Genomic DNA, 53415 nt, shown 5'->3' with positions numbered 1-53415 from the left:
TGGGGGTGGGGTTGATGGGTACAAGCGAGTTCGCCCGGGGCGCCATCCCGCGCAAGCGTGCAGGGCGCTCATGCGATTTACGCCCAAACTGAGTAGAACGGGTTGCATACTCACGACGACTACCCGGTAAACAAGTACGTTTTTTCTGCGCTCTCTGCGGTTAGTTGTGCTTTGTGTCTTCTGCGGTTGGTTTTTCTCCGCTATGGGTACACATCGAGAATGGCGAGCAGGATTTCGTCCAGGAAGTCGCTGATGCGCTGGAAGAACTGCGCGTCTTCCTCGTCGCCGGTGCGCGAGCCGAGCGTTTCGCTCAGCACCGCCGGCAGTACAATGCGGCGGTAGCGCAGTGCGGCGCGCGCGGCGTTGCCGGCCGACAGGCCGCCCTCGGCCAGTGCCTGGCCATACGTCTGCGCGATCGCGCGCCCCTCCGTCAGCAGGCTGTTGCGCAACTCCGGTTCCTGCGCAAAGCGTGTGACACAGGCCAGCAGTTGCCGGCCGATTTCGCGCGGGTGCCCGCCGTATTCGGCGGAAGCGGCCTGCTCCTGGTGAGACGATGTCTGCAAATCGGCGCGCACGCGCCTAAGCACGCGCTCGTCGGGTGTGGTCGTATCAGGTGTATGTTGAAGCGAGAGGAAGCGTTGCAGATCGGCGTTCCGGAAGCGGCGGTGGCCGCCGGGGGTGCGGTAACTCGCCAACCGACCGTGGTCGGCCCACTCGCGCACAGTGCCGATATGAACGCCCAGGGTCTGGCTGGCTTCGCGGATTGAGAGCCAGCGGTCTGGGGAAGCCTGCTTCATGTTCATAGACCCTCCATGAGTCTCGGTTGTCGCCATCATGACGACCACGGTCAACAATAGCGGCTGAAAGTCAAAGTTCGGTCAAAAAACGATGTTGAATCGGTCAGATTTATCAGTTATTGACACCCAATTGTGTCGAAATCTACTATTGCCAGGGCCTGGACGGGTATGATTGACCAGTCGCGGTCTACGGCTGTCCGTGGAGCACGGGTCGCGCGCGCCAATCTGCTCATCACGACGAGGCCAACCGGATGACTCGTAAGGAGGCGAGAAGGCACGAAAAAGTGCTCGCTTGATTCGTGCGCTGGTTACCGGGGGTCCGAGCCGATCGGATGCCGCGTTAATGGGCAGGCTGCGCGTGGTGTGCGGGCGCCAGATGATGCTCAATCGCGATGGCGGCCGCCTCGGTGCGGGTGGCGGCGCCAAGCTTGGCCAGAATACTGCTGACGTGGAACTTGACGGTAGAGGGGCTGATGACCAGTCGCTGCGCAATTTCACGATTATGCAATCCGTCGCACAGCAGCACAAGCACTTCGCGCTCGCGCGCCGTGAGCGACTGCCCGGCCAGGTGCAGCGGCCATTGCGCGGCGCGTTCCGGCGCAGTCCCACAGCCGCGGTGCGTCTGACGGATAACGTCGGCCAGTTCGATGGCATCGATGCGCTTGGGAAGGTAGGCGACCGCGCCAGCTTGCATGACCGTTTGCGCCAGTTCGTCGTCGTCTTCCCCGGCCAGAGCGATAACGTGCAGGCGGGGGCAGGCGGCGCGGATGCGGCGCGTGGCGTCGGCGACGTCGGTGCCGGGTATCTGCACGTCAATCAGCACAATATCGGGAGCGCATGCGCCACAGAGGCGCGACGCCTCGTCGCCGTCGCGCGCGTCGCCGACCACAAGCATGTCGGGGCAGTCGACCAGGAACGCGCGCAGGCCGCTGCGGACGACCGCGTAATCGTCCACGATCAGGACGCGAATGGGCTGCGGCTCGGTCACGGTTCACCCCCCGTAGTTGCATGGCCTGCGCCACATTTATTGTAGCACCAAATTAGATGGCGATCACGTTTGTTGGGCGCCATACTTACCCGATTATCAAGCTAACCGATCTCGAACGAAGCTAAGACCCAACTAAGACCTCAATTTGTTATATTAGTCACAAGTAGATTTCTACACTCGACTCACGGAGGGTCAACCATGCAAAATGTCATGACTGGCATCGCGCAACCCAAACCACGCGCGCGTATCCTCAATCTGAAGTACATCATTGGCGGCCTGATCATCTTGGGCGCCATTGCGGCTTTCGCCCTCTCGAACTTCCAGTCCAATGTTGTCTATTACTATACCGTCCCCGAACTGGTGGCGCAGAAGACGCGCCTGACCGGGCAAACGATCCGCGTTAACGGCCCGCTCGATCAGTCCTCGATCGATCTGGACCAGAAGACGATGACGCTCAAGTTCAACATCAAGGATAACGGCATGGTGCAGCCCGTTGTCTACAAAGGTGTTGTACCCGACACGCTGACCAACGGTGAAAGCGTGGTGGCCGAAGGTCGCCTCGATGCGGCGGGCGTCTTCCAGGCCGACTCGATCCTCGTGAAGTGCCCTTCGCGATACGAATCGGAAACGCCTAAACAAAACTGATCGATGCAGCAGGTCGCTTCCGCCGGCGTGACGTCGCGCCGGCTTCCGCGTGACGCCGCGCTGCGGAAGCAGCTAAGAAGGAGGGAAACTGACGATGGGTACCCTGCAAATCGCCGGACTCGGCAACCTGACGGTCTGGCTTGGTTTTGCGCTGGCGCTGTATACCGTTGGCGCCGCGTTGGTTGCGGTCCAGAAGCGTCGCCCGGCAATGATGGCCAGCGCCGAGAACGGCATCTACGCCGTCGCCGCGCTGACTACGCTCGCGGTGGCGATCATGGAATGGGCGGCGATCACTCACCAGTTCCGCTTTGAGTACATCGCCTCGCACGTTAGCCTCGATCAACCCCTGCTTTACACCATCTCATCGCTGTGGGGCGGACAGGAAGGCTCGCTGCTGTTCTGGGTCTGGCTGCTGTCGCTCTTCGCGGCCATTGTGACGTTCCAGAACCGCGATCAGAACCGCGAATTGATGCCGTACGCCATCGCGTTCATGGCGTTCACACAGGGCTTCTTTTTCCTGCTGTTGATCGTCGTCGCGCAGCCGTTCAAGATGCTGAACTTCACGCCGCAGGACGGCCAGGGGCTGAACCCGCTCTTGCAGAATCCGGGCATGTTCATTCATCCGATCACACAGTACCTGGGCTATGTCGGCTTTACGGTGCCGTTCGCATTCGCCATGGCGGCGCTGACTACCGGTCGGTTGAGCGACGCCTGGATTCGCACCACGCGGCGCTGGACGCTTATTTCGTGGCTGTTTCTGTCGCTCGGCCTCTTGTTCGGCATGCGCTGGGCGTACGTCGAGCTGGGCTGGGGCGGGTACTGGGGCTGGGACCCGGTCGAGAATGCTTCGCTGATTCCGTGGCTGACCGGCACGGCCTACCTGCACAGCGTGATGATCCAGGAGAAGCGCGGGATGCTGAAGGTCTGGAACCTCGTGCTGGTCATGCTGACGTACATCCTGTCGATCCTCGGCACGTTCCTGACCCGCAGCGGCGTGGTGCAGTCGGTGCACGCCTTCGGCACAAACTCGCTGCTCGCTTCGATCTTCCTGGGCTACATGGCCGGCGTCATCCTACTGTTCCTGTACCTGCTGTACACGCGGCTGGGCGCGCTGCGCGAGGAGAACGAGATCGACTCGGTGGTCTCCCGCGAGGCGACCTTCCTGCTCAACAATCTGCTGCTGGTCGGCGCGGCGTTTGCCACGCTGTGGGGCACGATCTTCCCGATGATCAGCGAACTGGCGACCGGCAAGCAGATCACCGTGGCGGCGCCGTTCTTCAACACGGTCAACGGCCCGATCTTCTTCCTGTTGATTGTCCTGATGGGCGTCTGCACGATGATCGGCTGGCGGCGCGCCTCGGTGGATAACCTCGTGCGCAACTTCCTGCGGCCGCTACTTGTCTCGGCGGTGGTCGTCGGTGGGCTGTTTGCGCTGGGCGTGCGGGAACCGCTCGGCCTGACCGCCTTCGGCGCGGCCGGCTTCGTGTCTGGCACGATCATGGTGGAATTCTTCCGGGCGGCGGGCGCGCGCATGCGCCAGCATGGCGAGAACCCGCCGACCGCGCTGGCCATGCTGTTCGTCAAGAACCGCCGGCGCTATGGCGGCTATGTCGTGCACATCGGCATCGTGATGGCGGTCGTCGGCATCGCCGGCTCGACCTTCTTCCAGGCCGACCTGCAGAAAAACGTCCGCACGGGCGAGACCATTGCGATCAAGCAGTACACGCTGCGCTTCGACGGCCTGGCCTCGTACGCCGAGGAGAACCACCAGGTTTGGGCGGCGAACCTGACCGTCTTCGAGAACGGTGCGCAGATCGCTACACTGAAGCCGGAGAAGAATTACTACCCTGCCTCCGAGCAGTCGACCACCGAGATTGCGGTGCGCTCGACCGCCATGGAGGACTTGTACCTGATCCTGGCCGGATCGAACGACGACGGCAGCGTGACGATCAAGGCGATTGTCAACCCACTGATCAGCTGGCTGTGGATCGGCTTCGGCGTGTTCATGCTCGGCACGCTGATCGCGGCCTGGCCGGACCCGCGCGAGGCGCGCGTGATGCAGCGCATCCAGATGCGCGAAGCGGCCGTGGCCGCCGGACGCTAGGAGGCAAGCATGGACTATCTTCTGACGATTCTGGTGATCTTCGGCGTGCTGGTGTTCGTCGGTTACCCGCTGGCCAACCCGCGGCGCTACACGATCCGCAAGTTCGTGACGATGGGCGACCCGCAGTACGAGAACCTGGCGAGCGCCCGGGAGCAGGCGTTTGACGCCCTGCGCGATTTCGAGTTCGACCACGCGACCGGCAAGTTGTCCGAGAGCGACTACAAGAACCTGCGCACGCGGTACGAGACGCGCGCGGCAACGATCCTTCAGCAAATCGACACCCTGACGGCCACGCAGAGCGCGGCGCCGGCGGCGAACGCGCCCAAGCGGCGCGCCAAGACGACGCCGGCCGCCAACCACGTCTGCCCGCAGTGCCAGGCGCCCGCCGAAGCGGGCGACCGGTTCTGCATGAAGTGCGGCGCGAAAATCTAATCGAGGGAGTCGAGCCATGAGTGCAACCGTCTTGCCGCTAAGAGTCAAAGAGGATCCCGGCGCCGCGGCGGCGCCGGCCCCCGCGCCATACTGGCGCCTGCTGGGCGACCGCACGGCGGTGCCGCTCCTGCGCGGGCTGGCCGTGGCGTCCGTAGTCACGATCGGTATCGCGCTGTATATGGCGCTGTTCTACGCGCCGCGCGAAGCGACGATGGGCGATGCCCAGCGCATTTTCTACTTCCATGTGCCGAGTGCGTGGATCGGGTTCCTCGCCTTCGGCGTGGTATTCGTCTCAAGCATCATGTACCTGATCAAGGGCGAGGCGAAGTGGGACGCGCTGGCGCTCTCGTCGGCGGAGATGGGCGTCATCTTCACGACGCTGGTCCTGCTGACTGGCCCGCTGTGGGCGAAGGTCGCCTGGGGCACGTACTGGACGTGGGACGCGCGGCTGACGACGACGCTGATCCTCTGGATGATCTATGTCGGTTACCTGCGGCTGCGCAGCGTGGCCGACAGCCGACGCATGTCGCGGCTGGCCGCCATCACCGGTATCATCGGGTTCTTGAACGTGCCGCTGATCTACCTGTCGGTCGTCTGGTGGCGCACGATGCACCCGAGCCTGCTGATCAGCAGCGAAGGCGGGTTGGACGAGCGGATGCGCGCGACGCTGATGGTGGCGCTGCTTTCGTTCACCTTGCTGTACGGCTGGTTCCTGCTGGCGCGCGTGCGGCTGGAGCAGCGCCGGAACGTGCTGGCGGCCCGGCTGGCCGCGAGGGAGAACTAACTATGGCGAACATGATCATTGCGTATGTGTTGATCGCAGCGCTCCTATCCGCTTACGGAGTGAGCGTGTACATTCGCTCGCGCCAGACCGACGCGGCCCTGCGCGCGCTGGACGCCGAAGGAGACGAGCGCGTATGATTCAACCTGTCCGCGCCACCAATGCGCGGAGCCGGCTGGAGGCGCGCTGGGTGGCACTGGGCGCGGCGGCACTGGTGGTCATCGTCGCCGCCGTGATCGGCTTCAGCATGCTATCCGCGCCCAAGACGCCGGTCACCGCCGTCAACCTCGATGCCGAGATGCTGCGCGTGGCCAAGGGATTGTACTGCCCGGTCTGCCCCAGCACGCCGCTGGATGTCTGCGAGACGCAGGCGTGCGTGCAGTGGCGCGCGCTGATCCGCGAGAAGCTGGCCAACGGCGAGAGCGAGCAGGATATCCGCGCGTATTTTGTGGCGCAGTACGGCGAGCGCGTGCTGGGCGCGCCGCCCGCCGAGGGCTTCAACATCAGCGCGTATGTCTTCCCGTTCATCCTATTGATTGCCGGCCTGGCGTTTCTGACGGTGACGATGCGGCGCTGGCAGCTATCGCGCGCGGCGCTGGCCGCAGCCGAGCCGGAAGCCAGTGACGAGCAGCCAGCCGTCGCGCCGGACGTTGCCAAGCGCATCCGCCGCGAGATGAAGGAGCGCGAATGAGCACCGCCACCCACTCCGCCGTCCCGCCGATCGAGACGCCGAAGCCGCGCAAGAATGCCATCGTGTTCGGCGCGGCGGTCGTCATCATCCTGGCGCTGCTGGCGCTGTTGATATGGACGCTGCAACAGAAAGGCGCGCCGCCGCTGGCGGCCGGGCAGGCGCCAGCCTTCGAGTTGACGTCGTTCGAGGGCAAGGCTTACCGGCTGTCGGAACTGCGCGGCACGCCGGTCGTCATCAACTTCTGGGCGTCGTGGTGCACGCAGTGCAAGGAAGAAGCGCGCGAACTGCAGGCGATCTGGACGCAGTACAAGGACAAGGGCCTGCTGGTGCTCGGCGTGGACTATGTCGACACGGAACCCGAGGCGAAGGCGTACATGGCGCAGTACGGCATCACATTCCCGAACGGTCCGGACCTCGGCACGAAGATATCCAAGGCGTACCGCATTACCGGCGTGCCGGAGACATACTTCATCAAGGCCGATGGCACGCTGCTGACGGGCAATGATGCGGCCGGCCGGCCGTTTGGCAACTGGATCGGCCCAATCCCGCTGACCAATATGCAAGAGCGCGTGCGGAAGCTGATGGGGTTGTAGCGCAAGCCTGCGGAACGCGAACGACGCCCGAGAGCGGCGAATAACACGACAGCGGGCCGGCGCAATGATGCGCCGGCCCGTCTGTTTTGGGCAAAGCAAGACCCCGAGTCATCGGAGGGTGAGATCGACCGTTCGTGATAACCGCCGGCAGTAGCATCTGCCCATGACGCATGGCCCGGCTTGCCAGTCGCGCTACACTATGTGCAGTCAGGTCGGGCGGTTTGTGAGCTTCCCGGCGCGTGCTGCCTGCCGCCTTTCGACTCACTTACGGTGTCGCATGATACAACAGTATGCTGCGTGCTTCCATGCGATGCCGCTTGCCAGGCAATAGCGTTTATCCGGTTATCGTTGCCCTCAGGTCCGATCGTGCTCAATAACTCGGGGCTATCTGTAGCGTATCACAGAGACCATGTTTTGTCACCCCCCCATGTGGGTAGAATTCGGACAATCCTCAGCGCCATGGGGCAATCACCCGGACGAACGTCGACAGTGCGCCAGCCTGCCTCCCGGCGCTTCGCCATTGTTCTCTCGTATGACATTCAATATCACAATCACAGCCGCAGTGATTGCCCGTGGCGGGCAGGCCTCACAAGTTGAAAACCTGTGAGGTCTTGATGTGCGCCATCCGCAACGAGGTGAAATCGCCAGGGAATATCCCTCGTTGGGGAGCGCTACGGTATTCGAGCAAGAAGGCTCGCATCGACTTGCGTTTTACGATAACGCAACAACTTAAAAATGTCGGCAAGACTGTTGACATCCATCGCCCGAGGGGGTATACTGCTAAAAGAGTGAGGATTTGAAATTGAACGCATCAGCGGCGCGGGCCGCGTTACACCAACCGTATTAAGCACCCAAGCGTATCACGCTGGGTGCTTTTTGGTTTCTTAAATCCCCCAGGAGGCCACAGCATGGATTCAGGCACGATCAGCAAAATCCAGAAGGCGAAGCAGTACGCGGAAGAACGGGACGAGCGCATCCGCTTTCAGTCCTTCAAGGTGGAGATCTCGGGTGAGAACAACCGGCATGTGACCGGCTATGCAAACGGGCAGTGGATTTGTGATTGCGAGTTCTACAAGACGCACGCACACTGCAGCCATACAATGGCAATGGAGCGCGTGCTGGGCCGCATGCTCCCCGAAGCGATCACAGCCTAAAACCGAATAGCCTCATAGCGCATCAATGCCTCCGGAACCCGGAGGCATTTTTCTTGGCCGTGCGCGCCGATGGTATAATCATTTGTCGGCTGGCGGCATATGGGCCGTGCGCATTTCATCAGCGAGAGTTCAATGTCCCGTCTTCGATTCTTGTTTGGCGTCGCCATCAGCGCGGTCTTCCTGTACTGGGCCTTACAAGGGCAGGACCTGACGCATGTGTGGGACGTCCTGTCGCGCGCCAACTACCTCTGGATCATACCGGGGATACTAACCTATTTCCTGGCCGTGGTGGCGCGTACCTGGCGCTGGCACTACATGCTGCGCTCGATCCAGCCGGTCTCGCTGCGGACGCTGTTCCCGATTGTGACCATCGGCTACATGGGCAACAACATTTACCCGGCGCGCGCCGGCGAGGTGCTGCGCTCGTACATATTGAAGAAGCGCGCCGGCGTCCCCATGTCAGCGTCGCTGGCGACGGTCTTGATCGAGCGGCTGTTCGACGGCGTGGTGATGCTGCTGTTCGTCTTCGTATCGCTGCCCACGCTGGAGGCGCTGCCCGAGTTCCTCCGCAATATCGTCATCTTCGGCAGCATCGTCTTCATCAGCGCGCTAGTCGTTTTCTTCATCATCGCCGCCAACCCGGAGCGCGCCCAGCGCATCTATCGCTGGTTCATCACGCGCCTGATTCCGATCGAGTTCCAGGGGCGCGTGCACGGCCTGGCCGATCGGTTTCTGGTTGGGCTTTCGTCGCTGCGCCGCGAGCGCGACGTGCTGATGATCTTCGTCACGTCGCTGGTCATCTGGCTGCTGGAGACGGTCAAATACTGGTTCGTCATGCACGCCTTTCCGTTCGAAGTCTCGTTCTACGCGCTGATGTTGATGAACGGCGTCGTCAACCTGGCCACGACCATTCCATCGTCGCCAGGGTACGTCGGCACCTTCGACGCGCCCGGCATCGCGATCCTCAAGGCGTTCGGCGTCGGCAGCGAAATCGCGACCGGCTACACGCTGGTGCTGCACGCGGCGCTCTGGCTGCCGATCACGGTGCTCGGCGCGCTGTTCATGGCGCACGAGGGGTTGTCGTGGCGCAAGGTGCAAGCCGATGTAGCCGCCGATCACGAGGACAATGGGGGCGCCAAAGCGCCGCTGGAAGTGGAGCTATAGCTCATGGATGTGGCCATTGTCGGCGCCGGCGCGGCCGGGCTGTCGGCGGCGTACGACCTGACTCGCGCGGGGCACCATGTCACCATCTACGAGGCAGCCGGCGAAGTGGGCGGGTTGGCCGCCGGCTTCAAAGCCCCGCACTGGGACTGGACGCTCGAAAAGTTCTACCATCACTGGTTCGCCTCGGACAAAGACGTGCTCGGACTGATCCGTGAGCTCGGCTGGAGCGACAAGGTTCTGTTCCCGCGCCCGGTGACCGTCATCTACCACAACGGGCAGTTTCACCCGTTCGACTCGATGTTTACCAACATGCCGCTGTTTCTCCTGCGGCATTTCCCGATCTGGGACGTGGCGCGCTTCGGGCTGGCCGGCGCGTACCTGCGGTTCTCACCGAACTGGCAGCCGCTGGAGAGCCAGACCGCCGGCGAATGGACGCGCCGCTGGTTCGGACGGCGCATATACGAGACGATCTGGAAACCGATGCTCGTCGGCAAGTTTGGCGAGGAGCACGTCAAGACGGTCAACATGGCGTGGCTGTGGGCGCGGCTGCATTCGCGCACGACGACGCTCGGCACCTATGTGGGCGGCTTCCAGGCGTTCCTGAACGACTTCGCGGCGCGCGTGCAAACGCAGGGCGCGCAGATCCGGCTGAACACGGCTGTGAGCGGCATCCGGTCCGAGGCCCACGGCGGGCTGACCATTGCAGCCGCCGACGGCAGCGCGCATTACGATGCGGTCATCAACACCTCGTCACCGGCGCTGATGGCGAAGCTGGCGCCGGAACTGCCCAATGCGTACACCGCGCAGTTGCGGGCGTTGAAGTCGATGGGCGCGGTCGTGCTGGTCGTCACGCTCGACCGGCAACTGACCAACTACTACTGGCACAACCTGCCGAAAGAGGCCGGGTTCCCGTTCCTGTCGCTGGTCGAGCACACGAACTACATGAGCCCGGAGCACTACGGCGGCGACCGGATTATATACTGTGGCGACTATCTGGACGCCGACCACGAGTATTTCCACCTGAGCCAGGATGAACTGCTGGAGCGTTTCCTGCCGTCGTTCAAGCGCTTCAACTCGCAGTTCGACCGCAGTTGGGTGCGCGGGGCGTGGCTGTGGAAGACAGCCTACGCCCAGCCGGTGCCGGGCATCAACCACTCGCGCAACATCCCCGCGATCCGTACTCCGCTGAAGGGGCTGTACTTTGCGTCGATGTCGCAGGTGTATCCGTGGGACCGGGGCACAAATTATGCTGTGGAGATCGGGCGGCGCACGGCGCGTATGCTGATGGCCGATGCGGCGTGAGCTGCAACTCGATGGGAGTGAACACGCGATGAAGAATATCTGTGTGGTGGGCGCAGGTTATGTCGGTTTGACGACGGGGGCGTGCTTCGCCGACCTGGGCAACCGGGTTGTCCTGCTCGACGTGATCCCCGAGAAGATCCGCCTGCTGGAAAGCGGCGTGATGCCGATCTACGAGCCGGGGCTCGAAGAGATCGTCAAGCGCAACATCAAGGGCGGGCGCCTGCACTTCACGACCTCCTATGCCGATGCGCTCAAAGACGCCGAGTTTGCGTTCATCGCCGTCGGCACGCCGCAGGGCGAGGATGGCGCTGCCGATCTGAAATACGTCAGCACCGCCGCCGAGTTGATCGCGCGCCACCTCGACCACCCGCTCGTCATCATCAACAAATCGACCGTGCCGGTCGGCACCGGCGACTTTGTGGCCGATATCATCGTCAAGTATCGCAGCGGCGACGCGCCGTTCGCCGTGGTGTCGAACCCGGAGTTCCTGCGCGAAGGCTCGGCGATTTTCGATTTCCAGAACCCCGACCGGATCGTGCTCGGCTCGCGCGATCCGGACGCGGCGCACCGCGTGGCACAACTGCACCTGCCGCTGCGCACCAAGATCATCATCACCGATCTGCCGACGGCCGAGATGATCAAGTACGCATCCAATGCGTTCCTCGCCACCAAGATCTCGTTCATCAACGAAATCGCCGCCATCTGTGAAAAGCTCGGCGCGGACGTGAAGGAAGTGGCCGAGGGCATGGGGCTGGACAAGCGGATCGGCCGCGCGTTCCTCGACGCGGGTCTCGGCTACGGCGGCTCGTGCTTCCCCAAAGACGTCAAGGCGCTCGAGCACATGGCCGAGGCGGCGGGCTGCCACCCGCAATTACTGCGCGCGGTCATGGAGATTAACGCCGACCAGCGTCGCCAGACGGTGCAGAAGACCAGCGACGTGCTGGGCGGGTTGAATGGGCGCACCATTGGCCTGCTGGGCCTGGCGTTCAAGCCGAATACCGACGACATGCGCGAAGCGCCGTCACTCGACATCGCGCAGCGGCTGGCGGCCGAGGGCGCGCGCGTGAAGGGCTACGATCCGGTGGCCATGGACGTCGCCGCGAAGCTGATGCCCGGCGTGCACCTGTGCGAAGACCCGTACGAACTGGCCGCGCAGTGCGATGCGGTCATCATTGTGACCGAGTGGAACGAATTCAAGCAGGTCGATCTGCCGCGCATGAAGAGCGTGATGCGGAGGCCAGTCGTCGTGGACGGGCGCAATATCTACGACCCGGACCGGATGAATGACCTCGGTTTCATCTACCGCGGCGTTGGACGTGGTCACCCGAAAAGCGACGGCGGCGCAGCGCCGTCCAACGCACAGACCGCATGACCGCAGCGTCATGCAACGAACAACGCCCTCCGGTAGTCTGTGCCGGAGGGCGTTTTGCGCGCATCATACGTGGTGGTCGTGGCGTCCAGCAGCCCACCGTTCTGCCAGTGCGTGGTCTGCACCGGCAGGTTCAGCGCGTTCGGCGTCACGACGGTCGAGACGCCCAGCGGGTCGCTCGTGCCGGTGCGATTGCCCGCCGCATCGTATGTATAGCCGGTCGCGCCACCGGGGCCGGATTCGGCGACGAGCCGGTTGGCGTAGTCGTAGCTGGAATCGGTTGAGCGCGTGAAGCCGACGTAGAACTCCGTCGTGTTCGTGCGGTTGCCGTTCGGGTCGTAGGCGTGCGTGCTCGAGACCGTCAGCGCGCCGCCCACGGCATGATCGTCCTGCTGCGTCAGCCGGTTCACATTGTCATACGTGAACGCCGTGTACGCCCCGCTCGGATCAGTCAACGTCAGCAGGTTGCCGGCGTTGTCGTAGGCGTAGCCGGTCGTGCCGATCAGCGACTGCTTGCCGGTTAACCGGTTCGCGGCGTCGTAGGTGTAGGTCAGGCCGAAGGTGACGGTGATGCCCTGATTCTTCGGCCCGATCAGCCGCGTCAGGTTGCCGATCGCGTCGTAGGCGTAGGCGGTCGTCTGCGTCAGCGGATCGGTCTGAGCAACCAAACGGTTGGCGGCGTCATAGACGTAGCGCGTCACGCGGCCCAGCTCGTCCACGCTCGTCAGCCGGTTGCCGGCCGCATCGTAGGTGACCGCCTGGCTCGCGCCCGCTGGGTTGGTCGTCGTCAGCACGCGGCTGAGCGCATCATAGCGGAATGTCGACGGGTAGCCCGCCGTGTCGGTCATCGCGACCCGGTTGCCGGCGCGGTCGTAGCTGACGGTCGTGGTGTGTAGCAGCGCGTCGGTGATCGCGACCGTGCGGTTGAGCCGGTCGAAGCCGTACTGCGTCCGGTGGGTGTTGGCATCGGTGATGACCGTGCGGTTGCCGACCGGGTCGTACTGGACTTGCGTTAATGCGAACTGCGCTGCGGTCAGCGGCACACTGGTCGTGATGACCCGGTTGAGCGCGTCGTAACCGACGGTGGTCGTATGGCCGCGCGGATCGACCGTGCCCGTGCGGTTGCCGACCGAATCGTACTGGAACTGTGTGACGATACCGGACACGGGACTGGTGATGGCGATCGTGCGGTTGAGTCGATCGTAGCCGTAGCGCGTGACGTTATTGTTGGCGTCGGTCAGCGTCAGCCGGTTGCCGGCCGCGTCGTAGCCGTACTGCGTGCGGTGCCCTAGCGCATCAGTCATCGCGACCGTGCGGTTGAGCGCGTCGTAGCCGAACGTCGTCGTGTGCACGTTGGCGTCGGTGATGACGCTGCGGTTGCCGACCGGATCATAGCCGTAGCGCGTCGTCGCCGTCACGCCGACCGTCAGCGGTGCGGTCACGGCGACCAGCCGGTTCGCGGCGTCGTAACTAGTGCTCGTCGTGTTGCCGCGCGCGTCCGTGACGCTCGTGCGGTTGCCGACCGCATCGTAGGCCGCGACAACGCGGTTGCTCAGCGCGTCGGTCGTCGTGATCAGGTAGCCGGCGCTGCTGTACGCGAAGAGCGTGCTGTTCCCGTTGGCGTCGGTCGCGCGCGTGCGCTGGCCGTAGCCGTCGTAGCCAAACGTCGTCGTGATGCCGAGCGCATCGGTGATGACCGTCAGGTTGCCGGCCGTATCGTAGCCGTAGCGCGTCTGGCGGCTCAGCGCATCCGTGACGCTCGTTAGGTCGTAGCTGGCGTTCAAGCCGAACACCGATGACATGCGCGAAGCGCCCTCGCTCGACATCGCCCAGCGGCTGGCGGCCGAGGGCGCGCACGTGAAGGGCTACGATCCGGTGGCGATGGACGTCGCCGCGAAGCTGATGCCGGGCGTGCACCTGTGCGAAGACCCGTACGAACTGGCCGCGCAGTGCGATGCGGTCATCATTGTGACCGAGTGGAACGAATTCAAGCAGGTCGATCTGCCGCGCATGAAGAGCGTGATGCGGAAGCCAGTCGTCGTGGACGGGCGCAATATCTATGACCCGGACCGGATGAATGACCTCGGTTTCATCTACCGCGGCATCGGGCGCGGGTACTCGAACACTGGGCTCGCGGCGTCGCTGGCCGATGCGCAGGTCCGCTAACCGGGCGCGTTGCCACCAGTCAGAACCCCCCGCCGGGTCGGACACCGGCGGGGATTTTTGTTTCACTATCCGGCGCGGCGGTAGTGCTATAGTGGAGCCGCCGGAGCACCTCGGCGGCGTTCCAGCGCAGCATCGCATTCGGTCGACGGGCCTCACCCCGGGCACCAACCTGCCGGCACCCGAGATGCGCGCGACATCATCCATATGTATCGCAAAGCTCAAGCGCGTCTTACCCAGTTATTCGGGACTGGCCTGGCGAGTAGAGGGGTGTCTCCCCACTGCACCCATCACGCGAAACTGCTCTTCCCAACCGTGAATGGCAGAAACGCGGTTAGCGGATGGTTATTCTACTGGTATATGCTTATACTGTTTTGTGATGAGTATGTCCCCAAGCGATCGTTGTATGTGTCAGCATTGTATAGCAATCGCCGCCCTCCCCCCGGCCCTCTCCCAGCTTCGCTGGGAGAGGGCGTGAGTCAAAGGGGATTGGCGCGGCGGCTTTGCCGCCGCGCCAATCCCCAATCAGCTTTTCCCCTTCTCCCCCGCGCGCGGGGGGAGAAGGGGCCAGGGGATGAGGGGGTGACAACCGACCTTCCACCAGGTATGGGGACATCATCAAACCGAAACGGTATTAGTTCGTGATCGCTCTACAACAACGCCGCCCATCGAGCCTGAGCGTACGCCCCATTGATGCGGAAGGAGGGAACGTGACACTTGAGCGGAGTTTCACTGAGCAATGGAGAGAACTGACCGAACTGCAAACGCACTGGCGCGTCATCACGCGCGCGATAACCATCGCACTGCATGACTTTGGGCAGCTTGACGCATTTGTCGAGCAACTCGCCGCCCTCATCCACGAGGAGTTACGCTACGACCATTTTGGCATCGGGTTGGTGGATGCGGATAGTCGTATGGTGTACAGGGGAGGCTATGGTCTGCCTGAAGAAGGGAAGAACCGGTTCGCGCTGGCGCCCGGCGAGGGCATCGTTGGCTGGGTCTTTCAGCACGGTCAGGCGCTGCTCGTCCGCGATGTGCGCGAAGACCCGCGCTACTTCAAAGCGCGCGGCAACACGCGGTCCGAACTGTGCGTGCCGTTTTTTCTGCATGGCCAGGTACTCGGCGTCATCAATGCGGAGAGCGACCGCCCCGGCGCGTTCAGCGCGCGCGATGTGGAACTGCTGACGGCGCTGACCGGCGTCCTGGCACTGCTGCTACAGGATTTGATGCGGCGCGAGGGTGCGGCGCCGATCATGCAGGAACTTACTGAACAGGAGCAGGTGGTGCTGCGCCTGCTCGCACACGGGCAAGACGACCGACACATCGCCAGGGAGTTGCATATCAGCCTGAATACGGTGCGAACCCATCTCCGGGCTATCTTCCAGAAACTGCAAGTCAACTCGCGGGCGCAAGCAATCGTATGGGTGCATAAACACGGGCTTTTCTGTGGCGATGAGCCATAAGCCGTCCATCACCACAAAATGTGATGCGATATCACCAGTTTCGATGATGACAGAGCGGCTCCTATGGTATATAGTGCAACCCATACATTGGATTTGGTTTAGGAAATGCGATCATATACGAGTTATCTTTTGGTGCGTTAAGCACCGAAAAATTGGCGCGGCTGACTCCAACTCAATCGATGACAACAGAAGCTGTCACATCATCGTTAGACTTACGTTTGCGTGAGCCGGGGGACCATCCCGTAGATGTTCCTATCATCTGTGTCATCACTCGCTTCGGTCTACGAAGTGCGCGCTACTTATTGCCGACATATCTCGATTATCTGCGGGTGGTAAGAGAAGCAAAGAAAACACAGACGCCGGGGTTGCTACGCGCAGCGTTTCTGATCGAGAATCTCAAGACTTGCTACAGTCTGTCAATCTGGGCCAGTTACGATGCGATTCCTCGTTTTGGAACCAACGTACTCTATCATGTAGTTGCTGGCAACAAGATTTTTGGACGGCTGGCGAAGCGCGACGATGGGTACCCTGAATTATGGTCCAACAAATGGCAATTGACTTCTGTGAGCCACAATCTAAACTGGGAGAATTTTGATCTACGGGGCCTGATATTAGCCCTGGAGTCTGAACGGCGGCAACATGCTTGATCCAACGGGAGTTTCTATCCTTGCATATTTTGCCCTTGCACTCCAGTTCTGCCTGGGTATCGTGTTCGCGATCTCCGCTACGCCGAAGCTATACCGACCACTAGCTTTCGTGCAGAGTGTGGTCAAGTACGAGGTTTTGCCAGCCAAAGTCGCACAAGCCTTTGGACTTGTGCTAATCCCGGCGGAGGGCTTCTTGGCATTTAGTTTTCTGACGGGCTTCGGGACCGACATCGCGCTGTGGCTTGCCATAGTTCTGTTGGGCGCCTTCCTATTCGCCGTGGGTATAAATCTAAAACGAGGTCGGAAGGTTTCTTGTGGATGTTTCGGGAATGCGGACGAGCAAATCTCACCCCGAACATTGATGCGGTTAGTCTTGCTCGTTGCGGCGGTCTTACTTCTTATGGCCTTGCGAAGCACCGGAACTGTTTTATCGTTACCAGGTTTCGATTCCATATGGCTAGGTGATGCATCAACTATCGCTTTTCTACTATCCGAGGTGCTTCTGGGCGTTTCTGTCCTCCTGCTGGCCGCGTGGCTGTTGAGCCTACCCGAGTTGTTCGTCTTGTTTCACCATCCCCGTGGTCGCGGGATGGTGACTAGGGAGCACACGGACGCAGGAAGAAGAGGGGTTGCATAAGCATGGAAACAATTATCCCCTTTTACCTCTCCTATGTGGCTCTGTGGGTACTCGTGGTGTTCCAGAGCCTGATCTTGTTTGGCTTGGTGCGGATGGTAACGGAACTCCAGCAAACTCGAGCAGTGGCTGGCATGTCTGAAGGCCAGGAGGCGCCGAAGTTCAGTGCTACGAGCCTCTCGGGTGCTTCGATCAACAGTTCAGACTTTGTAGGCCGGCTAACTGCTCTTCTGTTTGTTTCACCTAACTGTTCCGCCTGTGAGGAGGCGCTCACCAGTATAGGCTATCTGCGACACAAAACTAATCAGGGCAACGTGATTGTCATCTGTGAGTCGGTGCGCGAGGAATGTACCCGACTGGTTGAGAAATATAAGCTCAATGTGCCCGTGATCGCAGACGCGGATAGTCGTATTAGCCGCCTCCACAAAATATCGTCCGTTCCGACGGCTATCATCATCGATCAGAACAATCGCATCAAGTCCTATGGCCAGATCAAGCAACCCGAGGAATTAACCGAAGTGTTTCCCAAAAAGGAAGAAGCGCACCTTCGGGTCGCAGGTTAGCATGGCTATGGAGACTTCCACCAACGTTCGACATGAGGGTTCCCAGCATGATGACATGTCGAAGAAAGTCAAACGTGTGGCCGTGGTTGTTCCAACCATATCCCTCTTGGCAGGCATGGTAGCCATGACCTATGAGCCTCGATATGGCCTCTTCGCGGTTGCGCTGATCTTAGGTTGGACTCAACTGGTCGGGCTCTGAGGGTTGTCGCTCATCGGAGCGTTAACGCCCCTCGGGAAGGTGGCTAGATTCAAGAAGCAGTGGTTAATTGACACGACGGCGTTTAGTGTTGCCGGTCTAGTGACCAGCACGTTCATCGGTGCAATAATAGGCTGGCTCGGTGAATTGTTTTCATTACATTTGAGCGAGTCCGGCATATTTGCTGTTATTGCCGTTGCAGTCATTCTGATGGCTCGTGAACTTAGATGGATTTCCTTACCCCTGCCTCAGGTCAAAAGGCAGACCAAAGATTTCTGGTCCAAGGTATTCCCAAGCACAATCGCGGCAGCGCTATGGGGATTTGACTTGGGGCTGGTTTTTACAACCTATTTTACATTCTCAGGTGCTTGGTTGCTCGCTGTTGTCGCAGCCGTCATCGGACAGCCGGGGTTCGGCGCGGTTCTATTCGGGATATACTGGCTCGGGCGTGCTCTATCAGTTTGGGTCGCGCCTTTGGTGATGCCTAACGCAAGCGCCACCTCACAGTTGCTAGATCGCGTCCATGAACAACGCCTGCTATTTCAGCGGGCCCACGTATTTGGGCTTGCGTGGTCAATGATTGTTCTGCTCGTATTGCTGACACTCGGAGTCCGTATGCAAGGTTAAGTTTGCCACTGCGTAGGCGGTGTCGTTAACAGTTACACAGTGAATTCCCAGGAGGTGTACAATGGCTCCGGAAAAGCTCGTTGAAGCAATTGCCAGGCAAATTGACCGCAGGGACTTTCTCAAGAAACTTGGCGCTGGCACCTTTGGGGCGCTATTGGCGTTTCTAGGGCTGAGTCGGCCTGCCTTCGCAGTCGATGTTGCATGCTGCCATTTGTGTTATTCGCCGGGATCAACTACGTGCAACACCTGCGCATGGTGTTGGAACTGTTGGTGGGACCCGGCGCTTGGGGGTGATGGCTGGGGGTACCAATGCTGTGAATGCCATAGCACCAATGACGGCTGTCCATACGGTGATTGTGGAAATGTCGACCACTCGTACTACAGACGAGTAGGGACCATGCCTAGCCCTTAACAGATAGGGCGGAGCGTTGTCACTACACACTGATCGTTACGCAGCGAGGTAAACGCATGCGATGGATGATTCTCTTAGTCGCATTGTCATTGCTCGTCGCGGCCATGATAGGTTGCGCAGGCACCGGCGGCTCTGCTGCGGAAACGCCTTCCCCGGCATTGTCCACGGTCTTGCCAACGCGGAGCTCGATGGTGGAATCGACACGCCAGCCCACGGCACTGCCCACGCTACCGCCGGCGGATCCGAATTCGTGTCCCGTCACAATCCCGAATGGGGCTGCGCCTCCCGGCGTGCGGCCAGGTCCCCCGATGCACGGGAATGGTGTTCTGTGGGTCACCTTATGGCCCAACAACACGATTCGAGCCACGCCCGACTACGTTGGCTCAGATGGTTCGGTATCGATGAAATTTCCTTGGTATCGCGGGGTGTCGGGTAAATTGACCATTGAGGGATACCGACTGGACGCGTCCGCACCGCCACTTACGGCGAGTGTCTCCGGCGGCTATGGGGAGACGGGATTTCAGGCCAGCAGCATACACTTCCCCAGCGAAGGTTGTTGGCAAATCACGGGGCGAGTCGGTGAGGCGAGCCTTACGTTTGTAACACTGGTGATCAAGGTACCGGCGCAGAAGTAGCCCAGATAGATCCGTGTGGGTCTGGTTTGTCGCGGCTGAAGTCCTCGTGTAAATGCCAGGTTAAGTTTGCCGTTGCAGTATGGTCTCTGTAATAGCCAACACAGTGATTTCCCAGGAGGTGTACAATGGCTACAGAAAAGTTAGTTGAAGCAATTGCTAGGCAAATTGACCGCAGGGATTTTCTCAAAAAGCTAGGTGCTGGTACCGTTGGTGCGCTATTGGCGTTCTTAGGGCTGAGTCGGCCTGCCTTCGCACATTTCTACCATTACGCGTGCTGCCATTTGTGTTGGCCGGCTGGATCAACCAGCTGCAGCACCTGTGTATGGTGTTGGAACTGCCAGCATGAGGATGGTTGGTGGTACTCATGCTGTGAGTGCCACAGCACCAATGACGGCTGTCCGACCAGTGCCTGCGAAAATGTTGAGCACTCGTACTATTATCGACTGGGAATGGCGCCCAGCCGATAAGCACCGGCAGGATGGGTTGAGCAGCGCCAATCCACTCGTCCACAGGCGGGCAGGCAAACGCATGCGATTAACGCTCTTACCAATCTTGTCCTTGCTCGTCGCGGCGTTGACAGGTTGCGCAGGTACCGGCGGCTCTGCTGCGGAAACGCCTTCCCTGGCATTATCCACGGTCTTGCCAACGCGGAGCTCGACAGTGGAATCGGCACCCCAGCCCACGGCATTGCCTACCCTGCCGCCGGTGGATCCGGATGCCTGTCCCGTGACGATCCCCAACGGGACCTCTCCGCCCGGCATGCCGCCAGTTCCCAAACAACGTCACGGGAATGGTGTATTGTGGGTCGATCTATGGACAGACAACAGGATCTTGGCCACGGCCCCCAATTACCTTCACCCCGATGGTTCAATAGATATGAAATTTGGTTGGTGGCGCGGAGTGCCGGGTAAATTGACCATTGAGGGACACCGACTGGACGCGTCCGCGCCGCCGATTCAGACGAGTGTCCCCGATGGATATGGTGAGATAGGATTTCAAGCCAGCGGAATACTCTTCGCAAGCGAAGGTTGTTGGCAAATCACGGGACGAGTCGGCGAGGCGAGCCTTACGTTTGTAACACTGGTGGTCGGGGTGCGGGCGCCGAAGTAGTCCAGGTAGACCCGTGCGGTCTGGTTGCAGCGGCTGAAATCCTCGTGTAGGTACCCGGTTCCTTTCTTCTCCTCCCCGGCGCGCTGGTAAACTCCCTCCGTAGCTGGACTTTGCACTCAGTTGGTGAGTTCGATCAGCCGCTGCGCTTCACCGTATCAGTACGGTGCGACCTGTCGCTGCCATCGGGTCGTCGTGGACGGGCGCAACACCTACGACCCGGAGCGCAGATCGCATAACCACAGCGTCCTGTAACGCACAACGCCCTCCGGCAACATGTTGCCGGAGGGCGTTTTTGCATGCGGGCGGGCGGCGCGGTGCTATAATGGGGCCGCCGGAGATCATCCATGCCTGAGTCGCGTGCGCACCCTCCCTATCCCCTCATCGCCGGTGTCCTGTGCCTGCTGGCCGCGCTGGGCGTAGCCGTCTTTGTCTTCGTGTCGCGCCAGCCCCCGGCACCGGAGCCGGTTCGGCTCGTCACCCTCACGCCACGCCCATCGCCGGCCCCGACCTATACCCCGAACCCGACCGCCCTGCCGCGCATCGTCGTTCAGGTGAGCGGCGCGGTCAAACAGCCGGGTGTGTATCGCATTGAGGCGGGCGCGCGCGTGAGCGACGCCGTGACCGCGGCGGGCGGCGTGACCGACGACGCTGACGTGTCACACTTCAACCTGGCGCGCAAAGCGATCGACGGGGAACTGATTATCGTGCCGCGTATCGGCGAGACGCCCGTCGCACAGTCGCCGGGCAGCACAGCCCCCACCACCGCCGCACCGCGCACCGGCAAGGTGAACATCAACACGGCGGATGCGGCAGAGCTGGACACGCTGCCGGGCATCGGGCCGGAACTGGCCCAGCGCATCATCGCCTACCGGCAGGCGCACGGGCCATTTGCACGTATCGAGGACCTCGACAACGTGTCGGGCATCGGTCCGTCAACCCTCGAGCGGCTGCGCGACCTGATTACGGTGCAGTGATCGCCGGGCACCGCGTTCGAGGTCTACGAAAAACCGTTGTTGATCTGGCTGTACATATTGCCAATCGCGGGTCCCATCAGCCCGAGAATCGCCACCACGACGATGACGACGAACATAATGATCAGCGCATACTCGACCAGCCCTTGCCCGGACTGATGTTTGAACAATTGGGCTCGCATCGGCTTATGCCCTCCATGACGAAACGCCGGGCAACGCGTATGCCTGTTATGAATGAATACGGGGTGATGAAAAGTATTTCGCGCCGCCGGGAATGGTGCTAATCATATAATACGCCAATCCGTTCTGTCAATTCTAACAGAGAAAAGGTGTTGAAGCTCAACCTCTAGCGCCAGATGACTGCTCGCGTACCGCCACTCATTCCCGTTTGCGTCGCGTTTCTGATCGGCATTGCGCTGGCCGGAAGCGGCTGGCTGCCCGCCGCATGGATGCTGGCGACGCTTGGCATGCTCGGGTTGTTGGCGTTGGCCGCGCTGGCGATACAACGGCCGGGTGCAGGGCTGGCCGTCGTGTGCGCGGCGGCCGCACTGCTCGGCTGGAGCCGGTATATGCTGGCGGAGCCGGCCGGCCCTGATCCGCTCGAACGGCTGCACAATCAGGGCAAAGTGACCATGCATGGCACGGTGGTGCAGCCGCCGGATGCGCGAGAGCACGCTACGAACCTCATCGTTGAAGTCTCGCAGATCACCTCCACGCTCAAAACCGGCACCATCACGCCGACGCTCGTGCTGGTGAAGGCGCTTCGCTTTAGCGACATCACTTACGGCGACGTCGTCACGCTGACCGGCGAGTTGCGCCAACCGCCGACGGGCGTGGACTTCTCCTATCGCGACTATCTGGCGCGGCAGGGCATTCACTCACTGATCGAGTACGCCGTGATCCGGCGCGTCGCGTCCGGGCAAGGCAATCCGTTCTTCGCCGCGTTGTACGGCGTGCGCGACAGCGCGCAGGGCATCATCGAGCACAGCCTGCCCGAGCCGCAGGCATCGCTGCTGTCCGGCATCCTGCTCGGGCAAGACCAGGGCATCCCGCGCGATACGGTCGCGGCGTTCCAGCGCACGAGCACGACGCACATCATCGCCATTTCGGGTTACAACATTTCGCTCGTCGCCGGGTTCCTCGCCACGCTGGGCGGTGTGCTGCTGCACCGCCGGCGCGTCGCGTTGTTTGTGCTCGGCGGGATCGCGGCGTATGCGCTGTTCGTCGGCGGCGGCGCGTCGGTCGTGCGCGCGGCGATCATGGGCGCACTGCTCGTGATCGGCCCGGCGCTGGGCCGGCAGAGCTACGCGCCGAATGCGCTGGCAGCCGCCGCGCTGGCGATGGCGGTGCAGTCGCCGTTCATCGTGTGGGACATCGGCTTTCAGCTCTCGGCCGGGGCGACGCTCGGCATCCTGCTGTTTGCCGCGCCGTTGTCGGACGCGCTGTCGCACTGGATCGCGCAGCACGTGACCCAGCCCGCGCTCGCGACCGGTCTCGGACTGCTGGCTGCCGACACCACCGTGACGATCGCGGCGATGCTGGCCGTCGAGCCATTGATCGTGTATTACTTCCACGGCCTGTCGCTCGTGAGCCTGCCGGTAAATCTGCTGATCTTGCCGGTGCAGCCGGCTGTGATCGGCTTCGGTACGCTGGTCGTGCTCGGCGGGTGGCTGCATCCGCTGCTGGGCCAGGCGCTCGGCTGGCTGGCGTGGCTGCCGCTGACATGGACGATCGCCATCGTAGAGTGGTGGGCGCGCCTGCCATTTGCCTCGTTCGATGCGGGTCGCGTGCCGCCGCAAGCGGTCGCCGCTTATTACGCAGTGCTGGCCGGCATCGTGTGGTTAGGCGTGCAGCGCACCCAGCCGCGCCCAGTCGTCGCAAACGGAACACGGCGCATCGCTGTCGCGGCACTGGCGGCGCTCGCTGCAGCGGTGATACTGGCCTGGTTCGCCGTCTTCGCGCAGTCGGACACGCGACTGCATGTCTGGTTCCTTGACGTCGGGCAGGGCGATGCGGTGCTGGTGCGCACGCCGTCCGGCCGCTTTGCGCTGATCGACGGCGGGCCCAGTCCGCAGGCAGCGGTGGAAGCGCTCGGACGTCAGATGCCGTTCTACCGGCGCGACCTGTCGCTGATCGTGCTGACGCGCGCAACCGACGACCACGTGGCGGGACTGGTGCCCGTGGCCGAGCGCTATGCGGTTGCACAGGTGATTGCGCCTGATGTGGCACACGGCACGACGGCCGTGCGCCGCTGGAGCGCGGCGCTGAAGGACAGGGGCGTTTCAGTTATGACAGCGGCCGACGGCGTTGTGGCTGAACTGGGCGACGGCGTGCACATTGCCATCGCACACGCCGGCAAGGATGAGGAGGGGTTGACGGTGCGCCTGGAGTACGCCGCATTCAGCATTCACTTTGACGGCGATGGCGCAACACCCGCGCCGGGCGAGGCGGCGACGGTGCTGCGCATCGGCGCGCACGGCGGCGCGCGCAAGGGAAATGCGCAACTGCTGCGCGACGTACAGCCGACATTCGCCGTCATCTCGGTTGGCGGCGACAACCGTTCCGGCGATCCTGCGCCGGAGACGCTTCAGGTGCTCGCCGACGCCGGCGCAACGCTCTACCGCACCGACCGGCACGGCACGATCGAGTTCATCAGCGATGGCGGGCGCCTGTGGGTGACAAGCCAGAAGTAACGGAGGCCCGATTGCAGACGCAGGTATGTAGCATCGATTTTGAGCACCGCGTCTCCACCTGCCACTCAAGCATGTTACAACCTCCTCGGACCACTCACCTTGAATCGCATCGCCTCCGCGCCGTCGTTGTGTGGCCGGGCGGACACGCATCCCCGTCCGCCCCAGGGCTATTCAAAAGTCCCTTGACAAACTGTGCGATCGCGCCCTGAGCCTGTCGAAGGGCATGAAAATGCACGCACGCTTCGACGGCGTCGTGTGCCGCTCAGCGTACGGCTCGTCGGATTATGGCGATGTACTACGACTTTTGAATAGCCCGGCGTCTGCCCATTTGCGCCAGCGCCGAAACGGTCATAGTATTAGCGTGCCTTAGCCTACCACTCGTAGAGATCAACCCGACCTCTTCCGGCGGCAGAATATTGCCGAAAGAGGTCGGGGTTCGTTTTTTTGAGTTGACTGCACTGGCTGACAAATCCCTCCTCCTGAACCTTGGCGCGCCTACCACACAAATTGCCGGGCGCATAATGTATCGATCCTGACACAAACCGCACGTGTACGAGCATCCATGCCGCTGACCAGTCGCGGTGCTTGTCTGCTAGCCACGCAGTCTCATACAGGGAGGTTCTCGATGTTACGATTGATCCGAGGCTTGGTGGTTGCAGTTTGTGCCTTGCTGGCCGTTGCATGGGGGCTGCCGGTCGTGACAAGCGCGCCCCGCGCTGCCCTCGCCGCACCAGCGGCGTTGCTGGTAGTAGATAATAATGGCGACATTGGCGGACAACTCTGCACAGCGGCAGCCAGCGATTGCTCGCTGCGCAGCGCGGTTCAGATTGCCAATCTCACCCCCGGTAGCACGATCGCCTTCGATAACGACTACACCATCACCCTGGGTTCCAGTCTGTTCCTCTCGGGCTCCTTCACGACCATCAGCAACCTCGGCGTGCGGACCATCCGGGTCGATGCCAATGGCGCCGGGCAGGCGTTCGTCATAACCGGCAGCGATGTGCAAATCGACGGGCTGAACGTGTACGGCGCGCCGCCTGGTTCGTCCAATATCTACATTACCGGCTCGGCGGTGCGCGTCATCATTCGGCATAGCAACATCGGGCATCTCCTCGATGGCGGATCGTGCGCCTTCACATCATCTTATGGCGGCATCTACATAGATTCCACAGGCGGGAGTCTGGCAGCAAGCGATGCGCGCGTGTGGATATATGCTAACAACATCCTTTGCATCAACGGCACGCCCGGCGACGGGATCACGCTGGCCGGCACCAACCGGGTCGTCATCGGGGAGGATGAGGCGGGCAACGCCAGCGGCGCGCAGAACACCTTCATTGGCAAAAACAACCGCGGAGTCGTGATGACGAGTGGCGCCCAAAACAACCGTTTGCGAAACTCGGGCGTCAATGGCAATGGACAGATCGGGCTACTGATCACGGGGGGTGCCAGCTACAATATCGTGTCGGACAGTCAATTTGGGAACCAGCTGGGCAATGGCATTCAGATCGACGGGGGCGCGCAATCCAACCTGATTGGCAATGACACCGGCCAACCGCGCACGCGCGGCAACTGGCTTTTCTCCAATTCCGGCCACGGCATCTATATTTCAGGCAGCGCCACGCAGATGAATGTGGTGCAGGGCAACAACATCGGGACGAACGCCGCCGGCACGGCTGCCAATCCAAACACGCAGCATGGCATTGTCCTGGATAACGGCGCGGCATACAACTACATCGGTTTTGGCGGCGAGTACCGCAACCTCATCTCCGGCAACACCCAAAACGGTGTTGAGATTCTGAACGGCGCGCAGCACAACCTGGTGCGGGGCAACTATATCGGCACGAACATCAGCGGCACGCTGGCGATCCCTAATCTCAGCGGCGTGACTATCTACAATGGAGCTCAGTACAACGAGATCGGGGGCACGATTAGCGGGACGCAGAACCTGGTGAGCGGCAACACGGCCTTTGGCATCTATATCGCCGGCAGCAACACGGCCACCAACACGATAACGTCCAACAGCCTGGGTTACGACCGGCTGGCCGGCCGGCAGCTGCCGCCGAACGGCTGGGACAACATCATGCTCAGCGATCACACGCACGGTAACATCATTGGCGGCTGGTTCACGCCGAATGCGATCGAATACGCCGCCGGCAACGGTATCACTGTCGAGGCCGGCGCACAGTCGAACCAGATCCTGATGAACTTTGTAAGCGGCAATAGTCGCTACGGAGTCCTTTTCGACGGCAGTAGCACGGCATCCAATGTGATCAGCCGCACCAGTATCACGTACAACGGGCAGACCTGCCCCGGCTGTGATGGCATCGCCGAGCGGAACAGTGCCGGCCCGAACCGCTGGACGGAGGTCTCCATTTTTGCGAACGCCGGGCTGGGTATTGACAGATTCGTGACCAGCGACACGACGAACACCATCAACCCGCCGTACCTGTACATCACCGGCGTCGACCCGGGCACGGGCGTCGTCAGTGGCACGGCAGACGGCAGCGGCCTGTTCGCGCTGACGACGGTGGAGCTCTATCGCGTGGCGGTCGATCCGAGCGGGTACGGGGAGGGCATCGAGTTCGTGGGCCGGGCCAACACCGATGCGAACGGCAACTGGAGCATCACAGACGGGGCGAGCGCATCGAACGCTCCCTGCTATACGGCTTTTACGACAGAGACATTTCTCGTGTTTCTGGGTTCATCGGAGTTCAGCCGCAGCAACTGTTCCCTATCCTTGCCGCTGATTCGACGGTAGAAGCGATCCCGGGACAGAGACGCTTCAGATGCTCGCCGACGCCGGTGCAACGCTCTACCGCACCGATCTGCACGGCACGATCGAGTTCATCAGCGACGGCGAGCACGTGTCGGTGACGAGCGAGCAGTGAGGGGCCAAGCACCACCTCACGGAAAGTTACAGGATAACAACTAGTCGAGTTGGCAAAGGCTAACACCTGCCAGCAGAACCCAGACTGTAGTAAACACAGATGCGATGATGGCGATAGCACCCAGGGCGCTAATGACGAACGGGCCCACGACCGCAACAATCCCCAGGATGCCCGTGGCCAAGCCCGAATAGGCCGTAGCTTTGTTGAAGACACCCTTGAGCATCGCAAGACCGATGATGAGGATTCCCAAAGAAGGAACAAGTATCGCATAGACCGCAAACAAACTGGAGTTTAGCACTGACCAGGCGTACGTTGCGGCCGCGACGATGACTGTACGCTGAACGTCACTTGTCACCGCGGCATATTTACCGCTTAGGGTGATGAGCGAGGCATAGTTGGGCCATGTAACTGTCAGGTCCAGGATGGCGAACATGGCGATAAGGCTTGCGCCTGCCAGTACAGCATTGCGATTGACTTCCTTCAACGCGATGGTGAGCGCCAGCGCAACGGGCAAAAAGAGGAAATCCGTTAGGGCAGACAGAGCCAGGATTGTCCACCACGCTGTCGTGTGCCCGACGAGATACTTGAGCCATTCCTCGGCTCCACTCGGTAATGCTCCCCCAAGAACATACACTACCGTAATGAGAATATACGATAGGCCCAAGACAATCGCCGAAATGCCACCCAAACGATATAGCCCTTTTCTATCAACTGTATTAATCATCGCCTTCTCCTGGTTCATGGATTGTTCTCCGCATTGCACCCAAACGAGAGTGCGCAATATCTACGCGTTGCACCGCCGGTATTCGTCGTCGTTTTCGGCCATTGAAAGGCCACGCTGGAGACGCTTCAGGTGCTCTCCGACGCCGGCGTAACGCTCTACCGCACGGACCGGCACGGGACAATCGAGTTCGCCAGCGACGGCGAACGCCTGTAGGTGAACAGCGGCCGCCGGCATTCACCGGACTCTGAACGACCAACTGGGTCACGTGATCGCCCTGCAATAGCGCCGGGCAGAGCGTTCGACGGCGGCTTTCGCATCGGCGGACACCACACGATCAAACCATGCCGCGTAGATGCGGTCAAACGCATACGGCATGACGCTCTGCACAACTCGATCGACTTTCGCGGCCGACAGTGGGATGAGATTGGGATAGCTGTACATGAAGCTCACATAGCGGCGGTCGGATACCACATACAGAACGTCACCCGTGAGCAGCGCGCCGCGCTCTTCGGCGCCCGCCGCCCAGTGCAGCACCGTGGCGCCATCGAAGTGCCCGCCGCAGCGAACCAACGTCAGCCCGTCGCCCAAAGCGCGCGTCTCGCCGTCCCAGAACACGATGCGACTGTCGGGCCGCATCACCCACTGGCGATCGGCCGCGTGCAAGTAGATCGGCGCGTCGCCAAACGCGCGGCTCCATTCGACCATCGCTGAATAGTAGTGCGGGTGCGAGATGGCGATAGCCGCGATGCCGCCCAATTGCTTCACCGCCTCGATGGTGGCATCGTCAAGCAGCGTGATGCAGTCCCACAGGATGTTGCCTGTGGGCGTTTGTACGAGCAGCGCGCGCTGCGCGATGGCAAACGCCGGCTCGCTGCCGATGCCCGTAAGATTGGGCTCCTCGCTCTTGATCACGTTACGATGGGTCGCACGCAACGCGTCCAACGTGGTCCACTGCTGGCCTTTCCAGCCGACGTACTGCCGCTCCTCCTCGCAGATGAGACAGTGCGCGGGCGGCTCGCTCGACTCAGCGTACTGCGTGCCGCATGTGACACAGACGTAATAAGGCATGGGCCTCTTCCCCCTCAGTCATGGACCTCACGCAGCTTGAAGACCCGTGAGGTCTGCGGAACCGCTCTATTCGAAATGCCAGACCGGCCCGAGGGCCGGGCAGATCGTGGTGACGCCTTTGGCACGGAGCTTTTCCCAGCTACGGCGCGCCAGGTCGGTCGGGTCCGGCGGCGCCAGCGGCAGTGGCGTGAGGTCGCCGGTTGGCGACTATCGCCGAGCACGGAGTAGTTGTTCGAGCGATCAGCAATTCTCATTTTGGAGTCGGCCGCCAGTATGCCCCCTCATCCCCTGGCCCCTGCGCCGCCGCGCACCTCCCCTTAGAATCTCGCCCCCTCCCAACTTTGTTGGGAGGGGGTCGGGGGGAGGGCAACGCCGCTTTCTTGTCGAGCCCGCTTGCGTGATAAGCACCAGGGGGCCAGTTCATAGCAAGCCGGCATTGGAAAGTACCCGTCCAAAGCCAAAATGGGAATTGCTGTCGAGCGATAGCCGACGTTGACGATGTTCATGGCGCAATTCCCGGGGAGTTGTGCGCCTTACTCTCGACCCCCATGGACAATGTGCCGTGGAGTTCCATGCCGCATCATAAACCCTTCCATTCAACGTCGCAAATTCTTTGCGGCGGCGTACCAGATACTCGCTCACAAATCCTTCTTTGCGCCGGCAGGCATTTCGCGTTATATTTTGCGGGCGCGACATCATCGGCCGATGCGTCCTGATAGACGCATAACAAGGAGTCCTTATGTCCGCTCCATCCGACGTTTCCGGCTCGGTCACAGCCCGCCCATCAAGCGATGATCGCGTTTATCCACTCGTTCGCATCGTCGCGGTACTCGTCATGTTGGTGCTCGTGCTGGCCGTCATCGCGTTGTACCGTTTCCCCGACCAAACCGACGTGGACTTTGCCTGGACGATCCGCCCGCGCATGAGCGCGATGGTGATCGGCGCGGGCTACCTGATGGGCATCGTGTACTTCGGCCGCGTGGCGACGAGCCCGCTCTGGCATCGCGTGTCCAGCGGCTTCCTGCCGATCAGCGCGTTCTGCGTGGTGATGGTGCTCGCCACGCTGATGCATCTCGACCGCTTTCACAGCGGCACGCTGCAATTCTGGATGTGGGCGATCATCTACGCGGTGACACCGTTCCTGGTGCCGGGGCTGTGGTGGTGGAACCACCGCGAGGACAATGGCAAGCCGGAACCGCACGATGCGGAGATGCCGCGCATGCTGCGCATAGGGGCCGCCGTCGCGGGCGCGGGCGTCGGAGTGGCGGGCGTGGCGTTCTTCGCGATGCCCGATCTGGCGATCGGACTCTGGCCGTGGACAATTACGCCGCTGCTGGCGCGCGTCTACGGGGGCTGGATGATGCTGCGGCAGTCGGCGGACTGCTGCTGGCGCGCGAGCCGCGCTGGAGCGTCTGGCGCGTGATGCTGGAGAGCGTGACGTCGGGCATCGCCGCGACTGCGCTGGCGACGATCCTGGTGTGGTCGGACTTCAATCAGACCAGGCTCACGACATGGCTATTCGTCGCCATGCTGATCGGCGCGCTCGCCTCAGCGGTCTACCTCAGAATAGCGATGGACCGCCGGCGCGCCTGACGCGTGTCACAAAGGATCGGCTTCTTGCGCCAGATACAGATAGCGAGCGTGCAACCCCTCCTCGATTGCCTGCGAAACACCGTCGGCGTCGCCGATGCGGTTGTCGTAGATGAACTGTGCGCCCTCGGCCTCGAACTGCGCCTTGAGTTCCGGCAGCACCGCTTTGCGCCGCTGCGCCAGCCGGTAGTCCTGTGCGGTCAGATTCCACGTCCGGTACGCCAGCCCGTTTGCGGATAGCGCGCGGGCCAACGGTGTGTTGTCGGGCAGGATGCTCGCCGCGTCGAACTGCTCGCGCGGTACCCACGGCTCGCGCCCCTGCGAGTAGAAGAACGCCAGCCGGCCGCTTGGTCGCAGCGCCGCGTTCAGCGCGCCGACCGTCGCCGCATAGTCGTCGCTGAAGTAGATCGTGTCGATCGACAGCACCAGGTCGTATGCGCCGCGCGGCAGATCGAGCCGGTTGATGTCGCCCACCTGAAACGACAGCCGGCCGGCTTTCGCGGCGGTGCGCCGCTGCGCGCGCTCGATCGCCTCGGCGATGTAGTCCAGCCCCGTGAACTGCGCGCCGGTGCAGTCCGACAGGTACTCCGTGATCATGCCGTTGCCACAGCCGAGATCGAGCACATTCTGCCCCGCGCCGAGCGGCGCCACGCGCAGCAGCAACTCGCATTGCTCCATGTCGGTGAAGCCATGCTGGCACAGGTCGCGGCCAAAGACGCGCTCGCAGAACGCATAGTGCGCCGCGCTCCGCTCGACGGTGGTGTAGTAGGCGGTGTAGAACTCTTTCATTGGTGATGCGCTGCCGGCCATGCTATGCGCCTTGCGGCATCCACAGCAATGTGCAGTTCACAGAGAAGCCAGGCGGCTCACCGTATCGGGATAGCGTTTGACCAGATGGATGAGGAGCGCCGCCTGCGCATTAGGCTTGGCACGCCCCTGCTCCCAGTTCTCCAGCGTCCGCACGTTCGTGCGCAGATAAGCGGCGAACAAGGCGCGGGACAGATTTAGCCTTTCCCGCAAGCGGATCAGTTCCTGCGGCGTGATCGACGGAGGCAACTTGTACTCAACGGCATGCGTGCGCAAGGTCCGCTTGCCCTGACGTGCCCCGGCGAGCGCCGTCAATCCTTCGGTCAATTCAGCGAACAGGTCACGCTCTGCCGTGCGCCGCGTCTTGGATGTGCCTTTCATCGCTTCTTCCTCGCTTCCAATTCCGCCTTCACCATCTCGCGCAATGCTTTGCGCTGGAGCGGCGTGAGATCATTCATTTCGTCTTTGTCGTAAAGCGTGAATAGCCAGAATTGCGAACCGGCGGTCCACCAGTAATAGACGATTCGCAGGCCGCCGCGCTTCCCCTTGCCGCGACGCGGGTCGGGAAAACGCAATTTTCGCAAGCCACCCGCACCGGGCATGACCCGGCCAGCTTCAGGGTTCTCCATCAGCAACCGCTGCAGCAGCAGAAAGGCATCATCGTCCAGGTACTCGGCGCGATGGCGGTTGAACGCGGGCAGTTCAACAAACGTGGCCCTCACCGTGTTATTATACGCATGCTACGTATATACGCAAATTGCGTATCTATTGGTGTCACATGAAACTTGAGCTTCTGCGGCGGACACATCACACCACCCGCATCAGCGCCACGCGCGTCAGGATCACGCCTGCGAGGATGATCACCAGCGACACGATGACCGGCGGCGTGATCACCTCGCTGAAAAGCAGCACCGCGATGACGAGGCTGATGACCGGCTGGATGTACTGGAGCGGCGAGATGTGGACGATGCCGCCGTGCCCGAGCGCCCACGACCAGGCGGCGTTGCCGCCGATCGACGCCGCCAGGACAAGGTAGGCCATGGCGGTCCAACTGCCGGCGTTCGCCGCCGACAGGTCGAGCGGCGTAGCGGCAATGCGCGCCAGCAGCACCGGCAACAGCAGCACACCGGCCAGTGACAGCGCCCAGGTCGTGGCCGGCCCGGTGCCGATACGCGCTGACAGCCGGCTGCCGCCAACGTAACCGATACTGACGAACGCGACGCTCGCCAGCACAATCAGATCGCCCTCGACCGTTGCCGCCCCCTGCGTCGCGCCAACCGCGCGCGACCCGATCAGCACCGCTTCACCGATCATGGCGATTACTGCGCCGACCCACCAGAGCCCGCGCGGCCAGCGGCGCTGCAGCGCGAAGCCGATGAAGCCGGTCAGCACCGGCGCGGCGGCGATGATCAGCGCGGCGTGCGCCGTCGAGGTGAGCTTGACGCCCAAGCTGAACAGGAGTGTGAAACCGATCGATCCGCCGATCGCCGAGGCGGCCAGTTCGGTCCAGCCCTGCCGGTTCGATGGGCGCGGCAGGCGCAGGAGCAACCCGAGCGGCAGCAAGAGCGCGCCCGCGAGCACGGTGCGCAACATGCCGACATCCAGCGCATCGATGCCGGCGACGGCGACCTGCGTGGCAGGCGGCGTGCCGCCCCAAAAGGTGATGGCGATGAAACCGATGATGTACGGCCATACGTGCTTTGGCAAAACGGTTGCTCCAAATACAAAATCCACCACCAAGACACAAAGGCACAAAGAACACCCGTATTTGCAGTCCTTTGTGTCTTGGTGCCTTGGTGGTTCAGAGGTTTAGACGGACACGTGCCTGAGCCAGGTGGGATCGGGCAGGCGCAGGCGACGCGCGGCCCAGGCCAGCGAGACGGCCAGTTGCTGGCGTTGGAAGCGACGCAGGCGCGGCAGGCCGGGGATTTCGGGACGCCAGGCCTGATCAGCAAAGAAGCCGGCGATGGCGGCGACCGAGGCGTCCAGCACATCGGTTCGTACCGGCGCGCGCTCGCTGTACCAGGCCATGATCTCTTCCGGCGCGGGGCCGCCCTCGACCGTCACGGTCTGCGCGAAAGCCGCCGCGTCATACTCGGCCGGGCCGACGCCCGCGTGCGGCCAGTCGAACAGGTGCAGGCGGCCATCGGACCAGCGCAGGTTGTCGGAGCGGATGTCGCCGTGCATGAGCACGTGCGGCGACGCGGTCGCGCTGATGCCGCGCGCGGCGTGGATGAGCGATGGCAATGCGAGGTCAAGCCAGCGGCCCGCGGCGGTGCGCTGGCGGCCGGCCAACCCGGCCAGCGATTGCGCGCCGTTCGTGGCGGCGAGCACCACCCAGCGGTTCGCTTCGCGCGAGAGGTTCTCGGCCGGCTGCGGCAGCCAGGCCGGGAGGGCGACGCCCAACGTCGCGCGGTGGAACTCACCAACGGCGCGCGCCACCCCGCGCACGGCGCTGCGCGTCCACGGCGGCACACTCTGCGGGCCGAGATCTTCCAGCAGGGCGACGCGCCAGCCGTCCTGCTCGAACGCGCCATAGAAGACAGGCGCCCAGGGCGCGATGATGCCGCCCAGTTCTCGGTAGATGCGCACCTCCCGCGTATACGAGGCGTGCATGAACTCGTTCGATGAGGGATCGACCGCTTTGAAGAACGCGCCGCGCCCGTCGGCCAGCCGCAAACGGAAGGTCGGCGTCGGCCCGTAACCGCCCCAGATGCGTGCGGCGCGCCGCACCGGACTGCCGAGCAGCGCGGCCGTCTCGGCGCGAACGGCCGGCGGCACGCTCGCCCAGAGCGGCTTGGCCTCAACGCCGGTGCGTGACATGCTTACGCGGTGACCTCGCCGTGCAGGTGCGATACATCGTTCAGCGCCAGCATGTGTGCGCCGTCCGGCGCAAGGGCGATGCGCGTGATCGCGCAGTTGGCCACCGGGCGGCGGCGTGCGAACTGTCCGCGCTGGGCTGGGAACAGATGCACCAGCGTGCCCCAGATGAAGCCGCCATGCGAGACGACCACCACCCGCTGGCCGTTGTGCGCGGCGCGCGTTTGCGTCAGGAAGGCATCCACGCGCGCGATGATCGGGTCGCGCAGGCGCGCGGCCAGGCCGAGGCGGTGCGCCAGTTCGACGAGCAACGCCCGCCCGACTTCACGCCGGCTGACCTCGCGCAGATCGCCCATGAGCGTGAACGGTTTGCCCAGTCCGGCGCCGATGATCTCGGCGGTCTGCCGGGCGCGCGCCAGCGGACTGGACACGAGCCAGTCGTACGGCGCGTCGCCGGCCAGACGCCCGGCAGTCCATGCCGCTTGCCGGCGGCCGATATCGCCAAGCGGCACGTCATCGGTTGGATTGTACGGGTGCCCGGCGACGCGGCCGTGGCGGATCAGTACCAGTTCCATCGTCGCCGGAGCGCCCTACGCACCGGCTTTGAGCGCCAGCCGCGCTTCGGCGTTGGAGTCCACGTCGGCGCGGCCGTACCACATCGGCACGTGGCCGTTGGCGGCCCAGACCGGCACCTGGTCGGCGTAATGCGGGCTACCGGGATGCCCGGATGCGCCGAGCGGCACGACCCAGCGCGACTGCGCCCAATCGCCGACGTCGATGATCTGCCGGAAGCACTGCGTGCCGCCGACGGTGAAACCGAGCGCGGGGTAGTAACTGCCCGCCTGCACCGTGTCGGCGTCGCCGCCGTAGTCCGCGCTTGGCGGGTTCCAGCGCGCGCCGATCTCCGGCCGCGCGGAGAGCGGGTGCAGCGATCCGGTGCGGTGAACGCTGCCCCACGTCCATGTGCGCATATCGTCGCCCAACTGCGTGCGCAATTTTGCGAGGGCGCGGCTCAGCGCCGTGTGCAGGACGGCGCGCCACGACGCGCGCGCCGGATCGGACGCGTCGAGCAGGCGGTCGTCGTTCTGCGCGATCCAGCCGGGGATGAAAGTGCGGATGCGGCTGGCGTGGCTGCCCGCGCCGCGCGAGTTGCCAAACATCTCGTCGCTCATCTCCACGCCAATCAGCGGCTCGATCAGCAGGCGCATCATCGCGTCGCGGGTCGCGGTGTAGATCGTCGCCGCGACGCTGTCCGGCTCCATGCGGCAGTCCCAGCCGCGCAGTCGCGCCAGCGCGGCGGTCTGTCCGGCGTCGGTTGGCTCGCCGTCCCACGCCGCGAGCAGATGCGGCAGGAACTCCTGCGCGAACAGCGACAGGCGGTCGGCCTGCATCGCGGCGAAGTCGTCGGCGGTCGCGTTCTGCAGGGGCCGCAGCATCTGCGCGATGCGCTCGTAGCGGTAGCCGGGCGGAATGTCCGCGCTGATGTAGTGCGGGTAATCATCGCCGACGATCTTGTTGTTGGCGGTCGCGATCCAGTGCGTGTCGGGGTTGAGCGCGCGCGGCATCTCGTCGAACGGCACAAAGCCGGTCCACTCGTATTCGCCACTCCAGCCCGGCGCCGGCAGCCAGCCGTTGAGCGCGGGGCGGATCGGCAGGTGGCCGCGCGTGTGGTAGGCGATGCTGCCCGTCACGTCGGCGATGATCAGATTTTGCGCCGGATCGACCCACGCGCGCTGCGACTCACGCAGTTCCTCGGTCGTGCGCGAGCGCAGCATCGGCAGCAGCGTCTCGAACGTGTGGCCCGGCTCGAACGCGGTGTAGCGCAATGAGAGGCCGTGATTGGGCCACGGCCCGTCGTCGATGACCGGGCCGTGCAGGGTGCGGCGCACGGTGAGCACCTCATCGGCTTCGCCCAGCACGGCGATGCGCTCGACGCTCGTCTCGGCGCGGATCCATTCGTCCTTGAAGCGGTACAGCGCGGCGTCGGCCGGGTTGAAGCGCTCGATGTAGATATCCTGGTAGTCGGCCTGCGCGTGCGTGATCGCCCAGGCGACGCGGTCGTTGTGGCCGAGGTGCGGGAAGGCCGGCACGCCGGGGAACGAGACGCCGATCACGTCGAAGGCGTCGCAGGTGAGCTGATTCTGGTAGTAGACGTTGGGCACGTCGATGGCGCGGTGCGGGTCGCCCGCCATCAGCGGCTTGCCGTTCTTCGTCTTCGTGCCGTCCACCACCCAGTTGTTGCTGCCGCCCGCCGAGGGCAGCAGCGCGGCGGCCGCTTCCATGTTTGCGACGGCATTGACCGCACCACTGTCGTGGTAGACGGCGTCGGGCGGGATGATCAGCAGTTGACCGTCGCGATAGGCCGGGAAGAGCGTGACCGCCTTGTCGGCGCCGGCTTTCAAAAGGAAGCGCAGCCGCCATGTCTTGTTGAACAGCACGCCCATCAGCACGTGCCGGATCTTGAAGATGGTCAGGCAGTCCCACGGCCGCCACGGCGCGGGTTCGACGCCGAGCGCCTCGAACTCAGCCGACGGCACCGGCGTGCGCTCGATGAAGGCGTTGATGCCCGCCGTGTACGCCTCGACCATGGCGCGCGATTCGTCGTTGAGGATCGCCCAGTCGTGCTTGGCCGAGCGTTCGATCTGCAGGCGACGCGACAATTTGTCGTTCTCGACGCCGGTGCGGCCGATCAATTCGGCGGTCGTCCCGTAAGCGCGGCGGCGGTCCCATTCCATGTGCCACATGCGGTCCTGCGCATGCACGAAGCCCTGCGCGAAAAAGGCATCGGCCGTCGAGCGCGCGCGGATGTGCGGGATGCCCCAGCGGTCGCGCACGATCTCGACGTCGGCGTGCAGGCCGGACAGATGAATGGCGCCGTCGGTTTGTGGCAGGGTGTCGGTCATGGTCTCTCCAAGAGATAGAGGGTCAGGGATCGGTAAGATGTAGGGGCAGACCTGTGTGTCTGCCCAGCGTGTCGGCGGGATTATAGCACAGCGATCAGAGATTCAGCACCGTTCGCCAGTTCGTCCAGTCCATGCGGCGCTGGCCGTTCACGCTGCGGTTGTACGGCCGGTCGAACAGCACATGCTCCCAGACCGGCGTGCACGCGCCGCGAATCTCGGGCTTATCGTCAATCAGGATGTCGCCGCGCACGAACGTCTTGTCGGACGTGAGGATGATATTCTTCGTGAACGCGCGGCCGAGGTGCTGATCGACCCATTGGAACTTCTCGGTCACGCAATGCTCATACTCCTCGATCGGCGCGGTGCAGATGCGCACGGTGTGACCGAGCGCGACCATCTGCTGTACGGCTTCGATGCCGCCGGGCATCGGCGGCAGATCGCGGAAGAAGCCGGGTCGGGTGTAGATGCCGGCAACCTGTGACTTGAGCCGGGCCGGATACTCCTCGCTCAAGTAGAAACGTGTGCGCTGCTCCGGCGACAGGAAGAACTCGTCCGGGTACTGCGCGCGCCAGAGCGCGGCGAAGTGCGCGTCGAAATCGGCAAGCACATCGTCCTGATCGACGAGGATGATCATATTGCCTCTCGCGAAATGCCCGGTAGGGGCGTTCAATTGAACGCCCGTACAAATCGAACACCCGCACAGATTGAACGCCCGTACAGTCCCACGTGTTTGCGGGTATTGTCAAAGCGGTGCAGCTGTGGCCTACTGCGCGCGCGCAGGCGCCGTCAACCGCGAACCCGGCCTGTGTGTGGAAATCCTAACCCAAGCGCCACGCTGAGAATCAAAATGACACAGCCCGGTTACGCCGGGCTCGGCTTTTTTCTGTCCATAATCGAGCGATGCTGCGACTCGAATACGCCGTACATCGGATCGGGGGCGAGCGTTTCGGAGAAGCGCGACCGCAGTGCGCGGCGCGTCTGGTCGCACAGGTGGCAGGCGTCGGCGTAGCCCTCGTTGTGCGACACGTCGTAATCGCGGGCGAGCGCGGCCGGCCCGCCGCGCATAAGCGGCCCGATGATCGGGTGCGCATCCGGGTTGTAGCGCGCGCAGAGCTCGGCGAGCGGCGTCTCGAACAGGTTGCCGATCGTAATACCCTGGCAAATGTGGATCAACCCGAACGGATCGACATGCACCCGGCCCGGCTCACGCAGATTCTCGTGCGGACAGGCGTCGAATTGCGACCATGCATGTTGGCCGGAGCGCTCGGTCAATTTGATGGCGGCGCGCCCGCGATACATGATCTCCGACTCGCCGTCCGGCAACATCCCGACACGCTCTGGGGCGTCGTGTTCCTCTGGCTGCACGATGGCGATCTCGCCGGTCGGGATACCTAACTCCGCGGCGGCGACGCGAGCGATATGCGTGTGATCGCGCTGAATGCGCTTGCCGTGGTACACGTCGTTGCTGATGCTGAGATCGTGCACCAGCCCGACCAAGGGACGCAGGCGATTGAGCGCGCGGGCGTGGTTCGTGGCCCAGTACGCGTTGGAGACGATACCAACGCTGAAGCCCAGTTCGGCGGCGTAGCGCACCGCTTTCAAGAGGGTGATGTAGTACAGGAACGGCTCGCCGCCTTCGAAGTAGACCGATGTGATGGTGCCGACGGATTTAGCCTGCTCCAGGATTGCTTTGATCTGCAACAATGTCAGCGTCGTTCGCTGGTGGGGACTACCCCAGACGAAACAGTGGTCACACTCGCGGTTACAGCGGTACGTTAGCAGAATATGCAAGCTAGTGAGTTTCAAGAGATATGGATCCTGTTTGTGAACTGCGTGCGAAAAGGCTGGGTGACTAATTGGTGCTCTCAGTTAATAATAAGTAAATAATACTGTTTATCTCTTGTGAGCACAGACAAACAGGCTTGGCGTCCATGGCCACCATCCTCCAACACGTTGGAGAGCGCGATCGGCGGCAACAAGCAGTCTCAGGGGTACGAACCGCTTGAGCAAACCGACCCGGAAATGCGATACAGCGCGACGCGCATCAATTGCAAAGCCGGCACGTGCCATTTGTTGTTCCATCCAGCGTGGATGAAAGTCGAAGTTGAGTGCCACGAACTCGTGTGGCTCCGGCGAAAACGGGTTCTCTTGCTGACGGCGAAGCAGCCAGCGAAAGATTGACTTGAGGTGCCGTTTGCTGGCGAACTCCGTCACATAAGCGCCACCCGGCGCGATGATGCGCGCGATCTCGACGAGCGCACGCGGCACATCGACCAGATGATGTAACATTCGTACTGACACGACCTGCGTCACCGCCTCCGACTTGAACGGCAGGGCGTAGGCGTCGCAGACGACAAAAGCGAAGCGTGGATCGCTGCCACGCAGCCGTCGCGCCTGCTGCACCTGCGTTAAGGCGCGGTCGGTCAACACCACGCGCTCGAATCCGGCGTACAAGTCGGCCAGGCGCCCGTAGCCGGCACCCAACTCGATCAGCCGCTCACCCCATGCTGGCAACAGGGCACGCAGCGCGACACGTTCGACCGCATCTTCATACTCGCGCCCCTTGCCTTCCCAGAAGTCGGTGCGGTATGTCGAGCCTTCGTAGTTACAGATCGGGACATCGGCAACGCGGGTTCCGACCGGTTCTGGTGTGCTCATGCTCGATGTTTCACGTTTTACAATCGGTGTGCGGCTGAAGCTGATGTTTCACGTTTTACAACAGGTTCAGCGATCGGTTCCGATAATCCGGTCGTGAATCGACTGCAACTCTTCGTCCGAGAAGAACTCGACGATCAGCCGCCCACCCCCCGAACGATGCCGCACCAGCGTGACCTTGGTGCCGAGCGCGCGGCGAAACTGCTGCTCCAGATGCCGGCCCTGCGGATCACGCGCACTTTCCTCCGGATCGTCGGTTCGACTGCGCGTGCTGGATGTCTTGGCCGGCGTGCCAAAGGTCTCGGCTTGCCGCACCGACCAGCCATCGTCGATAATATGCTTGAGCAGTTTACGCTGGTCCGACTCCGACTCCAGGCGCAGAAACGCGCGGGCGTGTCCTTCGCTGATCTGCCCTTCGGCGAGCACACGCTGGATCTCTTCCGGCAATTTGAGCAGGCGAACCGCATTGGCGACCGCGACACGGCTCTTGCCCACACGTGCCGCGGCCTGTTCCTGCGTCAACTGGAAATCATCCATCAACTGGCGGTACGCCAGCGCCTCTTCGAGCGGGTTCAGGTCGGAGCGCTGGATGTTTTCGATCAGCGCCAGTTCCAGCATCTGCTGTGTGCTGGCCTCGCGCACGACGACTGGCACGACCATCAGGCCGGCCAGCTTCGACGCCTGCCAGCGCCGCTCACCCGCGATCAACTGGTAGCGCGGCGTAGCATCGACCTCGCCGGTGCGAATCTGCATGACGATCAGCGGCTGGATCACGCCGTGCTCGCGGATCGACTCGGCCAACTCGTGCAGGGTATCCGGCGCGAATCGCTGGCGCGGCTGGCGCGGGTTCGGCACGATCCGATCAATGTCGATGGTCTGCACGCTCCCGCTGCTCACTGTGCTAGGAGTGCGGGGTTGCGGGATCAGGGCATCCAAACCGCGTCCCAGTCCAAGCCGACGGTTGCTCATACACGCTCCTGCGCAACCGGCTCACGATCTGTGCGCTCGATCAGTTCGACCGCCAGCGCGCGATAGGCTTGCGCGCCCGGAGTAGTCGGTGCGTAGGTGATGCCGGGCTGGCCGAACGACGGCGCCTCGCTAAGCCGGACGCTGCGCGGGATCAGCGGGCCGAAGACCCGATCGCCGAAGTGCCGGCGCACCTCATCGACCACCTGCTGTGACAGATGGGTGCGGCTGTCGAACATTGTCAGCACCAAACCCACGATGTGCAGGTCTGGGTTGAGGCTGCGCCTGACCGCCTCGATTGTCGATACCAATTGCGCCAGACCCTCCATCGCCAGGTATTCGCACTGCACTGGCACGAGCACGCCCTCGCTGGCCGTCAATGCGTTTAGAGTCAACAGGCTGAGCGTCGGCGGGCAATCGATAAGGATGAAGTCGTATGGTGCTGAAAGTTGTCTCAGCATCTCACGCAATCGGTACTCGCGCGTTTCCTCATTGACCAGTTCTACTTCGGCACCCGCCAGCGCGGCGTTCGCCGGAATCAGGTCAAGCCGCACCCAGTTCGTCAGTTTGATGATCCGCTCGGCCGGCACATTGTCCATCAGGCAGTCATAGATCGACTGATGGACGGTGCGCTTGTCGACGCCGAGCGATGACGTGGCGTTGGCCTGCGGGTCCATATCGATCAACAGAACCTGCTTGCCTCTTTCGGCCAGCGCCGCGCCCAGATTGACGGCTGTCGTCGTCTTCCCGACGCCACCTTTTTGATTGGCGATGCTATACACACGTGTCATAATTAGTAAATTGAATGAGATCTAAAATGTTGGGTGTGTAGCCAGCCAATTCTCCACGGTGGCCCGATCGGGAATTGAGGAGATGCCACGCCCTTCAATCGAGAACGATGCGGCGACGTTGGCAAAGCGCGCCGCTGCAAACGGATCACGGTGATCCACATACGCCGATAGGAATGCGGCCGCGAACACATCACCCGCGCCGGTCGGGTCGACCACGCGCGCCTCGCGCGGCGACAGCCACCGCCCCTCGTCACGCTGAAAGACCAGCGCCCCGTGCCGCTCCAGCGTCAGCACGGCCAGCGGCGCCGCGCGCGTATATGCGTGGATGCGATCCCAATCATGCCCGACGTCTTCGGGGCTGAAGATGAGCACATCGACCTGCGAGAGCACAGACAGCGCATCGGGCCAGTCGCACGGGCGCACACGGCCTTCGGCATCCCACTGGCGCAGCCAGCCCTGCGGTGTCAACGCCACGAGCGAGCCAGGAAACTGCCGCGCCAGCGCCGCATCGCATTCCTGCGCGATGGGACCGAGGTGCACAATGCGCGCCGCGCGCCAATCGGCCGGCACATCGGCGAACGTGAGCGTGTCGGCGTGCCCGCGCAATACCTGCACGCGCCCGCTGTCGGTGTACGTGTTCTGGAACGTCGTGGACTGAGCCGATACCGTGTTGTGCAGCGCAATGCCCGGCAGGGCCGCCCGCACCTCCGCGCCGAATACGCGATCCGCGGCAGAAACAATCGCGACGTGCAGCCCGAGCCGCTGAGCAGCCACCGCGGAGTACGTTACCGTGCCGCCGATCGTGTGACCATCCGGCGTGATGTCTTTGGCGATGTGTCCGATGACGAGATAGTCCGGGGCGGTCATGGCCGTATTTTATCAGGATTGGCAGTAAAGCGGAAGTGCCGGAATTGTTGCGCCGCGACGTCCATCCACGAAGAAGCACGAAGGGGCACGAAACCCGTCAGCAGCAATTCCACTCCGAACAATTCAGACGCGCTTTGCATAGCGCTGAACGCACGGCTATAATCGCCTCGTTGCGGCAGCGCTTTCCAACATCCGACCTGCCGCGCGGGACACAGTCATGAGCGAACCCAGCATGCCGCGCACCGTCGCCGAAGCATACCTCGCGCACTTAAAGCAGCGCGGGGTCGATTACCTGTTCGCCAACGGCGGCACTGACTTTGCGCCACTCGTCGAAGCGTATGCGCGTGCGCCGGAATCGGGTCTGACGTTCCCGCAGCCGATCGCGGTCGCGCACGAGAACGCCGCCGTCTGCATGGCGCTCGGATACACCATGGTCACCGGCAGACCGCAAGCCGTCATGGTGCATGTCAGTGTCGGCACGGCCAACGCCGTGCTCGGCCTGATGAACTCCATGCGCGACCGCGTGCCGCTGTTGATGACCGCCGGGCGCACGCCGCTATTTGAGGAAGGGCGCTTCGGTTCGCGTGCGTCGTACATCCACTGGGCGCAGGAGATGTTCGACCAGGCCGGCATGGTGCGCGAGTTTGTGAAGTGGGACTACGAACTGCGCGACGGGCTCAACGTCGAGCAAGTCGTGGACCGTGCGCTGGCGATCGCCACCGCAGCGCCGGCCGGGCCGGTCTATCTGAGCCTGCCGCGCGAGGTGCTGGCGCAGAGCGCCGAGCCGCGCGTGCGCTCTCTGCCGGGGCATGCCGCCACGCCGACCGCCGCACACCCCGACCCCGAGGCCGTAGTCCGCGCCGCCGCGCTGCTTGCACAGGCCGAGCGGCCGCTGATCGTAACGATCGCCAGCGGGCAGGACCCGCAGACCGTCTCGATGCTGGCCGAACTCGCCGAGCGGTTTGCACTGCCGGTCGTCGAGGCACGCGCGCGTTTCATGTGCCTGTCGCCAGCGCATCCGATGCACATCGGCTTCGACGCCGCATCGGCGCTCGATGAGGCCGACGTGGTGCTGGTGCTCGAAGCCGATGTGCCATGGATGCCGAACCTCGAACGGCCGGATGCACAGGCGCAGATCATCCACGCGGGAATCGACCCGCTGTTCAGCCGCTACCCGATGCGCAGTTTTCCCTCCGACCTGTCCGTCACCGCACCCATGCGCGCATTCCTGCCCGCGCTGACGCGCGCGATGAAAATGGCATCGGCCGGACGAGACGCACAGATCAGCGCGCGGCGAGAGCGCGCCGCGGCGTGGCGCCGCGCCGCGTGGGGGCGTTACGCCGACGAGCGCGCGCTGGATGAGCGCGCTGGCGGGCCGATCAGCAAGGTGTGGCTGAGCCGCTGCCTGAACGACATCAAGCCACCCGATGCGATTCTCGTCAACGAGTACTCAGTCCAGCGGCCGCACATCGACTTCACACAGGCCGGCACGTATTACCAGTACCCGCCGATCGGCGCGCTTGGCTGGGGAGTGCCGGCTGCGCTCGGCGCGCAGATGGCCGCGCCGGATCGGCTCGTCATCGCGACCGTTGGCGACGGCGCATACATGTTCGCCAACCCGGCCGCCTGCCATCAGGTAGCCGCCGCGCAGAAGCTGCCGGTGCTGACGATTGTGTGCAACAACAGCCGCTGGGACGCCGTGAGCGATGCTGCGTTGCGCATGTACCCGCAGGGCGCGGCGAAGCAGACGGGGAACGCGCAACTCTCGTCATTGTCGCCCTCACCGCGCTTTGAGCAGTACGCCGAGGCATCGGGTGGCTACGGCGAATGCGTCACCGAGCGCGCCGAGCTACCGCATGCGCTGGCGCGCGCGCTGCGCGTCGTGCGCGAGGAACGACGGCAGGCGCTGCTCAACGTGATCTGTGCATAAAAACACGCTCGTCGCGCAGAACAACAACGGCACAGAGCAACCTGCAAGCGCTCTGTGCCGCTGCCCCGATTTTGATCTGCCGCTCGGCTACGCCATCCACTTCGCGTTGCCGAGCAGGATGCGCACCTCGCTGTTCCCGTTGCGAATGACGGTGCCCTTCTCGAACGGCTGCACCGCGCCGCGCATACCCTGCTCGTTGTCGATCGCAAAGCCGATCGCGGCGTGGTCGCCCCCCAACCGTTCACGCCAGACTTTGCCGAACCCGCGCTTCGGCTCGATCAGGCCGGGCGGCGGCGTGAAATAGCCTGCTTCGGGCTCCTCGCTGTTCCATGTGTCCGGATACGCCGACCACGTGCCCCACTGCAGCAACGCCGTCACCGATTTGTTGTCCGCGCGGTAGATCATCAACCCATTCTGGTAGTGCTGCTCCGCGAGGAACGTATCAGATGGGCCACGGGTCGGACAGCCGAGCAAAGCACGCAAACTCGGATCGCTATTGAAGCGCGCCGCGAACCAATCGGCCGGCGGCGTCGGACACGGCGGCAGTGTGGGAACTGGTTGCGGCGATGGTTGTGGTATCGGCGTCGGTGGTGGCGGTGGCGGCTGTGGCGACGGTGGCGGCGTCGGTTGTGGTGGCGGCGTCGGTGGCGGCTGTGGCGACGGTGGCGGTGGCGGCTGTGGTTGTGGCGTCGGTGGCGGCTGTGGCGACGGTGGCGGTGGCGGCTGTGGTTGTGGCGGTGGCTGCGGAGTCGGTTGTGGCTGCGGCGTCGGTTGTGGTTGCGGTGGCTGGTTCGGCCACCAGCCATCGGTCGGCGGCTGGCCTTCATGCGGCGGTGCCACAAACTGGCCGTTGACCGCGACCGGGCGCAGCGGCGGCTGCGGCCGCAGCATCGTACGCCGGAGCGCATCGCGCGCCTGCGGCGCTGGCTCGTCGTCGTCGCCCAGATCAAACGAATACCAACGGGAGTTGTCGGAACCGAAACAGTAGATGCACGAGCCGACGACGTAGTCGTCCTTCTGCATCTCGTTGTCATACCAGATCAGGTTCGCCATGTAGTCGTTGACGCTGACCTGATTGAAACGCACGAAGTCCTTGTAGCCGAGTTTCTTGATCCGGTTGCCATCGTCATCGCGGTAGGTGTCGTTAATGACGCCGCCGTCAATACCGTTCTCGGTAATGATGATCGGCTTGCGCGCCGCCGGGCCCAGCAAACCCCAGACGCGCCGGTAGCGCAGCGCGAGGTACGCGCCTTCGCCGCCGGCCACGAGGTTCTCCTTATGGATGCGGTCCAGCGTCGGGGCGTCGTACTCGTGCAAACCGATGTAGTCGCTGGCGGCTGCGCCGTCCTGGTAGTACCGCCACATCTCCAGCTTCGGCACGCCGGTCGAGAAGTTGTACGCGATGGTCTTCAGCCCCTCGCGGTGCATGAACTCCGCGAAGTGGACGTGAAACTCGTTGAACAGTTTGGCTTCGTCGGGGTTTTGCGGCTCCAACTCGTTGTACGACTCCCACGCTTCGTACAGGCCGCGGAAACGATCGGCCATACCGAGGATCTTATCGGTGTAGGCGCGCGCATGCACACGCGGCTGCTGGTAGCGCTGGTCGCCGGTGAACAGGCGGCCGATCAGCATGGTGCCCGGCGAGGCCTCATGGCACGCTTTGATCGTCCCGAAATCGTGGTCGAGGAATTTCACGATGCGCGGTTTGGCGTCGCGCACGAAGGGTACGAGGTGCGACGAGGAACGGTTGGCGTGCAGTCCGAGCTTGGTCATCCGGGCCTCCTTTGGCCGCTGTGTGGTTCCGATCGCCTGCTGAGGCTAAATATATCAGTATTTTGGGGCACCCGCCAATGCGGGTACACGCTGGGGTATAGCGCCAAACTGTTGGAGATGGTGCAGATCGTCATGCCGGCATGATGGTAGCCGGCATCCACTCCAACCGGAATTTTAGAGCGATTTCCTGATCAATTGATGGTACTAACACAACGTAACGTCACTCCGGCGAAAGCCGGAGTCCAGGAGTGTGGACTGGATGCCGGCTTTCGCCGGCATGACGATCTGGGTGCCTTTGGCGCTATGCACCATCTATCCAATCGGAATCTGCTCTAGCAGCCTGTCGGAGAGCCAGTCTTTTTGACCGCATCTTGTGGTTTGGAGATCGTTATTGGCGCTGCGACCACAAAATGCAGTCCTCTCCGACAGGCTGCTAGGCTATCGCAGCACTACGTTTGAGTGGATTCCGGCGCTGGTCGGCGGCTTCGCGCCGCCGACCGTTTAGCGTCCGCCGGCCTGAAGCCGGCGGACAACGACGTGCCGGAATGACTGTCTGACCGTGCGGTCCCGACACTTTTGCGGTATACCCACACGCTGCCCGCGCCCGCTGCCTTTGGGTTTTGTCCCTGTTCACGGTACAATCGCGTCTGACCGATGCGTAACCTGACTTTTCGCGACGGACTGCTACTCGTCGCCCTGACCGTGCTGGCGCTTGCGGTGCGTCTGGTCCAACTGGACAGCGTACCACCCGGCCTGCACCACGACGAGGCGCAAAACGGCCTCGACGCGCGCTATTTGCTGGAATCCGGCGAGCGCCCCATCTACATCGGCACGCGCTTCAACGGCGAGCCGATACTCCAGTACGCCATTATGGTAAGCGAATCCGTGCTGGGCATGACACCGGTTGCGGTGCGCTTCCCAAGCGCCCTGTTCGGCGCGCTGACGGTGCCGTTGCTTTATCTGCTGGCGCTCGAACTGTTCCGGCAGGGCGGCGCCAGCGCGCGCGCCGCCACACGCCAGGCTGCCATTGCCGCTTTTGTGCTGGCGACGATCTACTGGCACGTCAACGCCTCTCGCGAGGGCTACAAGCCGATTCTGGTGCCGTTGTTCAGTACGCTCTCGTTCCTGCTGCTGCTCTACACGTTCCGCCCGGCCGGCGGCGCGCGTCCGACCGGTTGGCGCGACTGGATCTGGCCGGTCTCAACCGGCATCGTACTGGGCGTCGGCTTCTACACCTACCCTTCGATCCGCTTCATGTATATCATCGTCGCGCTGTACGTGCTGCTGGTACTGTGGCGCGACCGCGCGCAGTGGCGACGCCCGTTCGCGCGCGCGAGCGTGGCCGCCGTGGTGGCTGCACTCGTATTCGCGCCGCTGGCGTTCTATTATGTTCAGCACCCGGCCGCCTTCTTCACCCGCTCCGACCAGGTCGCCGTCTGGGCGACACGCCCGGGGCAGATGACCGAGGCGATCATGGAGAACGCCGGCAAAGTCGCCGGCATGTTCATCGTCGCCGGCGACAGCAACCCGCGCCACAACCTGCCCGCCCGCCCGGCGCTTGACTGGGGGTTGTCCGCTGGATTCCTGCTCGGGCTGGCGCTCGTCATGCGGCGCGCAACCCGGCCGCCCTACCTGCTCGTGATCTTATGGCTGCTGATCATGCTCGTGCCATCGGTCGTCACTGAAGCGGCGCCGAACTTCCTGCGCACGCTAGGCGCGGCGGCGCCGACCGCGCTGCTGATCGGCTGGGGGCTGGGCGCGGTCATCGACCGAGCGCAGCGTATCCCGCGTCTGACGCCGGTTGCTCTGCTGCTGGTGAGCGCACTGCTGCTGGCCTCGGCTGCGCAGTCGCTCAATGCGTACTTCAACGTCATGCCCCGCGACCCGCGCATATGGTACGCCTTTGACGTTGGGCTTGTGAAGATCGGCGATGTGGTGCGCGGCCTGCCGGCCGGCGAGCGGGTGTATCTGTCGCCGTTCGACAGCGGCCAGGCGAGCATTCAGTTTGCGCTGGGCGCGGCGCGTCCGGATTTCAAGTGGTTCGACGGGCGCAAGTGTCTCGTCGCGCCGCCGCCCGACCGCCCGGCAACGATGCTGATTGTCAGCGAGGACTTCCGCACGCTGGGCCACCTGCGCGAGTACTGGCCGCAGGGAACGGCCACGCGATTGGCCGACGACTTCGCCGGCAAGGAGTACCTGTCGATGTTTCGGGTGCCGGCACAGGTATGGAACAACGTGCCGCGTGCGGCAGTCGGCAAAACCTTCGGCGGCCAGATGACCTTGACCGGCTATACCTTGCTGGCCGACCGGTTGGCCGCCGGGCAAGGCATTCCGACCGTGCTGTTCTGGCGCGCGCAGCAGCCGATGCAGACAGCGTACACCGTATTTGCGCAACTGGTCGGCCCGACCAACCCGCGCACCGGCACGCCGCTGTGGGGGCAGTACGACAACCAGCCGTGCGCCGGCGGCTACCCGACGACACGCTGGGACCCGGCGGAGACGCTCGTCCACGATTTCCTGATCGTTGTGGACAAAGAAACCCCGGCCGGAACGTACCAGATCGTCGTGGGCGCGTACGACCTGAAGACCGGCGTGCGGCTCACACTCTCGGATGGTAGCGATCATGTGACCATCGGCCCGGTCGAGGTACAGCGCCCGTGAGCACACCAGCCGTCACACGCCGCATCGAATTGGCGCTTTATACCGGCATCCTGCTCGTCGCACTGGTCCTGCGCATCTATGATCTGCGCGCCGCGCCGCCCGGCGCACAGCACGACGAAACATTCTCGGCCAACTTCGCCACTCAGATCATCGACGGAGCGCGGCCACTTTACTGGGATCAGAACGGCGGGGTGTTGCCCCTGCACGCCTATCTGGTCGCGCCGTTTTTCGCCCTCGCCGGCGCTGACATCGTCAGCCTGCGCATGGTTTCGGTCGTGTGCGGGCTTGCCGCGATCATCTTTACCGCGCTGGCCGCGCGCCGGCTGTTCGGGGTGTTTGCCGGGCTGATCAGCGCAGCGCTGATGGCGGTATCGCACTGGCAGCTATTTGAAAGCCGCGTCGGGCTGGAGCCGGTGACCCTGCTGATGATGGCGGCACTGATCGCGTGGCTATTCAGCGTCGTGTTTGTGTCGTCGCCACCCGGATCCACATGGCCCCAGCGACGACGGGCGGGCGTCATCGCACTCGGCGTCGCAACCGGCCTCGCGCAGTACACGTACCAATCCGCGCCGCTGATTCCGTTCAGCATCGCTGCGTACGCCGGCTATCTCCTCGTCTGGAATCGCGCGCGCTGGCATGCGCAGTGGCGTGCCCTGGTGGTCGCGCTGCTACTGGGCACTGTCGTTGCCTCGCCGATGGTCATTCACGTGCTGACCACCACCGGCGATGCGACCAGCCGCTCGGAAGATCTGGCCGCCGATATGCGCGCGGCGCTGTCCGGCGACGTAGAGCCGCTGGCTCGCAACATCGCCGGCGTGGCTGGCATGTTCGCGTTTGCGGGGGACCCCTCGTGGCGTTACAACCTTGCCGGCCGGCCCGTCTTCACCCTCGTGATTGGCCTGCTCGCGTACGGGGGGCTGGCGCTCTGCGTGCGCCGCTGGCGCGATCCACGCTTCGCTTTCGTCGTGATCTGGATCGCCAGCAACGTCATCGCCAGCGCGGTGACGCGCGCCAGCCCGTCATATCTGCGTAGCAGCGCCGCACTGCCGCTGATCGTCATGCTGCCGCCGCTGGCTCTGGATGCCGTGCGCGGGCGACTGCCATCCGCGCGGCGCGCGTGGGCGGTGGCGTTCACCGCGGCGCTGGCGGTGCTGCTGGCCTGGGAAACGACGAGCACGACGGTGGACTACTTCACACGCTGGGCCACCGATGCGCGGGTGCGCACGATCTATCGCGCCGATCTGGCCGAGATCGCCGCTTTCCTGGACACGCAGCAACCGGCCGGCACTGTCATGCTGTCGGCGCGCTACGCGGCCGACCTCGACCAGAACGCGCTATACCTGATGCAGGCGCGCAAGCAGCGTTTTCAGTGGTTCAACGGCCGGCGCGTGCTCGTCCTGCCGGACGACCGCAGCGGCCGGGGGGTGAGTTACTTCATTCCGGCAACAAACGAATCGCTGAGCGACGGCGCGGGACTGCTCAAAACGCTCGCAACCCAGGCGGGGCCGCCCGACGAGCGGGGCAAGCCAGCGTTCATGTTGTACCATCTGCCGCCGGATGGCCTGCGCCGTCTGCGGACGCCCGCGCCGGCCTACCCGCTGCATGCCAATATGAACAACGAAGTCGAGCTGGTGGGGGTTGATGCGACACCCACCGGCCACCACCTGCACGTTTTGCTCTACTGGCGCGTGCTGCGACGAATTCCCGGCGATCTCAATCGCAACTTCTTCGCGCACCTGGTAGACAGCGACGGGCGCCGCTGGACGCAGGAGGATCGCTCGGCGTACCCAACCTCGTCGTGGCAGGATGACGACCTGGTCTGGCAGTGGTACGATCTGGCGCTGCCGGCCGATGCGCCGGCAGGGAACTACTCTGTGGAACTCGGCGTATACGACGCCAACGCGCCCGGGCAACCGCGCTTGCGGGTCATTGACGCCACGGGCGTGCCGGCCGGCGACGCCGTGCGCGTCGGGCCGTTTGCCCTGCGCTAAACGCGACTCACGCGGCGTCGCCGCCAAACGAGTCAGCAGCCGCCAGTGCCTTCTGCACGATCTCGACAAACTGCGGGTACACCAGCAAGAAGGCGCCTACTATGCGCGGGTCGAACGCTTTGCCGGACTCGCCGACAATCTGCTCGCGCGCCTGCGCGGTCGGCCAGGCCAGCTTGTACGGGCGCACCATCGTGAGCGCATCGAACACGTCGACCACGGCAAATATGCGTGCCGTCAGGGGAATATCGTCGCCGCGCAATCCGCGCGGATAGCCGCGCCCATCCCATCGCTCATGATGGGCATAGACCACATCGAGCGCCGGCCGCAGGAATTCGATCCCCTCAATGATTCGCTTGCCCCAGGCCGGGTGCAGGCGCATTTCCTGCGTTTCATCAGCCGATAGCGGGCCGGGCTTGCGCAGGATCGTGTCGGATACGCCGATCTTGCCGATATCGTGCAATAGCGCGCCCAGCCGCAGCGAGTGCAGTTGCTGCGCCGGCAGCGCCAGCGCGTCGCCGATCGCCAGCGAGTAAGTGCTGACCCGCTCGGAGTGGCCGAAGATCGCTTGGTCGCGCAGGTCGAGCGCCTGCGAGAGCGCCGCCAGCGTGGCGTTATAGTTGCTCTCCAGCCGCCGATTGGCCTCGGCCAGCGCCTCGAACTTGTTTACCAGCTCTTGCACCCGCACCGAATCCGACGCGCGCAAACGCCCGGTTAACAGGCGGAGAATCTCATACAGCGCGGGCGGGTGGATCTGCAACGCTTCGAGCAGATCCGAGCGCTGCAACTCCAGTACGACCAGTTCCGGGCTCGACGCGCGCACGGTCGCCGAGCGCGGCGAATCGTCGATCAGCGCCATCTCGCCAAACGGCTCGCCTGCGCCGATCCGCGCAAGCACGAACTCCTGGCCGTGATGGTCGATGACGATATCGACTTCGCCGGACGCAATCAGGTACAGGCTGCGGCCGGAATCGCCGTCGTGAAAGACGATGTCGCCGCAGCAGTAACGCTGCTCGGAGGCGCGCGCGGCGAGCGCATCCAGCAAGAGCGCCGGCAGCGTTCTCAAGAGCGGCGATTGCCGCAGGGTGGAACGGACTGACTCGAAAGAACTCATCGGGCGGCTCGTGATCAGGCGTCCAGCCGCGCAGCGATCAGCGGGACGAGCATCTCCTGGGCGTCGAGCGCGCCGTGCCGGCCCACCAGCCGCGGCGGCTCATTGCGCTCCCAGAGGATTTGCTGGCCGCGCGGCAGCAGAATCAGGTCGCCGATGCGGTAGCGTGTTTCGGGCGCCGGCTTGCCGCCGCCGAACAGCCCGGCGCGCAGCGCCTCTTGCGAATCCAACACGACAAACTGGCGCGACAGGTTCTTGGCCAGGTAGGCGCGCACGGCGTCGGCCTCGCCGTTCCGCACCGTCAGGTACGGCGCGCGCGGGTCGCCGGTATAGTTGAACTGCAAGCGGTCGCGCAGGGCTGGATGATCGCGCAGGTAGATCGCCTGGTCGGCCGGGGTATCCACCTGGCCGTGATCGGCGGTCAGCAGGAACAGCGTCCCCTCGCGCGCTTCGGGCGGCAGCTTGCGCAGGAACTCGCGCTCGAACGTGTAGGCCAAGTTGTCGATCTCGCTGGTAATCGTTTCCGACGACGGGCCGTACAGGTGCGAGAGCGTGTCGATCTTACTCCAGTAGGCGACAAACAGTGCGCGCTCCAACGGGTGCTGCTTCAGCCAGGTGCGCAGCACAATCCACATGTCGGTCGAAGTGACGAATCCGCGCGTCTCCTTCTGCCCGCGAATCTGCACGCGCGAGAGTGCGCTGCGCGTGTAGGCCTGCTCGATCAGGTTGAAGACCGGCACGTCATAGCGCGCCAGCGTCTGCGGCAGCGACGGCACGGGCAGGAAGCTGTCCGGATCCAGCCCCCCCGCCAGCAACTGCTCGTGGCCCTGCCGCTCGGTCGCCGCCGGATTGAAGCCGATCATCTCGGCGCGGACGCCAAACTCGCGCAGGAACATCGTGTAGCCCATGAAGCCGTGCTCGGCGGGCGCGTAGCCCGACCAGAGCGCCGTCAACGCGGCCGTGGTCGTGGACGGAAAGACCGATGTCAGCGGGTGCAGGCTGCCGCCGCCGCGCAACAGCGCGTGAAAGCCGTTGTCTGGGTTGCGCTCCAGCGCGTGCGCGAGACGGCCATAGCCCATGGCATCCACAATGACCAGCACGACACGCTCCACACCGCGCATGTATGGACGGATGATCGAGGGATCGAGTGGCGCGGTGTGCATTTTGCCGCCAAACATCCGCACAATCGACGCCGGGATGTTAACGATCGAGCGTCCGCCGTAGCTGGGCACGACGAAGCTCTGCGGCAGGCCGAGCGATGCGAAACGCAGCTCGCGCTCCTGCAGAATCTGATTGCTGACCGAGTCGCTAAGAGTCATAGACGGACAGTTGTTGTATGCTGTTGCCGGCTTCGGGGAGGATTGGATGCTGCTGCGTCAACGATCGCCGGAGAGGAAGCGCTTGCGTTCGCGAAATGTTCGCAACACTATAACACGAAGCTTCGCGTCGCGCAATCACGCCGGATGCCGGGCAGCAATTCTCAATTTGGCATTGGACGGGTACTTTCCAATAGCGGCTTGTCATGCGCTGGTCCTCAGGTGTTTATCACGCAAACCGATTCGACGAGTAAGTAATGCTGCCCTCCCCCGACCCCCTCCCAACTTCGTTGGGAGGGGGAGTGATTCGATGGGGAGGTGCGCGGCGGCTGTGCCGCCGCGCACCTCCCCATTCACTTTTCCCCTTCTCCCCCGTGCGCGGGGGAGAAGGGGCCAGGGGATGAGGGGGCAGCTTGGTGGCCA

At 63.2% G+C, this 53415-nt stretch carries 47 protein-coding genes; 25 read left to right on the top strand and 22 right to left on the bottom strand.

Annotation, left to right across the window (positions count from 1 at the left end; all coding sequences use genetic code 11):
• Positions 1-200: 200 nt before the first annotated feature.
• Entirely contained in the window at positions 201-803 is a 603-nt protein-coding gene (locus tag HZB53_09925) for a helix-turn-helix domain-containing protein (GenBank protein MBI5877959.1), read from the bottom strand.
• 334 nt (positions 804-1137) lie between these two features.
• Positions 1138-1785, bottom strand: coding sequence for a response regulator transcription factor (locus HZB53_09920; protein ID MBI5877958.1), 648 nt, complete (start codon positions 1783-1785; stop codon positions 1138-1140).
• Positions 1786-1983: 198 nt separating this feature from the next.
• Here HZB53_09920 and HZB53_09915 point away from each other — a divergent pair, with 198 nt between their 5' ends.
• From HZB53_09915 to HZB53_09870, 10 genes are all read left to right on the top strand, one after another.
• The gene (locus tag HZB53_09915) at positions 1984-2430 is read left to right on the top strand and encodes a cytochrome c maturation protein CcmE (protein ID MBI5877957.1); all 447 of its coding nucleotides are present in this window, start codon (positions 1984-1986) and stop codon (positions 2428-2430) included.
• A gap of 94 nt (positions 2431-2524) precedes the next feature.
• Positions 2525-4534, top strand: a complete 2010-nt coding sequence (locus tag HZB53_09910) for a heme lyase CcmF/NrfE family subunit (protein MBI5877956.1) — start codon at positions 2525-2527, stop codon at positions 4532-4534.
• Between the two features lie 9 nt (positions 4535-4543).
• On the top strand, positions 4544-4966 hold the full coding sequence (locus HZB53_09905) for a hypothetical protein (protein MBI5877955.1): 423 nt from the start codon (positions 4544-4546) through the stop codon (positions 4964-4966).
• Between the two features lie 16 nt (positions 4967-4982).
• The gene (ccsA, locus tag HZB53_09900; GenBank protein MBI5877954.1) at positions 4983-5750 is read left to right on the top strand and encodes a cytochrome c biogenesis protein CcsA; all 768 of its coding nucleotides are present in this window, start codon (positions 4983-4985) and stop codon (positions 5748-5750) included.
• Between the two features lie 133 nt (positions 5751-5883).
• On the top strand, positions 5884-6438 hold the full coding sequence (locus tag HZB53_09895) for a cytochrome c-type biogenesis protein CcmH (protein ID MBI5877953.1): 555 nt from the start codon (positions 5884-5886) through the stop codon (positions 6436-6438).
• Complete coding sequence (locus tag HZB53_09890; protein ID MBI5877952.1) at positions 6435-7031, top strand: TlpA family protein disulfide reductase; 597 nt, start codon at positions 6435-6437, stop codon at positions 7029-7031. Before HZB53_09895 ends, HZB53_09890 begins: the two co-directional genes overlap by 4 nt.
• A gap of 908 nt (positions 7032-7939) precedes the next feature.
• Complete coding sequence (locus HZB53_09885) at positions 7940-8185, top strand: hypothetical protein (protein MBI5877951.1); 246 nt, start codon at positions 7940-7942, stop codon at positions 8183-8185.
• Positions 8186-8317: 132 nt separating this feature from the next.
• A complete protein-coding gene (locus HZB53_09880; GenBank protein ID MBI5877950.1) occupies positions 8318-9349 on the top strand; it encodes a flippase-like domain-containing protein in 1032 nt (343 codons plus the stop codon).
• 3 nt (positions 9350-9352) lie between these two features.
• Positions 9353-10651: an NAD(P)/FAD-dependent oxidoreductase gene (locus HZB53_09875; GenBank protein ID MBI5877949.1), complete on the top strand. Its 1299-nt coding sequence runs from the start codon at positions 9353-9355 to the stop codon at positions 10649-10651.
• Between the two features lie 28 nt (positions 10652-10679).
• Positions 10680-12023, top strand: a complete 1344-nt coding sequence (locus HZB53_09870) for a UDP-glucose/GDP-mannose dehydrogenase family protein (protein MBI5877948.1) — start codon at positions 10680-10682, stop codon at positions 12021-12023.
• Between the two features lie 8 nt (positions 12024-12031).
• On the opposite strand, the gene HZB53_09865 is transcribed toward HZB53_09870, so the two are convergent.
• On the bottom strand, positions 12032-13822 hold the full coding sequence (locus HZB53_09865) for an RHS repeat protein (protein MBI5877947.1): 1791 nt from the start codon (positions 13820-13822) through the stop codon (positions 12032-12034).
• Here HZB53_09865 and HZB53_09860 point away from each other — a divergent pair.
• The 8 genes from HZB53_09860 (at position 13821) to HZB53_09825 (ending at position 21444) form a co-directional block, all read left to right on the top strand.
• Positions 13821-14186 carry a hypothetical protein gene (locus HZB53_09860; protein ID MBI5877946.1) on the top strand — a complete coding sequence of 122 codons (366 nt, stop codon included), beginning with the start codon at positions 13821-13823 and terminating at the stop codon, positions 14184-14186. The two genes, HZB53_09865 and HZB53_09860, sit on opposite strands and share 2 nt — an antisense overlap.
• Before the next feature lie 638 nt (positions 14187-14824).
• On the top strand, positions 14825-15646 hold the full coding sequence (locus tag HZB53_09855; protein MBI5877945.1) for a GAF domain-containing protein: 822 nt from the start codon (positions 14825-14827) through the stop codon (positions 15644-15646).
• Between the two features lie 639 nt (positions 15647-16285).
• Positions 16286-16930 (top strand): hypothetical protein, encoded by a 645-nt coding sequence (locus tag HZB53_09850; protein ID MBI5877944.1) that lies wholly within the window; start codon positions 16286-16288, stop codon positions 16928-16930.
• A 2-nt stretch (positions 16931-16932) separates the two neighbouring features.
• On the top strand, positions 16933-17490 hold the full coding sequence (locus HZB53_09845; GenBank protein MBI5877943.1) for a redoxin domain-containing protein: 558 nt from the start codon (positions 16933-16935) through the stop codon (positions 17488-17490).
• Positions 17491-17788: 298 nt separating this feature from the next.
• The gene (locus HZB53_09840) at positions 17789-18313 is read left to right on the top strand and encodes a hypothetical protein (protein ID MBI5877942.1); all 525 of its coding nucleotides are present in this window, start codon (positions 17789-17791) and stop codon (positions 18311-18313) included.
• A 61-nt stretch (positions 18314-18374) separates the two neighbouring features.
• Positions 18375-18725 (top strand): twin-arginine translocation signal domain-containing protein, encoded by a 351-nt coding sequence (locus HZB53_09835; protein ID MBI5877941.1) that lies wholly within the window; start codon positions 18375-18377, stop codon positions 18723-18725.
• 760 nt (positions 18726-19485) lie between these two features.
• A complete protein-coding gene (locus HZB53_09830) occupies positions 19486-19827 on the top strand; it encodes a twin-arginine translocation signal domain-containing protein (protein MBI5877940.1) in 342 nt (113 codons plus the stop codon).
• 987 nt (positions 19828-20814) lie between these two features.
• Positions 20815-21444, top strand: coding sequence for a helix-hairpin-helix domain-containing protein (locus tag HZB53_09825; protein MBI5877939.1), 630 nt, complete (start codon positions 20815-20817; stop codon positions 21442-21444).
• A 23-nt stretch (positions 21445-21467) separates the two neighbouring features.
• Here the strand turns inward: HZB53_09825 and HZB53_09820 are convergent, their stop codons facing one another.
• Positions 21468-21623 (bottom strand): pilus assembly protein, encoded by a 156-nt coding sequence (locus HZB53_09820; protein ID MBI5877938.1) that lies wholly within the window; start codon positions 21621-21623, stop codon positions 21468-21470.
• A 174-nt stretch (positions 21624-21797) separates the two neighbouring features.
• Between HZB53_09820 and HZB53_09815 the strand changes: the two genes are divergently transcribed.
• Both HZB53_09815 and HZB53_09810 read left to right on the top strand, forming a co-directional pair.
• Positions 21798-24134 (top strand): ComEC/Rec2 family competence protein, encoded by a 2337-nt coding sequence (locus HZB53_09815; GenBank protein ID MBI5877937.1) that lies wholly within the window; start codon positions 21798-21800, stop codon positions 24132-24134.
• Between the two features lie 667 nt (positions 24135-24801).
• Positions 24802-26892, top strand: a complete 2091-nt coding sequence (locus HZB53_09810; protein MBI5877936.1) for a right-handed parallel beta-helix repeat-containing protein — start codon at positions 24802-24804, stop codon at positions 26890-26892.
• A gap of 170 nt (positions 26893-27062) precedes the next feature.
• On the opposite strand, the gene HZB53_09805 is transcribed toward HZB53_09810, so the two are convergent.
• Together HZB53_09805 and HZB53_09800 are read right to left on the bottom strand one after the other, a co-directional pair.
• Complete coding sequence (locus HZB53_09805) at positions 27063-27764, bottom strand: hypothetical protein (GenBank protein MBI5877935.1); 702 nt, start codon at positions 27762-27764, stop codon at positions 27063-27065.
• A gap of 243 nt (positions 27765-28007) precedes the next feature.
• A complete protein-coding gene (locus tag HZB53_09800; GenBank protein ID MBI5877934.1) occupies positions 28008-28814 on the bottom strand; it encodes an MBL fold metallo-hydrolase in 807 nt (268 codons plus the stop codon).
• A gap of 739 nt (positions 28815-29553) precedes the next feature.
• Here HZB53_09800 and HZB53_09795 point away from each other — a divergent pair.
• Positions 29554-30237: a hypothetical protein gene (locus HZB53_09795; GenBank protein ID MBI5877933.1), complete on the top strand. Its 684-nt coding sequence runs from the start codon at positions 29554-29556 to the stop codon at positions 30235-30237.
• Positions 30234-30407: a hypothetical protein gene (locus HZB53_09790; GenBank protein ID MBI5877932.1), complete on the top strand. Its 174-nt coding sequence runs from the start codon at positions 30234-30236 to the stop codon at positions 30405-30407. Before HZB53_09795 ends, HZB53_09790 begins: the two co-directional genes overlap by 4 nt.
• A gap of 6 nt (positions 30408-30413) precedes the next feature.
• Here HZB53_09790 and HZB53_09785 read toward each other — a convergent pair whose 3' ends face one another.
• The 13 genes from HZB53_09785 to HZB53_09725 all read right to left on the bottom strand — a co-directional run bounded on the left by HZB53_09785 (position 30414) and on the right by HZB53_09725 (position 42213).
• The gene (locus HZB53_09785; protein ID MBI5877931.1) at positions 30414-31193 is read right to left on the bottom strand and encodes a methyltransferase domain-containing protein; all 780 of its coding nucleotides are present in this window, start codon (positions 31191-31193) and stop codon (positions 30414-30416) included.
• A 57-nt stretch (positions 31194-31250) separates the two neighbouring features.
• The gene (locus HZB53_09780) at positions 31251-31592 is read right to left on the bottom strand and encodes a transcriptional regulator (protein MBI5877930.1); all 342 of its coding nucleotides are present in this window, start codon (positions 31590-31592) and stop codon (positions 31251-31253) included.
• Positions 31589-31933 (bottom strand): toxin, encoded by a 345-nt coding sequence (locus HZB53_09775; GenBank protein MBI5877929.1) that lies wholly within the window; start codon positions 31931-31933, stop codon positions 31589-31591. The genes HZB53_09780 and HZB53_09775 overlap by 4 nt, the downstream gene beginning before the upstream one ends.
• An 85-nt stretch (positions 31934-32018) precedes the next feature.
• Positions 32019-32918, bottom strand: a complete 900-nt coding sequence (locus HZB53_09770) for a DMT family transporter (GenBank protein MBI5877928.1) — start codon at positions 32916-32918, stop codon at positions 32019-32021.
• 102 nt (positions 32919-33020) lie between these two features.
• A complete protein-coding gene (locus tag HZB53_09765) occupies positions 33021-34034 on the bottom strand; it encodes an aminoglycoside phosphotransferase family protein (protein ID MBI5877927.1) in 1014 nt (337 codons plus the stop codon).
• 2 nt (positions 34035-34036) lie between these two features.
• The gene (locus HZB53_09760; GenBank protein ID MBI5877926.1) at positions 34037-34606 is read right to left on the bottom strand and encodes a histidine phosphatase family protein; all 570 of its coding nucleotides are present in this window, start codon (positions 34604-34606) and stop codon (positions 34037-34039) included.
• Positions 34607-34621: 15 nt separating this feature from the next.
• On the bottom strand, positions 34622-36934 hold the full coding sequence (locus tag HZB53_09755) for a penicillin acylase family protein (protein ID MBI5877925.1): 2313 nt from the start codon (positions 36932-36934) through the stop codon (positions 34622-34624).
• A gap of 94 nt (positions 36935-37028) precedes the next feature.
• Entirely contained in the window at positions 37029-37568 is a 540-nt protein-coding gene (locus HZB53_09750; protein ID MBI5877924.1) for a 5'-3'-deoxyribonucleotidase, read from the bottom strand.
• 227 nt (positions 37569-37795) lie between these two features.
• A complete protein-coding gene (locus HZB53_09745; protein ID MBI5877923.1) occupies positions 37796-38740 on the bottom strand; it encodes a radical SAM protein in 945 nt (314 codons plus the stop codon).
• An 87-nt stretch (positions 38741-38827) separates the two neighbouring features.
• Complete coding sequence (locus HZB53_09740) at positions 38828-39592, bottom strand: class I SAM-dependent methyltransferase (GenBank protein MBI5877922.1); 765 nt, start codon at positions 39590-39592, stop codon at positions 38828-38830.
• Between the two features lie 66 nt (positions 39593-39658).
• Positions 39659-40558: a ParB/RepB/Spo0J family partition protein gene (locus tag HZB53_09735; GenBank protein ID MBI5877921.1), complete on the bottom strand. Its 900-nt coding sequence runs from the start codon at positions 40556-40558 to the stop codon at positions 39659-39661.
• Positions 40555-41346, bottom strand: coding sequence for a ParA family protein (locus HZB53_09730; GenBank protein MBI5877920.1), 792 nt, complete (start codon positions 41344-41346; stop codon positions 40555-40557). Before HZB53_09730 ends, HZB53_09735 begins: the two co-directional genes overlap by 4 nt.
• A 21-nt stretch (positions 41347-41367) precedes the next feature.
• Positions 41368-42213, bottom strand: a complete 846-nt coding sequence (locus HZB53_09725) for a ribokinase (GenBank protein MBI5877919.1) — start codon at positions 42211-42213, stop codon at positions 41368-41370.
• A 217-nt stretch (positions 42214-42430) separates the two neighbouring features.
• Here HZB53_09725 and HZB53_09720 point away from each other — a divergent pair, with 217 nt between their 5' ends.
• Positions 42431-44143: a thiamine pyrophosphate-requiring protein gene (locus HZB53_09720; GenBank protein MBI5877918.1), complete on the top strand. Its 1713-nt coding sequence runs from the start codon at positions 42431-42433 to the stop codon at positions 44141-44143.
• 87 nt (positions 44144-44230) lie between these two features.
• Here the strand turns inward: HZB53_09720 and HZB53_09715 are convergent, their stop codons facing one another.
• Positions 44231-45916 (bottom strand): hypothetical protein, encoded by a 1686-nt coding sequence (locus tag HZB53_09715; protein ID MBI5877917.1) that lies wholly within the window; start codon positions 45914-45916, stop codon positions 44231-44233.
• A gap of 654 nt (positions 45917-46570) precedes the next feature.
• Here HZB53_09715 and HZB53_09710 point away from each other — a divergent pair.
• Together HZB53_09710 and HZB53_09705 are read left to right on the top strand one after the other, a co-directional pair.
• Complete coding sequence (locus HZB53_09710) at positions 46571-48577, top strand: phospholipid carrier-dependent glycosyltransferase (protein ID MBI5877916.1); 2007 nt, start codon at positions 46571-46573, stop codon at positions 48575-48577.
• The gene (locus HZB53_09705) at positions 48574-50568 is read left to right on the top strand and encodes a glycosyltransferase family 39 protein (GenBank protein ID MBI5877915.1); all 1995 of its coding nucleotides are present in this window, start codon (positions 48574-48576) and stop codon (positions 50566-50568) included. Before HZB53_09710 ends, HZB53_09705 begins: the two co-directional genes overlap by 4 nt.
• A 7-nt stretch (positions 50569-50575) precedes the next feature.
• Here the strand turns inward: HZB53_09705 and HZB53_09700 are convergent, their stop codons facing one another.
• Positions 50576-51679, bottom strand: coding sequence for a cyclic nucleotide-binding domain-containing protein (locus HZB53_09700; GenBank protein MBI5877914.1), 1104 nt, complete (start codon positions 51677-51679; stop codon positions 50576-50578).
• Positions 51680-51693: 14 nt separating this feature from the next.
• Positions 51694-52995: an alkaline phosphatase family protein gene (locus HZB53_09695; GenBank protein MBI5877913.1), complete on the bottom strand. Its 1302-nt coding sequence runs from the start codon at positions 52993-52995 to the stop codon at positions 51694-51696.
• Positions 52996-53415: the final 420 nt, after the last annotated feature.

The sequence above is a fragment of the Chloroflexota bacterium genome, from assembly GCA_016235055.1.
Lineage (GTDB): Bacteria > Chloroflexota > Anaerolineae > JACRMK01 > JACRMK01 > JACRMK01.
Note: the sequence above shows the minus strand (reverse complement) of the source record. Positions and strands in the feature narration are given on the sequence as shown.

Coding starts and splice junctions, on each gene's coding strand:
- HZB53_09755 (MBI5877925.1), bottom strand. CDS start 36,934: ATGACCGACACCCTGCCACAAACCGACGGCGCCATTCATCTGTCCGGC.
- HZB53_09835 (MBI5877941.1), top strand. CDS start 18,375: ATGGCTCCGGAAAAGCTCGTTGAAGCAATTGCCAGGCAAATTGACCGC.
- HZB53_09880 (MBI5877950.1), top strand. CDS start 8,318: ATGTCCCGTCTTCGATTCTTGTTTGGCGTCGCCATCAGCGCGGTCTTC.
- HZB53_09825 (MBI5877939.1), top strand. CDS start 20,815: ATGCCTGAGTCGCGTGCGCACCCTCCCTATCCCCTCATCGCCGGTGTC.
- HZB53_09860 (MBI5877946.1), top strand. CDS start 13,821: ATGCGCGAAGCGCCCTCGCTCGACATCGCCCAGCGGCTGGCGGCCGAG.
- HZB53_09830 (MBI5877940.1), top strand. CDS start 19,486: ATGGCTACAGAAAAGTTAGTTGAAGCAATTGCTAGGCAAATTGACCGC.
- HZB53_09865 (MBI5877947.1), bottom strand. CDS start 13,822: ATGTCATCGGTGTTCGGCTTGAACGCCAGCTACGACCTAACGAGCGTC.
- HZB53_09915 (MBI5877957.1), top strand. CDS start 1,984: ATGCAAAATGTCATGACTGGCATCGCGCAACCCAAACCACGCGCGCGT.
- HZB53_09820 (MBI5877938.1), bottom strand. CDS start 21,623: ATGCGAGCCCAATTGTTCAAACATCAGTCCGGGCAAGGGCTGGTCGAG.
- HZB53_09700 (MBI5877914.1), bottom strand. CDS start 51,679: ATGAGTTCTTTCGAGTCAGTCCGTTCCACCCTGCGGCAATCGCCGCTC.
- HZB53_09850 (MBI5877944.1), top strand. CDS start 16,286: ATGCTTGATCCAACGGGAGTTTCTATCCTTGCATATTTTGCCCTTGCA.
- HZB53_09720 (MBI5877918.1), top strand. CDS start 42,431: ATGAGCGAACCCAGCATGCCGCGCACCGTCGCCGAAGCATACCTCGCG.
- HZB53_09710 (MBI5877916.1), top strand. CDS start 46,571: ATGCGTAACCTGACTTTTCGCGACGGACTGCTACTCGTCGCCCTGACC.
- HZB53_09885 (MBI5877951.1), top strand. CDS start 7,940: ATGGATTCAGGCACGATCAGCAAAATCCAGAAGGCGAAGCAGTACGCG.
- HZB53_09780 (MBI5877930.1), bottom strand. CDS start 31,592: ATGAAAGGCACATCCAAGACGCGGCGCACGGCAGAGCGTGACCTGTTC.
- HZB53_09740 (MBI5877922.1), bottom strand. CDS start 39,592: ATGAGCACACCAGAACCGGTCGGAACCCGCGTTGCCGATGTCCCGATC.
- HZB53_09845 (MBI5877943.1), top strand. CDS start 16,933: ATGGAAACAATTATCCCCTTTTACCTCTCCTATGTGGCTCTGTGGGTA.
- HZB53_09805 (MBI5877935.1), bottom strand. CDS start 27,764: ATGAACCAGGAGAAGGCGATGATTAATACAGTTGATAGAAAAGGGCTA.
- HZB53_09715 (MBI5877917.1), bottom strand. CDS start 45,916: ATGACCAAGCTCGGACTGCACGCCAACCGTTCCTCGTCGCACCTCGTA.
- HZB53_09890 (MBI5877952.1), top strand. CDS start 6,435: ATGAGCACCGCCACCCACTCCGCCGTCCCGCCGATCGAGACGCCGAAG.
- HZB53_09895 (MBI5877953.1), top strand. CDS start 5,884: ATGATTCAACCTGTCCGCGCCACCAATGCGCGGAGCCGGCTGGAGGCG.
- HZB53_09875 (MBI5877949.1), top strand. CDS start 9,353: ATGGATGTGGCCATTGTCGGCGCCGGCGCGGCCGGGCTGTCGGCGGCG.
- HZB53_09925 (MBI5877959.1), bottom strand. CDS start 803: ATGAACATGAAGCAGGCTTCCCCAGACCGCTGGCTCTCAATCCGCGAA.
- HZB53_09785 (MBI5877931.1), bottom strand. CDS start 31,193: ATGAAAGAGTTCTACACCGCCTACTACACCACCGTCGAGCGGAGCGCG.
- HZB53_09815 (MBI5877937.1), top strand. CDS start 21,798: ATGACTGCTCGCGTACCGCCACTCATTCCCGTTTGCGTCGCGTTTCTG.
- HZB53_09800 (MBI5877934.1), bottom strand. CDS start 28,814: ATGCCTTATTACGTCTGTGTCACATGCGGCACGCAGTACGCTGAGTCG.
- HZB53_09905 (MBI5877955.1), top strand. CDS start 4,544: ATGGACTATCTTCTGACGATTCTGGTGATCTTCGGCGTGCTGGTGTTC.
- HZB53_09735 (MBI5877921.1), bottom strand. CDS start 40,558: ATGAGCAACCGTCGGCTTGGACTGGGACGCGGTTTGGATGCCCTGATC.
- HZB53_09725 (MBI5877919.1), bottom strand. CDS start 42,213: ATGACCGCCCCGGACTATCTCGTCATCGGACACATCGCCAAAGACATC.
- HZB53_09795 (MBI5877933.1), top strand. CDS start 29,554: ATGTCCGCTCCATCCGACGTTTCCGGCTCGGTCACAGCCCGCCCATCA.
- HZB53_09760 (MBI5877926.1), bottom strand. CDS start 34,606: ATGGAACTGGTACTGATCCGCCACGGCCGCGTCGCCGGGCACCCGTAC.
- HZB53_09695 (MBI5877913.1), bottom strand. CDS start 52,995: ATGACTCTTAGCGACTCGGTCAGCAATCAGATTCTGCAGGAGCGCGAG.
- HZB53_09870 (MBI5877948.1), top strand. CDS start 10,680: ATGAAGAATATCTGTGTGGTGGGCGCAGGTTATGTCGGTTTGACGACG.
- HZB53_09750 (MBI5877924.1), bottom strand. CDS start 37,568: ATGATCATCCTCGTCGATCAGGACGATGTGCTTGCCGATTTCGACGCG.
- HZB53_09765 (MBI5877927.1), bottom strand. CDS start 34,034: ATGTCACGCACCGGCGTTGAGGCCAAGCCGCTCTGGGCGAGCGTGCCG.
- HZB53_09910 (MBI5877956.1), top strand. CDS start 2,525: ATGGGTACCCTGCAAATCGCCGGACTCGGCAACCTGACGGTCTGGCTT.
- HZB53_09730 (MBI5877920.1), bottom strand. CDS start 41,346: ATGACACGTGTGTATAGCATCGCCAATCAAAAAGGTGGCGTCGGGAAG.
- ccsA (MBI5877954.1), top strand. CDS start 4,983: ATGAGTGCAACCGTCTTGCCGCTAAGAGTCAAAGAGGATCCCGGCGCC.